General features: G+C 66.2%; 22 protein-coding genes (2 of these 22 cut by a window edge). 10 read left to right on the forward strand and 12 right to left on the reverse strand.

Going from position 1 to position 57,671, the window contains the following annotated elements:
* Nucleotides 1–1,738 carry the 5' portion of a protein-disulfide reductase DsbD gene (dsbD, locus tag ACL9RJ_RS20970; protein WP_017125729.1) on the reverse strand. 11 nt of this gene lie to the left of the window's left edge, so 1,738 of the gene's 1,749 nt are visible here — the first part of the coding sequence; it begins with the start codon at nt 1,736–1,738; its stop codon lies off the left edge, out of view.
* Nucleotides 1,739–1,964: 226 nt separating this feature from the next.
* Here dsbD and ACL9RJ_RS20975 point away from each other — a divergent pair, with 226 nt between their 5' ends.
* The 4 genes from ACL9RJ_RS20975 (at nt 1,965) to ACL9RJ_RS20990 (ending at nt 5,879) form a co-directional block, all read left to right on the forward strand.
* Nucleotides 1,965–2,639, forward strand: a complete 675-nt coding sequence (locus tag ACL9RJ_RS20975) for a response regulator (protein ID WP_017125730.1) — start codon at nt 1,965–1,967, stop codon at nt 2,637–2,639.
* A 2-nt stretch (nt 2,640–2,641) separates the two neighbouring features.
* A complete protein-coding gene (locus ACL9RJ_RS20980) occupies nt 2,642–3,967 on the forward strand; it encodes an ATP-binding protein (protein ID WP_177116417.1) in 1,326 nt (441 codons plus the stop codon).
* A 190-nt stretch (nt 3,968–4,157) separates the two neighbouring features.
* The gene (locus ACL9RJ_RS20985) at nt 4,158–5,570 is read left to right on the forward strand and encodes an aspartate aminotransferase family protein (protein ID WP_177129755.1); all 1,413 of its coding nucleotides are present in this window, start codon (nt 4,158–4,160) and stop codon (nt 5,568–5,570) included.
* Nucleotides 5,571–5,654: 84 nt separating this feature from the next.
* On the forward strand, nt 5,655–5,879 hold the full coding sequence (locus ACL9RJ_RS20990; RefSeq protein ID WP_017125732.1) for an MbtH family protein: 225 nt from the start codon (nt 5,655–5,657) through the stop codon (nt 5,877–5,879).
* Nucleotides 5,880–5,921: 42 nt separating this feature from the next.
* Here the strand turns inward: ACL9RJ_RS20990 and ACL9RJ_RS20995 are convergent, their stop codons facing one another.
* The 10 genes from ACL9RJ_RS20995 to ACL9RJ_RS21040 all read right to left on the reverse strand — a co-directional run bounded on the left by ACL9RJ_RS20995 (nt 5,922) and on the right by ACL9RJ_RS21040 (nt 18,634).
* Nucleotides 5,922–8,762 carry a membrane-targeted effector domain-containing toxin gene (locus tag ACL9RJ_RS20995; protein ID WP_422765624.1) on the reverse strand — a complete coding sequence of 947 codons (2,841 nt, stop codon included), beginning with the start codon at nt 8,760–8,762 and terminating at the stop codon, nt 5,922–5,924.
* An 18-nt stretch (nt 8,763–8,780) separates the two neighbouring features.
* A complete protein-coding gene (locus ACL9RJ_RS21000; RefSeq protein WP_422765625.1) occupies nt 8,781–12,257 on the reverse strand; it encodes a calcium-binding protein in 3,477 nt (1,158 codons plus the stop codon).
* A gap of 134 nt (nt 12,258–12,391) precedes the next feature.
* Nucleotides 12,392–13,336 (reverse strand): metal ABC transporter substrate-binding protein, encoded by a 945-nt coding sequence (locus ACL9RJ_RS21005; protein WP_422765626.1) that lies wholly within the window; start codon nt 13,334–13,336, stop codon nt 12,392–12,394.
* The gene (locus tag ACL9RJ_RS21010) at nt 13,337–14,236 is read right to left on the reverse strand and encodes a metal ABC transporter permease (protein ID WP_017125736.1); all 900 of its coding nucleotides are present in this window, start codon (nt 14,234–14,236) and stop codon (nt 13,337–13,339) included.
* Nucleotides 14,233–15,003, reverse strand: coding sequence for a metal ABC transporter ATP-binding protein (locus ACL9RJ_RS21015; protein WP_422765627.1), 771 nt, complete (start codon nt 15,001–15,003; stop codon nt 14,233–14,235). The genes ACL9RJ_RS21010 and ACL9RJ_RS21015 overlap by 4 nt, the downstream gene beginning before the upstream one ends.
* Nucleotides 15,000–15,929 (reverse strand): metal ABC transporter substrate-binding protein, encoded by a 930-nt coding sequence (locus tag ACL9RJ_RS21020; RefSeq protein ID WP_017125738.1) that lies wholly within the window; start codon nt 15,927–15,929, stop codon nt 15,000–15,002. Before ACL9RJ_RS21020 ends, ACL9RJ_RS21015 begins: the two co-directional genes overlap by 4 nt.
* 35 nt (nt 15,930–15,964) lie before the next feature.
* Nucleotides 15,965–16,540 (reverse strand): DUF6162 family protein, encoded by a 576-nt coding sequence (locus ACL9RJ_RS21025; protein WP_212810740.1) that lies wholly within the window; start codon nt 16,538–16,540, stop codon nt 15,965–15,967.
* Nucleotides 16,537–16,893: a hypothetical protein gene (locus tag ACL9RJ_RS21030; RefSeq protein WP_177084927.1), complete on the reverse strand. Its 357-nt coding sequence runs from the start codon at nt 16,891–16,893 to the stop codon at nt 16,537–16,539. The genes ACL9RJ_RS21025 and ACL9RJ_RS21030 overlap by 4 nt, the downstream gene beginning before the upstream one ends.
* Nucleotides 16,890–17,429 (reverse strand): hypothetical protein, encoded by a 540-nt coding sequence (locus ACL9RJ_RS21035; RefSeq protein WP_017125741.1) that lies wholly within the window; start codon nt 17,427–17,429, stop codon nt 16,890–16,892. Before ACL9RJ_RS21035 ends, ACL9RJ_RS21030 begins: the two co-directional genes overlap by 4 nt.
* Nucleotides 17,426–18,634: a PepSY-associated TM helix domain-containing protein gene (locus ACL9RJ_RS21040; protein ID WP_017125742.1), complete on the reverse strand. Its 1,209-nt coding sequence runs from the start codon at nt 18,632–18,634 to the stop codon at nt 17,426–17,428. The genes ACL9RJ_RS21035 and ACL9RJ_RS21040 overlap by 4 nt, the downstream gene beginning before the upstream one ends.
* A gap of 423 nt (nt 18,635–19,057) precedes the next feature.
* Here ACL9RJ_RS21040 and ACL9RJ_RS21045 point away from each other — a divergent pair, with 423 nt between their 5' ends.
* The 6 genes from ACL9RJ_RS21045 (at nt 19,058) to ACL9RJ_RS21070 (ending at nt 56,620) form a co-directional block, all read left to right on the forward strand.
* The gene (locus tag ACL9RJ_RS21045) at nt 19,058–20,038 is read left to right on the forward strand and encodes a TauD/TfdA family dioxygenase (protein WP_177129747.1); all 981 of its coding nucleotides are present in this window, start codon (nt 19,058–19,060) and stop codon (nt 20,036–20,038) included.
* Between the two features lie 79 nt (nt 20,039–20,117).
* Entirely contained in the window at nt 20,118–23,621 is a 3,504-nt protein-coding gene (locus tag ACL9RJ_RS21050; RefSeq protein ID WP_422765628.1) for an amino acid adenylation domain-containing protein, read from the forward strand.
* Entirely contained in the window at nt 23,618–31,465 is a 7,848-nt protein-coding gene (locus tag ACL9RJ_RS21055) for an amino acid adenylation domain-containing protein (protein ID WP_422765629.1), read from the forward strand. Before ACL9RJ_RS21050 ends, ACL9RJ_RS21055 begins: the two co-directional genes overlap by 4 nt.
* Nucleotides 31,466–31,515: 50 nt before the next feature.
* Nucleotides 31,516–38,094 (forward strand): amino acid adenylation domain-containing protein, encoded by a 6,579-nt coding sequence (locus ACL9RJ_RS21060; protein WP_422765630.1) that lies wholly within the window; start codon nt 31,516–31,518, stop codon nt 38,092–38,094.
* A 1-nt stretch (nt 38,095) separates the two neighbouring features.
* Nucleotides 38,096–46,033, forward strand: coding sequence for an amino acid adenylation domain-containing protein (locus ACL9RJ_RS21065; protein WP_422765631.1), 7,938 nt, complete (start codon nt 38,096–38,098; stop codon nt 46,031–46,033).
* 15 nt (nt 46,034–46,048) lie between these two features.
* Nucleotides 46,049–56,620, forward strand: a complete 10,572-nt coding sequence (locus ACL9RJ_RS21070; protein ID WP_422765632.1) for an amino acid adenylation domain-containing protein — start codon at nt 46,049–46,051, stop codon at nt 56,618–56,620.
* 160 nt (nt 56,621–56,780) lie between these two features.
* Here ACL9RJ_RS21070 and ACL9RJ_RS21075 read toward each other — a convergent pair whose 3' ends face one another.
* Nucleotides 56,781–57,671 carry the 3' portion of a TonB-dependent siderophore receptor gene (locus tag ACL9RJ_RS21075; RefSeq protein WP_017125747.1) on the reverse strand. The gene runs 1,569 nt beyond the window's last position, so 891 of the gene's 2,460 nt are visible here — the last part of the coding sequence; its start codon lies off the right edge, out of view; the stop codon is at nt 56,781–56,783.

Raw genomic sequence — 57,671 nt, forward strand, 5'->3', positions numbered from 1 at the left:
CCCGTGTGCTGTTCCAGTTTTGCAGGAATCCGGTGGCATCGACTTCACCGGTGATGCGGCCGGCCCGGTGCTCGACGCCATCGGGGGTTATCCACAGCAGGGTCGGTGGACCGGGCACTTCGAAGCGGCCGAGCAGTTCGCGGCTGGCGGCATTGTCGTCGGTCACGTCCAGGCGCACCAGTCGTACATCGCGCAGGGCGCTCATCACCTCGGCCTTGCCGAACACCGTTTTCTCCATGATCTTGCACGACACGCACCAGTCCGCGTAGTAGTCCACCAGTGTCCACTGGCCCTGGGACCTGGCGCTGTCCAGCTCGCGTTGCAGGGCCGCCGGGTCCTTGACCGTGACGAAGGCTGCATGGCTCGCCGCGTTGCCGGCACCCGCCGCGGAGCCGGTGTACACCTGCAACGGGCGCCACGGATCGCTGCCGCCGCCGGCGGCACCGATCACCAGCAGGCCGCCCCAGAGGCCCAGCAGCAGGCCCAGGCAACTGGCCGGCAGCGCCCAGCGCCCGGGTTCGCGGGACAGCCGCCAGGCACAGCAGGCGACGATCAGGGCCAGGGCGCCCCACAGGCCGAGCCACAGCGACTCGTTGACCACCGGGCGAATCATCAGGATCGCGGTGCCGAGGAACAGGAAGCCGAATATCGCCTTGACCCGGTCCATCCAGGCCCCCGGCTTGGGCAGGAAGCGATTGCCCACGGTCACCAGCAGCAACAGTGGCAGGCCCATGCCGATGCCGAGGCTGAACAGGACCAGCCCGCCGAGCAGGACGTTGCCGCTCTGGGCGATATACAGCAGGGCACCGGCCAGCGGCGCGGTCATGCACGGCCCGACCATCAGCCCGGACAGCGCGCCGATGATCCCGGCACCCACCAGGCTGCCGCCGCGCCGGCCCTGGCCGGCACGTTCCAGGCGGTCGCGCAGGGCGCCGGGCAGTTGCAGTTCGAAGACACCGAACATCGGCAGGGCCAGCACCACGAACAACGCGGCGAAACTGCCCAGCAGCCAGGGCTGTTGCAGGAAGGCCTGCAGGTTGCCGCCCAGCAGGGCCGCGACCACGCCCAGCGCGGCATAGACCAGCGCCATGCTGATCACATAGCTGCCCGCCAGGGCGAAGCCGCGCCGTGGGCTGGCACCGCTGCCGACCACCAGGCCGGCGAGGATCGGCAGCATCGGCAGGGTGCAAGGGGTAAAGGCCAGCAGCAGGCCCAGGCCGAAGAACGCCAGCAGGCTCCAGCCCAGCGCATGCTGGCTCAGGCCGCTGGCCAGGGATTGGTCCTGTGCCAGCCCCTGCGCCTGTCCGGCCGCCACCTGGGTGGTTTTTCCGCCCAGGTCGACCACCATGCTCTGCGGTGGATAACACAGCCCGGCATCTGCGCAGCCTTGCCAGCCAACCGTGACCTGGCCGCTGGCGCCGGCCGGCACCAGCAGTTCGAGTTCGCCACGATAGACCGGCTGCTCGCCGAAGAACTCGTCGCTGTGGGACTGCGCCTCAGGCAGGGCAGGCCGCTGGGCCGGATCGAGGCCGTCGAATTTCAGGCGTTTCTGATACAGGTAATAACCGTCAGCGATCTGCCAGTACAGCCGGGTCTGGCCGGAGTCGAGCTTCTCGGAGCTGAAGATGAAGACCTTGCCGGCAGGGGGGAAATCCGGCTTCTTGACCGCGAACGGGTCATTGCCGGCCTGGGCCAGCCCGGCGAGCAGCAGAAAAACCAGGGTGAATAACCAACGCATGAAAAAACCTTAATGCAGGAACCTGTCAGGCAAGACTGCTGGGCAGCGATTAACCGATCATTAACCCATGCCCCGTCGAGTGCCTGCCTGCTGACGCGCTTCCTGGGCAACGTAGGGGCGCGCCGCTCGCCACTGGACCTGCGGTTACCTATCCTTGTTCCGTTGGCGGCATAATCGCGGCTTAATCCATCTGTGTCCCAATGGACACATTTGCACAGGTATTCCCATGCACGTACTGGTTTGCGAAGACGACGAGTTGATTGCCAGCGGCATCGTTGCCGGCCTGACCGCCCAGGGCATGACCGTGGAGCACGTGGCCACGGCATCCGCCGCGCGGGCCATGCTGCGCGCGGCGGAGTTCGACGTGATGGTCCTCGATCTCGGCCTGCCCGACGAAGACGGCCTGAAACTACTCACCCAGTTGCGCAGCAAGGGCCTGGAACTGCCGGTACTGATCCTTACCGCCCGCGACTCGGTGACCGACCGGGTCGACGGCCTGCAGGCCGGTGCCGACGACTACCTGCTCAAGCCGTTCGACCTGCGCGAACTCTTCGCCCGCCTGCAGACGCTGCTGCGCCGGGTGGCCGGACGCAGTGTCAACCTGATCGAGCACGGCCCGTTGAGCTACGACCCGAGCAGCCGCGTCACCACCCTCAACGGTCAGTCGGTGGACCTCTCGCGGCGCGAGCAGGCGCTGTTGCAGGCCCTGCTGCACAACCGTGGCCGGGTGCTTTCCAGCGAGCAGCTGAAAGACAGCGTCTATGGCTTCAGCGACGAGCTGGAAAGCAACGCCCTGAACGTGCATATCCACCATTTGCGCCGCAAGCTGGGCAACGGCATTGTCGAGACCGTCCGCGGCCTGGGTTACCGCCTGGGCCCGGCGGGTGACGGAGAGCTGTAAGCATGATGAGCCTGCGCCTGCGCCTGAGCCTGACCATCGGTTCGGCCTTCATCCTGATCTGGGCCCTGGCCGCGACCTGGATGCTCAGCGACCTGCGCCATCAGATGATGTTCTCCCTCGACCAGCGCCTGGTGGCGTCGGCGCGCATGGTGGCCGGGCTGCTGGAGCAGTTGCCGCCGATGTCGGGCCAGGACGGGAGCACGCATTTCAGCTCCGAACAGTTGAATATCAGCGGCGGCATGGCCTGCCAGGTCAGTTCCCTGCGCGGGGAAGTGCTGGCGCGCAGTCACAACAACCCCGAACAGGACCTGGAAGCGCAGAACGTCGGTTTCCATGACCAGATGATCGACGGCGCGCCCTGGCGCACCTTCACCCTGGTCCGCGGCGATATCCATATCACCACCGCCGATCGCCAGGTCGAGCGCGAGGCCTTGAACCTGTCGGTCCTGCTGGCCGCCTCGGTGCCGGTCGGCGTCGCCTTGCTCGGCTGCCTGTGCCTGCTCTGGCTGGGACTCGGCCAGGGCCTGACACCGCTCAACCGGATGCGCGACGCGCTGATGCGGCGCAGCCCTGATTCCCTCGAACCCTTGCAGGTGCAGCCGCTGCCCCGCGAGTTGCAGCCGTTGCTCGATACCCAGAACCAGTTGCTCCAGCGCATCGGCAAGACCATCGAGCGCGAGCGGCGGCTGACCGGCGACGCGGCCCATGAGTTGCGCAGCCCGCTGACCGCGATCAAGACCCACCTGCAGGTGGCGCGCATGACCGAAGGCGCCGCCCGCGATCAGTCCCTGGCCCATGCCGAGGCCGGCGCCGACCGCCTGCACCGGACCCTGGAGCAGTTGCTGTTGCTGGCGCGGGTCGAAGGCAGCCTGTCGTTCGACGATGGCGTGCAGTGCACTGCCGAACAGGTGGCGCGCCTGGCGATCCAGGATTCGGCCACTGGCGACCGCCGGCGGATCGAGCTGCATCTGCCGGAGCATTGCTCGGCCGCGCCGCTGGAAATGCCCTCGACCCTGTCCATCGCCGCCTTGCGCAACCTGCTGGACAACGCCTTGCGCCATACGCCGGGGGATGCACCGGTGGAGCTGAACGTGGAAACCATCGGCAACCGCGTGCGTTTCCAGGTCCGCGACCATGGTCCGGGGATCGCCGAGGATGATCTGCAGCACCTGACGCAACGCTTCTGGCGCAACGGCAAGAGTACCGGCTGTGGCCTGGGGCTGGCGATTGTCCAGGCGATCGTCCAGCGCTGCGGTTGCGTCCTGCATTTCGACAGCCGGCCGGATGGCCTGCGGGTCGAGCTGACCATGCCCTTGCAGGCGGTGTGACGGGCAACTCCCGAAAAATCCCGCTGGCCGGCCCAGGCTGGCGAACCCGATGGAAAAACTTCTCATCCAACTGCCCGACGGGTCTAAATCCCCGACACGCTGGTGCGTTTCCTGAACACGAAGTCTGCACGCGTGCGCGTGCGGCAACAGGGTTTTGGTCAATATCATCAGAGTATTGAGGGATCGAGAGATGTCAGTCGCTACCAGCCTTATCGAAAAGCCGCCGGTCCGCCCCAGCCAGTCAGCGGTTGAAACGCTCTATGAGTTCGAGGAGTCGCCGCTTCTGGCCCGGCAGAGTCGCCAGGAGTCCAACGCTCGCAGTTACCCCCGGCGTATCCCGCTGGCACTGAAGCGGGCCAAGGGGCTGTATGTCGAAGACGTCGAGGGACGACGCTTCATCGACTGCCTGGCCGGCGCCGGCACCCTGGCGCTGGGGCACAACCACCCGGTGGTGATCGAGGCGATCCAGCAGGTGCTGGCCGACGAACTGCCCCTGCACACCCTCGACCTGACCACGCCGGTCAAGGACCAGTTCGTCCAGGACCTGTTCGGCCTGTTGCCCGAGGCCCTGGCCCAGGAAGCGAAGATCCAGTTCTGCGGCCCGACCGGCACCGATGCGGTGGAAGCGGCCCTCAAGCTGGTGCGTACCGCCACCGGCCGCAGTACCGTCCTGTCGTTCCAGGGCGCCTATCACGGCATGAGCCAGGGCGCGTTGAGCCTGATGGGCAGCCTGGGGCCGAAAAAACCGCTGGGTGCCCTGTTGGGCAATGGCGTGCAGTTCCTGCCTTATCCCTACGATTACCGCTGCCCGTTCGGTCTCGGCGGCGCGCAGGGGGTGAAGGTCAACCTGCACTACCTGGAAAACCTGCTGAACGATCCCGAAGGCGGCGTGCAACTGCCGGCGGCGATCATCGTCGAGGCGGTGCAGGGCGAGGGCGGCATGATCCCGGCGGATCTGGACTGGCTGCGCGGCCTGCGCCGGATCACCGAAAAGGCCGGCGTGGCGCTGATCGTCGACGAGATCCAGAGCGGTTTCGGGCGTACCGGCAAGATGTTCGCCTTTGAACACGCCGGCATCATCCCGGACGTGGTGGTGATGTCCAAGGCCATTGGTGGCAGCCTGCCGCTGGCGGTCATGGTCTATCGCGACTGGCTCGACACCTGGGCCCCGGGCGCTCATGCCGGGACCTTCCGTGGCAATCAGATGGCCATGGCGGCCGGTTCCGCGGTGATGCGTTATCTCAAGGAGCACGATCTGCCGGCCCACGCGGCGGCCATGGGCGAGCGCCTCGGCGAGCACCTGCGCCTGTTGCAGCGCGACTTCCCGCAACTGGGGGATATTCGCGGGCGTGGCCTGATGATGGGCGTCGAACTGGTCGACCCGAGCGGCACCCTGGATGCCCAGGGGCATCCGCCGGCCTTTCCACGTCTTGCTCCGCTGATCCAGCGCGAATGCCTCAAGCGCGGGCTGATCCTCGAACTGGGCGGGCGTCACGGCGGCGTGGTGCGGTTCCTGCCGCCGCTGGTGATCACCGCGGCCCAGGTCGACGAAGTGGCGCGGATTTTTGGCAACGCCCTGGCGGCGGCGGTCGCCGCGGTCTAATTTTCCGGCGGCTCCGCACGTTTTCATCTACACGGGGGCTGCGCGATGGGCGCAGCCTCACCCCCACTCTCACGGAGAACAGCAATGACTTCAGTATTTGACCGCGACGACATCCTCTTTCAGGTAGTGGTCAACCACGAGGAGCAATATTCCATCTGGCCGGACTACAAGGCCATCCCCAACGGCTGGCGCACCGTGGGCAAGAGCGGCTTCAAGAAAGAGTGCCTGGAATACATCGAGGAGGTCTGGACCGACATGCGTCCACTGAGCCTGCGCCAGAAGATGGACGCCCAGGCCCTGGCTGGCTGAGCGATGGCCCCCGTTGCAGACGGCTGAACGGGGGCCGGGTCCTCAACGCTCGGCGGGGGCGATATAGCGCGTCATGCCATTATCCCGGATCAAATGACGGCCAATTTCGTCCAGGCTGTCAAACAGGTTGGTTTCGTCGTAACCCCAGCGTGCGTGGCTGATGTACAGCTTGCCGGCCGGGTTGCGTTTGACGGGCGTCACGCTCAATGCACGATTCCTTGAGCGATGGACGAGCACGGTGCCGTTCGCGGTTTCGTCGAAGAGGAACATGCCTGGCCGATGGAGCTGCGGATGGGTGTCGAGCCTCGGCACCGCGGGAATGACGCCAGGGATTTCGGCGACCTGGACATAGTTCTCGCTCTTGAGTCCCCAGACCAGGTCCGCGAGGCTGTCGTAGGGCAGGCTCTGGAGCCGGATGGCGCCTGGTGGCATCAGGTATTTGCCATCCTTTACTTCGATGACCTTCTCGAAATAGGCATCCCCACCGATCTGATAACTTTTCTGCACCAGGATGAAATTGGCGCCCTGTTTTTCAATCAGGAAGTCTCGTCCATTCCCTTCTCGCCAACCCAGACAACTGCGGGGGTTCTGCACGGCCCGTGCCGGGGGGGCGGCATCACTGGCGAGTTCCAGCACCAGGTCCGAACGCAGGTAGACGTGGCGATCATGCACACTCACTATCTCGCCGTGATCGGCTTTTACCTGCGCGGTGGCCCCTGGTCCCATGGCGACAATCCGCAGGCCCGGTGCGCCTTGCAGTTGCGCCAGGCCCGGTACTCCCCTGACGTTGCTGGCATAGAGATTCAGCACCAGGGCCAGCCATTTGTGATCACCCTGCTGCTGTTGATCGTCGTCGATAATCTTGTGGGCAATGTAGTTGAAGCTGGGCGCGTCGTATGGCGCCAGTCTTTTCCTGTAGCTGGTCGCCGTGTCGAGCGCCTGGACCTTGATACCGTGCTCACGGGCACTGATCAGCAGGCGCCGCAGTGTGTAGCCGTTGTCGCCAGGCGCCCAGAGCGGGTCCTCGGACAAAAGGGCATTTTCCAGCTCCCGGGGCAGGGTGCCCGTTGTATGAAAGCTGTCGATAAAAGGCTGATCGAGGTCCGTCAGCAGACTCTGCACGTAGAGTTTTTCCACCTGCAGTGCCGCCAGGGTTTGCATGTTGTCGATCAGGAACTTCCTCGCGGTGGTCGCCCCCCGTTCAGCGCCCAGTACCAGCCCGGTGTTGTTTTCATAGAGCCTTTCCAGGATCCGCGACGACGGGCTGTCAGCCGGTAGCTGGGGAATCTCCGGTCGGCCGTGGCGATTGCCGCTGTACCACTGGAAAAAATCGGCGCTGGCCTCTTCCAGGTGTTGCGCGCGGCGCAGAAAGTCACTGATGCCTTCCTCGTTTCCAGCCCGTTCGCCGATCCGGACGTGGGTTCTGCGCACGATTTCTTCCGGGTTGCGAATCCGCTCCCGCAGTGCTTTGCGGTAGGCCGGGGGTATTTCAAGCGCCTCTCGCCAGGGCAGTTTCACGGACAGCCTCAGGTCAGGCATGACGAGGCGCATCGGATCGTCCGCCTTGAGCCGCGGAACAGGAACCGCCTCTATCGCGGGGCCTTTCACGGTGTCGTTGACCTCCACTGCCGTCACCCCTTGCAGACGGGCCAGTCCCGGCGTGCCTTGAGGGGAATAACCCTTGGCGTGATGAATGTCCACCAGGGCCAGCCATTTGCCCTGGCGGCCACCGACCCGATCCGCCTGGATGACCTGGCAGGCATGGTAGTTCAGGGCGGTGGCCCGGTTGAGCATTTCAGGCTCGAGTACACGCAGGGAGTCGCTCGCGGCACAATCCAGTGCCTGGACCCGGATACCGTGGGCGCGTGCGGTGCTGATCAGGTTGTGGTAGCTGCAGGTGCCCGAGGGCGCATTGCCGTAGTCGCCATCGAGGGTTCGCAGGTGATCGTCCAGGGCATTGCTCAGGGTGCCGGATTTGTGGAAGGTATCCAGGTGCACCTGCTCGACATCGGTTCTCAGACGTTCCAGGTAGAGCGTGCGCACGCCCTGTTCAGCCAACGTCGCCATGTGGGTGACCAGGAACAGCTTGCTGCCCGCATCGGTAAGGTTTTCGCCGAGGACCACCCCTTCGCTGTTTCGGTAGAGTGTCTCGATCAGCGCTCGCGGGTCCACAGCGGCGCCCGGTGTGGACAACGGCGGGCGCTCGGGCACCGGGTGACTCCTGAAGAAACGTCCGGCATCGGCCAGCAGCAGTGCCCGGCAATGTCGCAGCGCCTGGTCGTTGGCGCCGGCCTCGGGACGTCCGCCCGCCGTCGCGGGGCTTGTGCCGGGCAGCGTCGCTGCCAGGTGTCTCACGGACAGCTGATACTGGCGCAACAGGCTGGCCGCGCTGTTTTCCTTCCAGATAGCGCTGCCCTCGACCCGGTACAGGGCCGGGCCCGAGGGCCGGTGTTCTTCCCGGGTCTGGGCGCAGTAGGAGCGGACGTTGTCATCGTAGCGGACCATGACGACCCGGCCATCTTCGAGATTGACGAACTGGCGCTGCTGGACCACGCGAAAGCCATCGCTGTCGGGGGGCGGCAGGCCCCTGGGCGCGGGCCTCGAGTAAGCACTCAAGGGGCGCCCCCGCGCCGGAAGACTGGCAACGGCAGCGCTGATGCTGCTGATGACCACCGGGGCCGCGCCGGGCGACTGCGCGGCGGCAGTCGCCGCCGGTGTGGCGGCGGGCAACTGGCCGGGGGGGCCGGACAGTACCGGGCTGCCGCTGCCGCTGCCGGGGAGGCGCGGGCGTGTCGCGGGACTGATCTCGGGATGCCTGATTGCTGGCGTATCGACCTGGCCGGTAACGGGTACGCCAGGACGAATCGGTGTTTTGGGAGACATGCTGGAATCCTTTCGTGGTCAGCGGGGGGTATGGATAAACAGGTCGGCGGGGTCGACGAGGGTCGACTCGTCGTTGTCCGTGCGCCACTGCTGCGTCAGAGTGTCGTAGACCAGCGCCCCGAAGGCCGCCTGGAGCCGGGCACTGGAAGCCGACGGGGTGACCACCCTCAGTCCCCTGACCCTGACGCGGTGGCTGGCCAGTTCGTTGTCCGCCTGATGCTGTTCGATGCAGCGCTTGATGGCGTCGATATCGGCATGGGCGCGGGCATCCAGCTCATGCAGCAGGAGCTGATCGAAAATCCGGTCGACCTCATAGCGCTCGCCGGACTTCAGGACGATGTAGATCAGGTCCAGGGGTTGCGTGGGATCGTCGTCGGCCGGCAGCAGCAGACGGATATTGCCGATCCACAGCTGCTGGGGGGCGATCTTGATATCGCCGCGGGTCACGATCTGCGTGCTGGCCCGGGTATGGATGTACCAGGTCGAGGCATTGGCGGTTTTTGCCAGGGCAGCCGGCGTCGACAGGCGGATGGTCGCGGCGGCGCACGGGTAGAGTTCATAGGTTGAACTCATGCCCTCCAGGTGATAGATCGTCGAGTCGCTGCCGGCCTTGAAGTCGACGCGCTGGGCGTGGTCTTTCAGCTGCGCGCTGCGGTTTTCCGGCGAGCGGAACAGGTAGTTGCCGGCACGCCGCTGCAATGACCCGCGGCCATCGAGGGTCCTGAGGCCCGGGTGGCGATAGTCGTCGCTGTAGCTGGCGGTCGGCGCGCCGACCTGGTACGAACTGCCGTCGCGCAGTACCAGGACAATCCCGTGCTGCTGTTCGAACCCCGCGCTGTGCAGGGAGGCGCCGACATCCGTCGGTTTGCCCGCGCCCGGGACCAGCCAGTCCTTGAGCGTCAGTTGCGTCTGGTCATGGAAGCGCAGGATCAGGCGGGCATCGCTGTAGTCCAGGTAGTTGAAGGCGCCGATGCGCCTGGCCGCCACCCGGTAGGCCGCTCTGACCTGCTCGATCTCCTCGCTGGCGTAGTCCAGGTACAGCGTGGTGGACGGCCGCGTGGCATCCGCGCCGACCTGGAAAGTGGTGTCGAGCGTCTGCCTGGCGAGGAAGTAGCCGCTCGTCGATGTCCCCGGCAGCGGGTAGTCGCCGCCATTGACGGGCTGGGGCGCCGGCGGCAGTTGTCCGAGGCTCAGTACGGTGATCCGCACATCGTGGTCGGCGGTGCCCGGCAGCGTCGCCGGCAGATCGGGTTTGAGCGTGAAGCCTTCGCGGGTGACAAACAGCAGCAGGTCGTTTTGCAGTTGTCGTTCGTCGTCGTTGCGGTAGACCCCGCTGATCGTCAATTGCTGGTCGGGCGGTTGGCCATTGTCGTCGGGCAACGAAGTGACGACCAGCGCGGTACCAACGATGCGCCAGCTCTGGATCCGCTCCATGGGCCAGTCCAGGACGACGGTGCTGGGCTCGCGCCCGTCCTCGTCGAGCGTCACGGTCCGGGTTGTCGCGGCGATCCGGTAGTGGTCGTTGCCGGCGCCTCCGGCGACCCTGCTGGCAGTGCCCTTGAGGGTGAAGCGGTCGTCGCCGTCGCCACCGCTCGCCTGGTCATCCAGGCCCAGCAGGGTAATGTGATTGGCCCGGGCGTTGCCGGTCACGCGACTGCTGCCGCCGGCCAGGGTCTCGACATGTTCGATGGCGGCCAGCGAGGCGTAGGCGAGGGGGGCGGCATCCGTGGAGTGGCGCCGCAAACCCAGCTTGCCGCTGTCCAGGTCGACCTCGTGGCCGACGAAGGCGAGGTGATGGCGGGGCGGCACCTGCCCTTGCAGCGACAGCGTATCCTGGCCGTCGCCACCGTGCAGCGCACCGAGGGCGGGTACGCTGGCTGAGCCGAGGGTCTCCTGGGCCTGGAACAGGAAGGCGTCATCGTGGTTGCCGCCGGTCAGGGTCTTCTGGCCGGTGGAAAAGGCGAAATAGTTGGGTTGGTCGCGCACACCGGTGACCCGGTCGTTGCCGCCGCCCAACTGCCAGAGCACGGCTTTCTTTTCTCCGGGCGTGCCGCTGAACGCGCCTGGCACCTGCTCCAGGCCCGAGGTGGCATCGATGTTATCGTCGCCCTCGCGGACCACCGGTGTGTTGACGGTGGCATGGGATTGTTCCTCGCCCTCCCAGCGGTGTGCCCAGTGCCTGACGGGTTCCAGCTCGACCTGAAAGCTGCCGTTGACCACCCCCGCGAGGGTTTCCTTCATTTCCACATCGAGCAACGCCCGGGCGCGGGTTTCCAGGGCTTTGTCATGCTCGACCCGGGTGCGCTCGACCAGGTAGCGATCCATCACCGAGCGGTCCAGTTCCTGGCCGGTAAAGGCGAACCAGCCCGAGCGCCAACGCTCTGCGACGGTCAGTTCGATGTAGTCGTCGATATCGTCGACCTGGCGCACGGCGCCATAGATCTTCGCGCCGACGATCAGCACCGCGCAGGCCACCAGGCCGATCGGGCCGGCGGCGCTGAAACCCGCCGCGGCGGCCGCGCCGAGTGCGAGGGACAAGGTGGCGCTGGCAATGCTGAACCCGGCCGTGACGTAATGGTCCATGGCCTCCTTGCCGCTGGTCCGGGCGGCATTCTTGAACGCGGTGACCGCACTGTGGATATCGAACGGCAGGGTCAGCACATTGCCCAGCAGGCCGGCACTGCGGCTGATCATCAGGCCGGCGGAGGTGGCGCGAAAGCCCTGGAAGATCCGGCCGCCCTGGCCGAGTAGGGCCTCCCCGGTTTTCCTCAGGCCGCGTTCGAGCAGCACGGAGGTCAATTCGGTGGCAATGCTGCCGCCGTTCACCGCGGCCTCCGTGACGTCGCCGCTTTTCAACGCTTCGCGGATGCCCACCAGGCCGCTGTAGATCCCGTAGGCCTGCATGCCCGCCCCCGAGGTGAGCATGCTGCGGCTCTTGGCGGCGTCGATCCAGCCCGGCAGGCTGAAGGTGACATATTTGTGCGCGAGGATTTGCATGTTCTGCAGGCGCACCAGCAACTGGTTGAGGTGCTTCATCAGGTTGTCGGCCAGCGGTGGGGTGTTTGTCCCGAGCAGGGGCGGGGCCTGCAACGAGCGTCGCGAGGCGATTTCAAAGAGTACGTCGACCGGGCGCTGGTCGACCGCGTCTCCCGTCTCCAGATGCCGTTGCAATTCGGCCGGTTCGAATTGCACGTCATCGACCAGGGACCGGCCACTGTCCTGGAGTTGCCGGTCGCTGCCGTCGAGGTGGCGCCCGCTCAGTCTGGCGCCCATGTCGTAGAGTTCCACGCGACTGATGACGAAGGTATCGAGGGTGATCGGTCCCAGGCGGGCGTCCAGTTCGGCGAGACCGGCCCTTCCTCTGGCGGTCGGCGGCGACAGGGTGCCGGGCTTGGCGGGAATCCCCTGTATGACAGGGTCGGCAAGCCTGTCCGAGATGACAATGCCGTCGATGGGCCCGGCGGCCCATTCATGCCGGCTGCGTGTGTTTGCCATGGATAAGTCCTTTTATCGTGAGCTTTGAATAAACGCACGAAGGAGTATCGCCGGCGGTGTCCTTGTCGATGAGGTACTTGTTTATCGCGGCAGGGGGCGACGCTTGTGTCATTCGGCGGGCGATGCCCGCCCCGTTATGGCGCCAGTGTCGCCAGCACCTGGTTGATCGAGTCCTGCAGCCCGGTCAGCGGGTCGCTGCCCTCGGTATCGAGCACCAGCAGCGTGCTGCCGGCCTGGCTGATTGTCGACTTCACCGCCTCCGGCGGCTGGCGGTGATCCAGTACCACCTTCACCTCGGCGTCCTTGAGGGTTTCACCCAGTTTGGCCAGGGCCTCGGGCGTCCATTGCTCGTCACTGCGGGCATCGACCTCGATCAGGTCCAGGTTGAGCCCGCCCACCAGGTAGTTGAAGCGTTCGGAGAGGCTGACCACACTGAGGTTGTCGGCCTTCGCCAGCCGCGTTTCGCTGTCGGCGCTGAGCTTGAGCAGGCGCTGCTTGAGTGTCGCCAGGTTGCTCTCGATCTTTGGTTTGGCCTCGGGGGCCAGGCGTACCAGGTCGGCGGCGATCACGTCGGCCATGCGTCCCAGGTTGTTGCTCGACAGCCAGGGTTGGCTGTTCAGGCCATCCACGCCCTGGCCCGGCTGCACCGCGATGCCTGGCAGGCTACCGTCCACCGGGCGCGCGGCATCGACTTCGACGATGCGCACATTGCTGCGACGGGCCATGGGGTAGAGCGGGTCGTCGGGCCACAACGAGCGCAGGCCGATCACCGCATCGGCGTTGCTCGCCAGCTTTTGCAGGGCCGCGGCGCCACGTCCGCTGAAGTAGGCGCTCTGGCGGCTGCCCGGCAGATTGGCGTCGGCGGCGCGTTGCAGCACCACGCCAGTGTCCTTGAGCAGGATCTCGCCCAGGCCATGGGTGACCGGCAGGCTAGCGAGGATGCGCACCGGCCGGGCGGAAGTGCCGGCCTGCTGGTCCTGTTGGGGGGCGGCGGGCAGCGGTGCCGGGTTGGCACACAGCGTGCTGCTGAACAGGCCGCTCAGCACGAGGGCGAGTGTCAGGGGGCGTAGATTCGGCATTTATCCAATATTCCCTTTGAGGCTGGGCACGGTGCCACGGGCGATCGCGGCCAGGGCGAAGGCGATACCGGCCACCAGGATGATCGCCGCGCCGGACGGCACGGGCAGGTCGAACAGGATCGGCAGGAGGATGCCGCACAGGGTGCTGACGGTGGCGATCGCCACGGAAATCCAGAAGAACCCCTTGAGCGACTGGCTGAGCAGGCGCGCGGCCGCCGCCGGGATCACCAGCAGGGCGCCCACCAGGATCGCGCCGATGACCTTGACCGCGGCCACGGTGATCAGCGTCACCAGCACCACGAACAGGTAGTCGAGGGTCTTTACCGCGACCCCGCGCACCGCCGCCAGTTGCGGGTTGAAGCTGGCGAGCATGATGCGGTTGTACAGCGGCAGGCTCAGGCCCATCACCAGCGAACCGACGATCAGCAGGACCAGCAGGTCGTTGCCGTTGACCGTCAGTACCGAGCCGAACAGTACGTTTTCGAGGATATGCACGTTGATCTTGCCGGCCAGCACCAGCAGCAGGCTGGCGCCGAGGGCCAGGGACACCGAGAGGAACACCCCGATCAGCGTGTCGGGGGCCAGTCCGGTGCGGTTGCGCAGGTAGTTGAGCAGCACGCCGAACAGCAGGCAGTAGCCGAACAGGCTGCCATAGGGGCCGGTGTAGGGTTCGCCGAGCAGGATGCCGATGGCTACGCCGGTCAGGGCCGCGTGGCCCACCGCTTCGGAGAAGAAGGCGAAGCGCTTGACCACCACCAGGGTGCCGAGACCGCCCAGTACCGGGCCGATCAGCAGGCCGGCAATCAGCGCGTTGACCACGAAGCCGTAGGCCAGTGCCGCCGGCAGGAAACCGGACGTGGCCCAGCCCTGGATCATCAGGCGAAAAGCTTCATAGGTCATGGCTGGATGCTCTGCGGGGTAGGTGTGTCGACACTGCGCGGATGGGTGGAGAACAGCGTCAGCAGGCGGTCCGGCGTCAGCGCCTCGGCCGGCGAGGCATCGAACAGCACCCGGCGATTGAGGCCGGTGACGCGATCGGCCAGGCGCTTGACCGCTTCCAGGTCGTGCTCGATCCACAACACGGTGATGCCGGCGCGACGCCAGTCGCCGAGCAGACGCTCGAAGACCTGGATACCGGCCTCGTCCAGCGCCGACATCGGTTCGTCGAGCACCAGCAACTGTGGCGCCGGGATCAGCCCCTGGGCCAGCAGCACCCGTTGCCGTTCGCCGCCGGACAGCGCGCCCATGCGGCGCTTGCGCTTGTCCTGCATGCCGACCCGCTCCAGCGCCGTACCGATGGCCCCGGCGAAATGCCGCGACAGGCCGAGAAACGCCGGGCGCCGCTGGCACATGGCGGCCATGAAGTCGTCGACGGTCATCGGCAGGCCGCGATCGAACTCCAGGGCCTGCGGGACGTAGCCGATGGTACCGGGCGTGCCCGGCCATTCCAGGCTCAGGCGGCCCTGGTGCGGCATCTGCCCGAGCAGGGTCTTGATCAGCGAACTCTTGCCGCCGCCGTTGGGCCCGACCAGCGCATGCACATGGCCGGGGCGGACCTGGAAGGTGACATTGTCGAGAATGGTGGTGCGACCCAGGGTCAGGTTGACCGCGTTGAAATCGAGGGTCGGTCCGATGGCCTCGCGGGCGATGCTTTCGGCGGCCGTCATGCACCGGCCTCCTGGATCGCCCGGACCACGGTATCGAGGTTGCTGGTCATTTCCTTCTCGTACTTGTCGGCGGTGTAGTCGCCATAGGAAATATGCGACAGCGGGTAGAGCTTGACCCCGGATTCACGCTGGATGGTCTCGACATAGGTGGACGGGAAATCCAGCTCGGAGAAGATCACCTTCACGTCCAGCTCGCGCAGTTGGTCGATGGTCTTCTTCAGTTGGCTCGGGCTCGGCTCGATGCCATGGGCCGGCTCGACCACGGCGGTGACTTCCAGGCCGAACTCGCGCAGCAGGTAGTCATAGGCGGCATGCACCGTGGCGACCCGCAGGTCGGCGTTGGGGGCCTGGGTCAGCTTGGCCAGGGCGTCGGCGCGCAGTTGCCGCAGGCGCTTGCCGTAGGCCCGCGCGTTGGCGGTGTAGGTCTTGGCGTTGTCCGGGTCGAGCTTGCCCAGCTCCCGGGCGATATTGTTGACCTGGGCGATGGAGGCGCTGATGGAGAGGAAGGTGTGCGGGTTGACCACCTTGCCGGCACCCCGGGCGGCGGTTCCGGTGGCGGCCAGCAGCGGCACGTTTTCATTGGCCTCGATCACCGCGATCCGCGGCTTTTCGCTGGCCTCGATCATGCGGTCGGCGAAGTCATCGTGGCCGATGCCGTTGAGCACGATCACGTCCAGGGTGCCGATGCGCTTGATGTCCTCGGCCCGGGGTTCGTAGGCATGGGGGTTGAAGCCGGCAGGGATCAGCGGCACGACATCGGCCTTGTCGCCGACGATATTGGCGACGTAGCTGTAGTAAGGGTGCAGGGTGATGCCGATGCGCAGGCGCTTGGCCGGATCGGCCTGGACCTGGAAGGTCAGCAACAGGGGCGAAAGCAGCAGCGCCAGGAGCAGGCGACGGCGGCCGAACAGAGCTGAAATGGACATGAGGGGACACGTTTCCCTGGTGTGAGTCGAAAGGTTCAGTGCCGATGCTGGCGGGTTACGCCGGCATCGAATTGCGCGACCACCTGCTGCCAGCCGCCGGCGATCAGGGCGTTGTCGCTCAGGTCGGTCGGGGCCGCCAGGGCGCTGCCGCGATTCAGCCAGATGTCCGGCGCGGCATGGCTGTCGCCGCCGACCCGCATCAGGAACGAACCGGCGGTGGCCGTGGCCCGGCTCAGGCCGAAGTAGGCCTGGCCCAGCAACTGCCAGGCGTGGTCGCCGCGACTGACCGAACTGGCGTCCTGGGCAAAGGGCGCGAAGCCTTCCTCGCCGAGCTGTCCGGGGGAGGGCAGGCCCTGCTGGTCCTGCTGCAGCAGGTGGATTTCATCGAGGGTGACCCGCAGGTCGGCGTAGATCCCCTGTTCGCCGGGACTGAGGTCCCTGCGCGCATCCAGTTGATGGGCAGCGACCTGGCTGGCCTGCGGTTTATCGCCATGCAACGCCACCACGGAACCGGCGACCAGCAGCACGACCAGGCAGAACAGCAGGACATAGAGGGTTTCGTGGCCGGCGCCGGCGGGGCGCACGACATGGGTGGTCGATAAGTTGCTCATGGTGCCTCGATATCCGCTTTGTCGACTTCCACGACGTGACCGGGACCGGCGTCGAACAGGACATAGAAATCGCTGCCCGGTTTCTTGAAGGTGAGCGTCGAGTCCGCCCCCAGCTTGCCGGGCAGCAGGACGGTCTCGTCGTAGCCGATCACGTCCAGGGTCACTCCCGGCGCGCCGCTGCCGTCGGAAAAGCCCCCTTTGCACTGGATCTGCTCGGCGTCGATCTGTTTGCATTCGCACATCGGGTTATGGGCCTGGGCGGTCAGGCTCAGGCCGCTGGCCGCCAGCAGCGCGGCGCCGGCCAGCAGGCGTCGGGTGATTGGCGAAGGGAAGGGACGATGCAATGGGCTCATGGGCGGTTACCTTGTTTTTTCAGCCAGGCGATCGTCAGCGGCGAGGCCTGGATCAGGGGAATGGAGGCCTGGTGCACCGAGCCATCCCAGCCTTCCAGGGTGACCCAGAGCTCGGCATCGTCCCTGGTGTTGTCCGGGATCGGCACCACGGCGCCCATGCGATAGGGCGTGCCGAAGAAGATCACGCCGGCGGCGCGCAGGCTGCGCGGTTTGCCGACGCGCAGGTAAGTGGCCTTGACCTGGTCGATACAGTCGGCGCAGAGACTGGCGTTGAAGCTTTTGAAGTAGCCGGCGGGACCGTCACGACGCGGTGCTTCGTCCCACAGTTCGGCCAGTTGCAGGCTCCAGGGACCGACCTGCAGTTCGTTCACATGCTGGCCCAGGCCGGTGTCGCCACGGAACAGCGCCGCATCGGAAAAATACCGGGGCATGAAGCCCAGCGGGATCAGTACCAGCAGGATGTTCAGGTGAAAGCGCCACTTGTGCCAGAGGCGGCCCAGGGTCGAGGTGGCGGGTGCCACGGCAGTCTTGCTCACGGGTTGACCTCCGAAGTCTCGGCGCCCAGGACGGCGCGGGGCCTGGCAGTACCGGGGCGTTCGGCCTTGGCACTGCGCTTGAGGGCGTTGACCGTGGCCAGGGCGGTGCGCTTGCTCCAGATCAACAGGCCGCTGAGGACCATCATGCTCAGCAGCAGGCCGAAGAAGAACCAGATCAGCTTGATCCACAGGCCACCGAAGTCGCCGGTATGCAGCGGCCGCATCGACTCGGTGACGAACTCCAGACCCGTGCGGTCGGAAAGCAGGCGCGACTGCTCGATCTTGCCGGTGTAGGGGTTGAGCTCCAGGGTCTGGTACATCAACGGGTACCAGCTGCGGCCGCCGACTTCGAACGGGCTGTAGGCGTTGCTCGGCAGGCTGATGAAGCTGGCATCGAGTCCGGGTACCTGTTCCCTGGCAATGCGCAGGGCCTCGTCGGCGGCCAGCATCGGCGCCGGCCGGCCGTCAGGCATCAGCGGCGCACTGTCGTGGGAGATGATGGCCGGGATCGGTCGGGTGGCGATGCTGATCTGGTTGTCGGCGAGGATGGCCTGGATCAGGAACCAGGTGCCGGTGATGGAAATCACCGCGATGAACCAGATCGACCAGATGCCGCTCAAGCGGTGGAAATCGCCCCAGAAGATCCGTGCACCATGGCGAAAACGCAGGGTCGGCTTGAAAAAACCTTTCCAGAAGCGCTTGTACACCACCAGGCCGGTCACCAGCGAGGCGAGCATCGGTATGCCCAGCAGCGACACCAGGTACCAGCCCCAGCTATAGCCGTCGGTGAACGGCACCAGCCACCAGCCGTGCAGGGCGCGGGTGAAGTTCTTGAAGTTGAATTGCGGGCTGATGCCCTGGATGACGCCGGTGTACGGGTTGACGTAGACCGTCACCGAGCGCCCGTCCGGATAGCTGATATCGGCCAGCAGGGCGAAATGGCTTTCGTCCGGGCGCTGGATCAATTGCACGATCAGATCGGGCTCGTTTTTCTTGATGGCCGCCAGCACCTGGTCATAGCTCAGCAGCGGGGCGTCATCCGAAGGCTTGCTGGCGCGGATTTCCGGATTGGCCAGCCAGACGATTTCCTGGCTGACCACCGCCAGCGTGCCGGTGACACAGACGATCAGGACAAAAAACCAGATGGGCAGGGCCAGCCAGCTATGGACCAGGAACCAGAGTTTCGAGCGGGACTTCTTGGACATGGAAAGCGGGTTCTCGATTTCGGGGGACGGAGCGAGGCTTGAGAAAGAGCCTCGTTCCCGGAAAAAGCCGGCCGTGGCTTTTGCCTACGCGGACGACTGCATCTAGATGAGACGAATGAGCAGGGGAAAAACGTATAGGGAAATGAAAGTAAATATTTCTGCGCCCACAAGTCCCGGTCTTGCTCGGTCCCCGGTAGGAGCCGGCTTGCCGGCGATGAGGCCCAGGCTGATCGGACGCCATCGCCGGCAAGCCGGGCTCCCACAAGGTGTGTGCTGTTTTCGAAATCGTTCGGGCATCCGACCGGCGTTGCCCGCTCTGCCTAATTTCCCTGTCCGGCTATCCGTTAACCGAAGCACAGCCAGGTGCACGGCGCATTCGCGCGCCCAGCCCTTGCGATCCGAGATCAAGGGAGAAGAGTCGTCATGAACAACGCATTGAGTTTGGCTATCCGGCCGCTGCTGACCGGTTCGGGCACCTTGCCCATGCTGATCCAGGCGCCTGAGCCGGGGCTCGACCTGAGGGAAGCGTTCGGCGAATGCAAGCCGCTGATCGACGCGCACCTGTATCGTGCCGGCGGCGTTCTGCTGCGCGGTTTCGACGTGGGTGGCGCCGAAGCCTTCCGTGAGTTCGCGGCGGGCTTCGGCCATCCGTTGCTCAATTACGAGTTCGGCTCGACGCCGCGCAGCAACGTGACCAAGGGGGTGTACACCTCGACCGAATACCCGGCGCACCAGAGCATTCCGTTGCACAACGAGCAGGCCTATACCCTCGAATGGCCGATGAAGATCTGGTTCTACAGCATGATCGCGGCACAGACCGGCGGCGAAACGCCGATCTGCGACAGTCGGGAAGTCTATCGCCGGGTGCCGGCATCTATCCGCGAGCGGTTCATCAGCAAGGGCCTGATGTACGTGCGCAACTACGGCAACGGCCTGGACGTGGACTGGAGCCAGGTGTTCAACACCGATGACGAGGCGGTGGTCGAAGCCTACTGCCGGGCCCACGCCATCGAGTGCGAATGGAAGGACGACGGCGAATTGCGCACCCGCCAGCGCTGCCAGACGGTGGCCCGCCACCCGGTGACCCAGGAGATGGTCTGGTTCAACCAGGCGCACCTGTTCCATGTGTCCAACCTGCAGCCGGAAGTGCGCGAGACCCTGCTCGATGTGGTGGATGAGGAAGACCTGCCGCGCAATGTCTACTACGGCGACGGCTCGGCCATCGAGGTCGATCTGCTCGACGAAGTCCGGGGTGTGCTCGATGACTGCACCATCAGCTTTCCCTGGCAGGAAAACGATGTGCTGATGCTCGACAACATGCTGGCGGCCCATTCCCGCTCGCCATTCACCGGCAAGCGCAAGGTCGTGGTGGCGATGGCCGAAGGTTACTCGCTTCCACGCTAAATCCCCAGCCGGGCGGTTCGTTCTTGTTGATACGGCCGGGCCCCCCGGCCGTGCCGCCGATCAGCAAGGACCCTCTCACATGAAGCCCCAAGACGCACAGAAACTCGCCCGTCGTTTCATCGAGCTGCCCCAGGAAAAACGCCGTATCTTCCTGGCAGCCATGGACAGGGAGGGTGTCGACTTCTCGTTGCTGCCCATCGCCTCCTGCGACGGGGTTTCGGAACGTGACGGTCTGTCCTACGCGCAGCAGCGCATGTGGTTTCTCTGGCAGCTCGATCCGCACAGCGCGGCCTACAACCTGCCCATGGCCGTTCGTCTGGAGGGTTCGCTCGACCTGTCGGCGCTGGAGCAGGCCTTCAGCGCCCTGGTGGCCCGTCACGAATGCCTGCGCACCACCTTCGGCCAGGACGGCGAGCGGGCGTTCCAGCGCGTCGCGCAGCCGAGCGCGGTGAATATCGTCGTCAGCGACCTGTCGGGCGTGGCCGAGGACCAGCGTTGGCCCCGCGCGCGCCAGATCATGGCAGGGGAAGCGGCGCAGGCGTTCGACCTGCAGCAGGGACCTTTGCTCAGTATCCGCCTGCTGCGCCTGGCCGAGCAGGAGCACGTGTTGCTGCTGACCCTGCACCACATCATTGCCGATGGCTGGTCGATGAACATCCTCATCGACGAATTCACCCGTTGTTACGATGCCTGCGTCGCCCATGCGCCGGTTTCGTTGAGTCCGCTGGCCGTGCACTATCGCGACTATGCGCTGTGGCAGCGCAGCTGGCTCGAGGCGGGTGAGCAGGAGCGACAACTGGCCTACTGGCGCGGCCACCTGGGGGAAGAGCACCCGGTGCTCGAACTGCCCACCGACCGTCCCCATCCGGCCCAGGCCAGCCATCGGGGCGCGCGCCTGGAAGTGCTGGTCGATGGCGATCTGCGCCAGGCGCTCAAGGCCCTGGCCCAGCGCCAGGGCGTGTCGCTCTTCGTGGTCCTGCTGGCATCGTTCAAGAGCCTGCTGCACCGCTACAGCGGACAGACCGATATCCGCGTCGGCGGACTGATCGCCAACCGTACCCGCAGCGAGACCGAGGGCTTGATCGGTTTCTTCGTCAACACCCAGGTGCTGCGCAGCGAAGTGCAGGCCCGGACCCGTTTCACCGATCTGCTGCAGAGCCTGCGCCAGGCTTCCTCGGGAGCACAGGCGCACCAGGAACTGCCGTTCGATGCGCTGATCGAGGCCCTGCAACCGGCTCGCAGCCAGAGCCACAACCCGTTGTTCCAGGTGATGTTCAACCATCAGCCGCTGGTCACCGACGTGCAGGGCAAGCAGTTGGCGTGCGGGCTGCGGGTGGCGCATCTGAGCGAGGAGCAGGCGGCCGGGGAAGCGCGGCAGCATGCCGCGACCAGCGACCTCATGCTGGAAACCCGCGAGGAGGGCGAGCAGCTGTTCGCGGCCTTCACCTACGCCACCGATATTTTCGATGCCACGACCATTGCGCGCCTGGCCGCGCACTGGCGCAACCTGTTGCGCGCGGTCTGTCTTGACCCGCAACAGCCGATCGGTCATTTGCCGATGCTCGCGGCGGACGAAACCGCCCGCTTGCTGGACAGCGGCAGTGGCCTGCCGACGCCGGCGGACACGGCATTACTGATGCCACAGTTGTTCGAGGCCCAGGCCCGACGTACCCCCGAGGCCATCGCCGTGATCCTCGCCGGACCCGACCCCGTGGGAGGCGGCTTGCCGGCGATGGCGTCCGAAGGGGCGATGCAGGATTCAAGGGCCCCTTCGCCGGCAAGCCGGCTCCCACATAATAACCGCCAGAGCCTGAGCTACGCCGAGCTGAACCGTCGTGCCAACCGCCTGGCGCACCTGCTGCGCGGCCGTGGCGTCGGGCCGGAGGTGCTGGTGGGACTGGCGCTCGGCCGCTCCCTGGACATGGCCGTGGCGATTCTCGCGGTGCTCAAGGCCGGCGGTGCCTATGTCCCGCTGGACCCGCAGACCCCGGCCGAACGCCTGGCCCATGTGCTGCAGGACAGTGGCCTGCAGCTGTTGCTGACCCAGGACCGGTGGCTGGAGAGTCTGCCTTCGCTGGAGGGGATCGAAACCCTGTGCCTGGACCGGATCAACGATTCGACCTATTGCGAAAGCGACCCGCAGGCGCAACCGGCGGCGGCCTCGCTGGCCTATGTGATCTATACCTCGGGCTCCACCGGCCGTCCGAAAGGTGTCGCGATCAGCCACCATGCCCTGGCCGAGTTCGTCGCCCGGGCCACGCAGTACAGTGAGCTGGTGGAAACGGACCGGGTCCTGCAGTTCGCCACCAGCAGCTTCGATGGTTTCGTCGAGCAGTTCTTCCCGCCGCTGTGCCTCGGTGCCTGCGTGGTGCTGCGCGACGAGCGGCTGTGGGACAGCGCCACGCTGCACGAGGCGATCCTGCGCCACGGCATTACCCTGGCCGATTTGCCGGCCGCCTACTGGCACTTGCTGGTGCAGGACTGGGCGGCCCGGTCACCGGCCGGCTACGGCGCGCTGCGGCAGATCCATATCGGCGGCGAGGCCATGGCAGTCGACGGCCTGCGCCTGTGGCGGCAGGCGGGGTTGGCGGCGGTACGCCTGATCAACACCTACGGCCCGACGGAAGCGACGGTGGTCTCGACCACCTACGATTGCAGCGAGCTGTTGCCTGAAGCCGTGTCCTGGCGCGGCGTGCCCATCGGTTTCGGCCTGTCGGCCCGGCGCCTGCGGGTGCTCGACGCCGACCTCAACCTGCTGCCCCAGGGGGCCGTGGGTGAGCTGTACATCGGCGGCCCGGGCCTGGCCCGCGGTTATCAGGGACAACCGGCCCTGAGCGCCCTGCGCTTTATCGCCGACCCCTTCAGCCCCGGCGAGCGCCTCTACCGTACCGGTGACCGCGCCCGCCTGCGCGAAGACGGCGCGGTGGAGTACATCGGCCGCGTCGACCACCAGGTCAAGATCCGCGGCTTCCGCCTCGAGCTGGGGGAAGTCGAGGCGCGCCTGCTGCAATGCCCCGGTGTGCGCGAGGCTGCCGTGCTGGCCCTGCCGCTGGCCGGCGGTACGCAACTGGTCGGCTACGTGGTCGCCGAGCAACCTCTGGAGCCGGCGCAGCAGAGTGTCTGGCGCCTGCAGATCAAGGCATTCCTGCAAGGCCGGTTGCCGGACTACATGGTCCCCTCGCACCTGCTGGTGCTGCCGGGCCTGCCCCTGACGCCCAGCGGCAAGCTGGACCGCAAGGCCTTGCCGATTCCCGATCCGAGCCAACTGCAAGCCAGCTACCGCGAACCGCAGACCGATACCGAACGTTGCCTGGCGGGCATCTGGGAAGAGGTCCTGCAGGTGCCGCGGGTCGGCCTCGATGACCATTTCTTCGAGTTGGGCGGGCATTCCTTGCTCGCCGCCCAGGTGATCGCCCGGATCAAGGGGCGCCTGGAAGTCAGCCTGCCGTTGCGCAGCCTGTTTGAAAAGCCCCTGTTGAGCGACCTGGCCGCCGAGCTGGAGACGCTGGTGCGGGGCAGTGGGGATAACGACTGGGCCGATATGGAGCAGTTCATGAGTTCGTTGGAGGAGTTTGGAGCATGAATGCCAATGCCGCGGTACGTATCGCCAGAAGGTTCATCAGCCTGCCCCTGGAGCAGCGCCGGCAGTTCCTGGCGAAGCTGAGCCAGGAAGGCAAGGACTTCAGCCTGCTGCCGATGCCGGTCAGCCGGCATGACGTGACGGCGATCCCGCTGTCCTATGCCCAGCAGCGCCTGCTGTTCCTCTGGCAGCTCGACCCGGCCAGCGCCGCCTACAACATGGCCGCCGGCCTGCGTCTGCAGGGGCACCTCGACGAGCCGGCGCTACTGCGTGCCTTCGAGCATGTCGTCGAGCGCCATGAAGTCCTGCGGACCTTGTTCCAGGTCGACGGCGAGCAGCCGCGGCAGGTGATCCTCGCGACCCAGGCCGTACCGCTGGAGCGCATCGACCTGACCGATTGCGCCGCCGGGCAGTGTGAGGCCGAACTGGCCGCGCGGGTCCGGACCTTCACCGCGCAGCCGTTCGACCTGCTCAAGGGGCCGCTGCTGCGCGCCAGCCTGATCCGCCTCGCCGCGGACGAGTGGGTATTGGTGGTGAGCATGCACCATATCGTCTCCGACGGCTGGTCGATGGACGTGATGGTCAAGGAATTCGTCCAGGCCTATCAGGCCTTCAGCCTGGGGCGCGCACCCGGCTTGCCGGAACTGCCGTTGCAATACGCCGACTATGCGATCTGGCAACGCAGCTGGCTGGAAGCCGGCGAGGGCGAGCGACAACTGGATTACTGGCGCCAGCAACTGGCGGCATCGGGCGAGGCGCAACCCCTGCTGGATATCGCCGCCGACTTTGCCCGTCCGCCGGTGCAGAGCTTCGAAGGCCGGACCCTGCGGTTCGATTTCGGCGCCGAACGTTCCCGGCAACTGCAGGCCTTTGCCCGCAGCCAGGGGGTGAGCCTGTTCATGCTGGTGCTGGGCGGCTATTCGCTGTTTCTCTCGCGTCATGCCGGGCAGCGCGATATCCGCGTCGGCGTGCCGAATGCCAACCGCGGTCGTTCGGAGGTCGAGGGCCTGATCGGGTTTTTCGTCAATACCCAGGTCCTGCGCTGTGAGGTCGACGAACGCCAGAGTTTCCTCGACCTGCTGGGACGCCTGCGCGAAAGCAGTTTTGGCGCCCAGGCCCACCAGGAGTTGCCTTTCGAACAACTGGTGGACGCCCTGGCTCCGGAGCGCAACCTGGATCACAACCCGCTGTTCCAGGCCAAGTTCAACCAGAACGTCGGCATGCAGAAACAGCGTTCGATGCAGTTGCCGGGCCTGAGCGTGGCCGAATACCCGTTGCACAAGGACGGTACTCACTTCGACCTGGCCCTGGATATCACCGATGACGGCACGCTGATCCACGGTGAGATGACCTACGCCAGCGACTTGTATCGGCATTCGACCGTCGAGGGGTTTATCCCGCGGCTGCTCGAGTTGTTCGATGCGGTCCTGCAAGCCCCGCAGGCGCCGTTGTTCAGCCTGCATGGCTGCCCGTCGCCGGCGCTTGCCGAAGTACGCGAACCGGCGCTGCCGGTGCTGCAACAGTGGCAGGCCCAGGTCCTGCGCCAGCCTCGGGCAGTGGCCGCGCGCTGCCTCGAACAGACCCTGAGCTTTATCGAGCTGGACCAGGCCGCCAATCGCCTGGCCCATCATTTGCGTAACGCGGGCGTGGGCCGTGGCGAACCGGTGGCGGTGCTGATGGAGCGCTCGCTGGACTGGTTGACCTGCGTCCTGGGGATTCTCAAGGCCGGCGCGGTGTATATGCCGCTGGATACCAAGGCGCCCGACACCCGCCTGCGGCAACTGCTGGAGCGTGCCCGGGCACGGCTGCTGCTGTGTGCCGAGGGCGACCCGCGGGCCGTGAACCTTGCCGTGCCGGGATGCGCCGGCCAGGCGTTTGTGCCTTCGCTGTGGCTCGACCAGCCGGACAGCGCGCCGCTGCTGGCGCTGTCGAGCGAGTCTCCGGCCTATGTGATTCACACCTCCGGTTCCACCGGTCAGCCCAAGGGCGTCCTGGTCAGCCATGGAGCGCTGGCCAGTTATGTCGATGGCCTGTCGAGCCGCCTGGCGCTGGCAGCGGATGCCAGTATGGCGCTGGTCTCGACCATTGCCGCCGACCTCGGGCATACCATGCTGTTCGGCGCCCTGTGTTCCGGGCGCACCCTGCATGTGCTGCCCGAAGCCCTCGGGTTCGACCCGGACGGTTTTGCCGACTACATGACCACGCACCGCGTCGGCGTCCTGAAGATCGTCCCCGGGCATCTGTCGGCGCTGTTGCAGGCGGCCCGCCCGGCGGATGTATTGCCTGCCCACGCCTTGATTGTCGGCGGCGAAGCCTGTGCGCCGGCGTTGGTGCGGCAGGTGCGCGAGCTCAAGCCGGGCTGCCGCTTCATCAACCACTATGGTCCCAGCGAAACCACCGTGGGCGTACTGAGCCACGAAGTGCTGGCGGGCGACACGCTGGAGCGAGGGATTGCGGTTGGCCGGCCGTTGCCGGGCGCCCGGGCCTATGTGCTGGATGACGTGCTCAATATCGTCGCCGAACAGGTGCCGGGCGAGTTGTACATCGGTGGCGAGAGTGTCGCCCTGGGGTATCTCGGGCAACCGGGACTCACGGCCGAGCGTTTCCTGCCGGATCCCCATGGTGTGCCGGGCTCCCGCTGCTACCGCAGCGGCGACCGGGTCCGTGGCAACCGCCAGGGACTGCTGGAATTCATCGGGCGCAACGACGACCAGGTGAAAATCCGTGGTTATCGCGTCGAGCCGGCGGAAGTCGCGCGGGTGTTGCAGGGTTTCCAGTCGGTAGCCCAGGCGGCGGTGCTGGCCCTGCCAATGGACGACGATGCCGGTCGGCTGCAACTGGTGGCCTATTGCGTGCCGGTGGTGGGCACGGTGTTGCAGGTCGAGGTGCTGCGTCGACAGTTGCAGGCGTTGCTCAGCGACTATATGGTCCCGGCGCAGATCCTGCTGCTGGAGCAATTGCCGCTGACCGCCAACGGCAAACTCGACAAGCGTGCCCTGCCCAGGCCGGGCGCGGTCAAGCAGCAGTACACCGCGCCGGTAGGCGAGATCGAGGAGAAACTGGCGGCGGTCTGGGCCGATGTGCTCAAGCTGGAGCGGGTTGGCACCACCGACAACTTCTTCGAACTGGGCGGCGACTCGATCCTCAGCCTGCAGATCATCGCCCGGGCCAAGCGCCAGGGGATCAAGCTGAGTCCCAAGCAGTTGTTCGAGAAACAGACCATCGGCCAACTGGCGGCGGTGGCCAGGCTGATCGAGAAAAAAGCGCCGGCCGAAGCGCCGTTGCAGATCAGCGGCGAGCAACCGTTGCTGCCGATCCAGGCGCGATTCTTCGAGAGCGATATCCCTCGGCGGCACCACTGGAACCAGTCGCTGATGCTCAAGCCCCAGGTCCGCCTGGATGCCGTGCACCTGCAGTCGGTATTGGCCAGCCTGCTGGCGCATCACGACGGCCTGCGCCTGCATTTCGCAGAGCATGACGGTCAATGGCGGGCCTCTTACAGCTCGGCCCCGGCGGCCGAGCTGCTGTGGTTGCGCGAGCTGGACGACGCCACGCAACTCACCGCCCTGGCCGACGAGGCCCAGCGCAGCCTGGATCTCGAGAAGGGGCCGTTGCTGCGGGCGCTGCTGGTCGATCTGCCGGGCGGCGAACAACGCCTGCTGCTGGTGATCCATCACCTGGTGGTGGATGGCGTGTCCTGGCGGGTGCTGCTCGAAGACCTGCAAGTCGCCTATGCGGCCATCGCCGCCGGGAAGCCCCCGGAACTGGCGGCCAAGAGCAGTTCGCTCAAGGCCTGGGGCGAACGCCTGCAGACTTATGCACAGGGTGAGGCGCTGGCGGCGGAACAGGATTACTGGCTGGGCAACCTGGCGCAGGATCTTGAGGAACTGCCCCGGGACCGTCTCGACAATGACGCCCATGGCGTCGGTCATGCCACCTCGCGCCTGGACAAGACGCTGACCCGGCAACTATTGAGCGTCGCGCCAGCGGCCTATCGCACCCAGATCAATGACCTGTTGCTCGGCGCCCTGGCCAGGGTGCTGTGTGACTGGAGCCGACAGCCATCGGCGCTGATCCAGCTGGAGGGTCACGGACGCGAAGACCTGTTCGATGACCTCGACCTGAGCCGTACGGTGGGCTGGTTCAGCAGCCTGTTCCCGGTGCGGCTCACCCCGCAGGCGGACCTGGGGGCCTCCATCCGGGCGATCAAGGAGCAACTGCGGGCGGTGCCGAACAAGGGCGTCGGCTACGGCATCCTGCGTTACCTGGGGGACAGGGATTTCGCCCGGCGCCTGCAGGCCTTGCCCGAGGCCCGCGTGACCTTCAACTACCTGGGCCAGTTCGACGGCAGCTTCGCTCAGGCCGACGGCGCGTTGTTTGTCCCGAGTGGCGACAGCAGCGGTCTCAATCAGCCCGAAGATACGCCGCCGGCCAACTGGCTGAGCCTCAACGGCCAGGTGTTCGACGGTGAACTGGAACTGGACTGGAGCTTCGACCAGGCGCTGTACCTGCCGTCGACCATCGAAACCCTGGCCCGGGCCTACGAGCGGGAACTGACGCGGATCGTCGAGCATTGCAGCCAGGGCGGACAACTGGGCGTGACGCCGTCCGACTTCCCGCTGGTGGCGCTCAAGCCGCAGCAACTGGAACGCCTGTCGGTGCCGATGAGTGACATCGAGGACATCTATCCGCTGTCGCCGATGCAACAGGGCATTCTCTTCCATGCCCTCGACGAGCCGGATGGCGCGGCCTACACCAACCAGCTGCGGGTCGATGTGCGCCAGCTGGACGCCGAGCGTTTCCGCGCCGCCTGGCAACAGAGCCTCGACGCCCACGAAGTGCTGCGTTCGGTGTTTGTCTGGCCCCAGGACCTGGCCGCGCCGTTGCAGATCGTCCTGCGCGGCGTGCGGATGCCGCTGGTGGTGCACGACTGGCGCGAGCGCGGCGACCTTGAGTCGGCACTCGAGACGCTGGCCCGGGAAGACCTGGCGACCGGCTTCGAGCTGGACCGCGCGCCCCTGCTGCGGGTGACCCTGGTCCGCACCTCGGCCAGCGACTATCACCTGATCTACACCAGCCATCACATCCTGATGGACGGCTGGAGTACTTCGCAGTTGTTCGGTGAAGTGCTGCAGCGTTATGCCGGGGCCGATATGGCCCGTGGGGCAGGGCGTTATCGCGACTACATCGAGTGGCTCGGCCAGCGCGATGCGCAGGCCAGCCAGACGTTCTGGACCGAGGCCCTGGCCGGTTTGCAGGAGCCGACGCGCCTGGCGAGTGCGCTGGGCAGCCGGCAGGCCCTGGCAAGCGGTCATGCCGACCATGAGCACGTCTTCGGCGAAGCTCTGACGGCGGATCTGAATCGCTTCGCCCGGGAGCAGAAAGTCACCCTCAACACCCTGTTGCAGGCGGCCTGGCTGGTGCTGTTGCAGCGTTATACCGGGCAGGCCGGCGTCGCCTTCGGCGCCACGGTGGCCGGGCGTCCGATGGAGCTGGCCGGGGTCGAGCAACAGATCGGCCTGTTCATCAACACCTTGCCGGTGGTGGCCGCGCCCGAGGCGCAGATCCCCGTCGCCGCCTGGCTGCAACAGGTGCAGGATCTCAACCTGGCGCTGCGTGAACACGAACACACCCCGCTCTATGACATCCAGCGCTGGGCCGGCCTCGGCGCGGGCGGGCTGTTCGACAGCCTGCTGGTGTTCGAGAACTACCCGATGGCCGAGGCGCTCGGCCAGGCCTCGGGCAGTGGCCTGGAGTTCGCCGCGATCAGCCGCCAGGAACAGACCAACTACCCGCTGACGCTGGTGGCGGTCACCGGTCGTGAACTGACCCTGGGCCTGAGTTATGACCGCGGTTGCTTCGACGCGGCGACCGTGGCGCGCCTGGGTCGCGAACTCGAACGCCTGATGAGCCGCTTCATGGCTGACCCGGAGCAGCCGCTGGGCGCCCTGGAACTGCTCGAAGGCGAGTCGCGCCAGGCCGCGCTGGCGTGGGGCAGGGGCACCGTCAGCGCGCTCGATCCGCGCAATGTCCTCGAGCGCATCGACGCCCAGGTGGCCCGCCAGCCCCATGCGGCGGCGATCCTGTTCGAGGAGCGGCAAGTCGACTACACCAGCCTGGATCGCCGGGCCAACCGCCTGGCCCACAAGCTGCGCGAGCTGGGCGTCGGGCCGGAAGTCCGCGTCGGCGTCTGCCTGCGGCGCACCCCGGACATGATTGTCAGCCTGTTGGCGATCTTCAAGGCCGGCGGTGCCTATGTCCCCCTCGATCCCGAGTACCCGCAGGAACGTCTGCTGCACATGCTCGAGGACAGCCGCTCGGCGGTCCTGCTGAGCGAGTCGCGCCTGCTCGGATTCCTGCCCCGGGAACTGCCGTCGCAGGTGCTGCTGGTGGAGGAACGGGAAGACTGGCTGGCGGACTGTCCGGACAGCGCGCCGTTGTCGCTGATCGACGGGCAGAACCTGGCCTATGTCATCTACACCTCGGGTTCCACCGGCAAGCCCAAGGGCGTGGCGATCACCCATGCCAACCTGGCGGCGCTGATCCAGTGGTCCCTGGGGGTCTATGGCAGCGACCAGTTGCGGGGCGTGCTGGCCTCGACCTCGATCTGTTTCGACCTGTCGGTCTGGGAGATCTTCGTGACCCTGGCCGGAGGCGGCTACCTGGTGCTGGCGGACAACGCCCTGGCCCTGGCGGACCTGCCGGCGCGCCATCGGGTCAAACTGATCAACACCGTGCCGTCGGCGATTGCCGCCTTGCAGCGCGCCGGACAGATCCCGCCATCGGTCACCACCATCAACCTGGCCGGTGAACCGCTCAAGCAGGCGCTGGTGGACACGCTCTACGCCAGTACCCCGGTGCAACGGGTCTACGACCTGTACGGACCATCGGAAGACACCACTTATTCGACCTTCACCCTGCGCACGGCGATGGGTTCGGCGAATATCGGCCGACCGCTGGACAATACCGACGCGTACCTGCTCGACGGCCAGTTGCACGTATCCCCCGAAGGCGTCGCCGGCGAGCTGTACCTGGCCGGTGCCGGGGTCTCCCGGGGCTACCTGCTGCGGGCCGGGCTGACCGCCGAACGCTATGTGCCGAACCCGTTCTGCGACAACGGCGAGCGCCTGTACCGTACCGGCGACCTGGTGCGCCAGGGCGACGCGGGACGCATCGAATACATCGGCCGGGCCGACCATCAGGTGAAGATCCGCGGGTTCCGCATCGAACTCAGCGAAGTCGAGGCGCGACTGCTGGAGCAACCGGCGGTGCGTGAAGCCGTGGTCCTGGCCCAGGACGGCGCGGCGGGCAAGCACCTGCACGCCTATGTGGTGGCGCAGGCGCTGCCCGGCGATACGCGAGGTTTTGCCGACAGTCTGCGCGCGACTCTGGCGAGCCGCCTGCCGGCCCACATGGTGCCGGGTCATGTGCACCTGATCGACGCATTGCCGTTGACCCCCAACGGCAAGCTCGACCGCAAGGCCCTGATCGCCCTGGGCGGCAATCCGCACTCGCAGCACTACGAAGCGCCGCGCACGGCATTGCAGCAAGAGGTCGCGAGCCTCTGGCAGGAAGTGCTGGAGGTCGAGCGTGTCGGCCTCAACGACAACTTCTTCCAGCTCGGCGGCCACTCGCTGCTGGCGACCCTGGTGGTGACCCGGATCGCCGAGCGCCTGGGCGACAAGATCGCCCTCAAGGAGTTGTTCAAGGCCGACACGCTGTTGGCGTTCTGCGAGCGGATCGAGGCCCTGCGCGGTGGTTTGTCACCGGCTCAGGATGAATTGGCTAAATCACTGGAGGCCCTCAAACGTCTATCCCTCGATGATCTGGAAAAACTGGTCTCCTGACCGGTTTCCCGGCTGATTTTTCCGAATGGCTTTTTGAGAGGGTGCAACGCGTGCAGGAGTTAATCGAGTCGGTAGGGCAGCTCTCGGCGATGCAGCGAAAAGGCCTGGCCACTCTGCTCAAGCAGAAGGGCATCAACCTGTTCGAAATCGCGCCGGTGTTCAAGCGCGCTGCGGAAGAACCGCTGCGCCTGTCCTACGCTCAACAACGCCAGTGGTTCCTCTGGCAATGGGCACCGCAAAGCGCGGCCTACAACATCGCCGTGGCGTTGCGCTTGCAGGGCGAGCTCGATGTGACGGCGTTGCAGGGCAGTCTGCAGGCCCTGGTGGCGCGTCACGAGACCCTGCGCACGGTGTTTACCCAGGTGGAGCAGCAGCCCTTGCAGGTGGTGCTGCCCGCCGGGCCGTTCAGCCTGGCGGTCGAGGCGCTGTCGCCGGGGGATCGCGACACGCAGATCCAGGCCTTTGTCCAGAACCACAGCCAGGCGCCCTTCGACCTGCGCAGCGGCCCCCTGATGCGTGCGGCCCTGTTGCAGGTGGCCGCCGAGGAACAGGTGCTGGTGCTGACGCTGCACCATATCGTTGCCGATGGCTGGTCGCTGCAGGTGATGATCGAAGAGCTGATGCAGTTGTACCTTGGCCTCAGCCAGGGGCGCGCGGTGGACCTGCCGGCGTTGCCGATCCAGTATGCCGACTATGCGCTGTGGCAGCGCCACTGGATGGAGGCCGGCGAGCAGGAGCGCCAGCTGGCCTATTGGCAACAGCAGCTGGGCGGTGAGCAACCGGTGCTGGAGTTGCCCACGGATCATCCGCGCCCGGTGTCCCGGAGCTTTGCCGGGGCGAGCTGCAACCTGACCCTCGAACGCGACGTGAGCGAAGGGCTCAAGGCCCTGGCCCGCCGCGAGAGCGTCACCTTGTTCGCCCTGCTGCTGGCGTCGTTCCAGGCCTTGCTGCATCGCTACAGCGGCCAGTCCGATATCCGTGTCGGTGTACCGGTGGCCAACCGCGAGCGCCCCGAAGTCGAACGCCTGATCGGCTTTTTCGTCAACACCCAGGTGCTCAAGGCCGAGGTCGACGGCCAGCAGCGCTTCGTCGATCTGCTGCAACAGGTCTGGCAGACCGCGCAGCAGGCCCAGGCCCACCAGGACCTGCCGTTCGAGCAACTGGTCGAGGCGTTGGAGCCGGGCCGCAACCTGAGCCACAGCCCGCTGTTCCAGGTGATGTTCAACCACCAGGCCGAAAGCCGCCTGAATCTCGCCACGGGGGTGGCCGGCCTGCACCTCGAGCCGCTGCAATGGCAGAGCCAGACCGCCCAGTTCGACCTGGTGCTCAACACCAGCGAACAGGCCCACGGTATCGAAGCCGTGTTGAAGTACGCCACCGACCTGTTCGATGCCGCCACCGTCGAGCGCCTGGCGCAGCACTGGGCGAGCCTGCTGCGGGCGATTGTCCAGGACCCGTGCCAGCGGATCGCCGAGTTGCCGTTGCTGGATGCGACCGAGCAGCAACAGGTCCTCGCCCGGTGGAACCCGGCGCCGCTGGAACACCCGGTCAGCCGTTGCCTGCACCAACTGATCGAGGAACGGGCCGCGCAGCAGCCGGACGCCATCGCCGTGAGCTGTGCCGGCCGGCAGTTGACCTATGGTGAACTCAATGCCCGGGCCAACCAGTGGGCGCACCAGCTGATTGCCCGGGGCGTGGGGGCCGATGTGCTGGTGGGCGTGGCGGCGGAACGTTCGCTGGAGATGATCGTTGCCCTGGTCGCGGTGCTCAAGGCCGGCGGCGCCTATGTGCCGCTGGATCCCGCCTACCCCGACGAGCGCCTGCGCTACATGATCGGCGACAGCGGCCTGAAGCTGCTGCTGGCCCAGGGGCATCTGCTGGCGCAACTGCCGGTCCCCGCCGGCGTCGAATGCCTGGACCTGAACCGCCCGCCCGAAGACGAGCGGGCGAGCAACCCCGAGTGTGCGGTCGGTGTCGATAACCTGGCCTACGTGATCTACACCTCGGGCTCCACCGGCAACCCCAAGGGCGCGTTGCTGCCCCATCGCAACGTGCTGCGCCTGTTCAGCGCCACCGATCACTGGTTCGACTTCGGCAGCGCCGATACCTGGACGCTGTTCCACTCCTATGCCTTCGATTTTTCCGTCTGGGAAATCTTCGGTGCATTGCTCCATGGTGGCAGGCTGGTGGTGGTGCCCCACGATGTCAGCCGTTCGCCGCAGGCGTTCCATGCCCTGTTGTGCGATGAGCGGGTGACTGTGCTCAACCAGACACCTTCGGCCTTCAAGTCGCTGATGGCGGTGGCGATCGAGTCGCCGCGCGAGCTGGCCTTGCGTCATGTCGTGTTTGGGGGCGAAGCCCTGGAAGTGCAGGGCCTGCGTCCGTGGTTCGAGCGCTTCGGCGACCGTTCGCCGACCCTGATCAACATGTACGGTATTACCGAGACCACGGTCCATGTGACCTATCGGCCGTTGTCCCTGGCCGACCTGGAGCAGGCGGCGGGCAGCCCCATCGGCGAGCCGATCGTCGATCTGTCCTGGTATCTGCTGGACGATGCCCTGAACCTGACCCCGCCGGGTTGCATCGGCGAACTGTATGTCGCCGGCGCCGGCCTGGCGCGCGGCTACCTGAACCAGCCGGGCCTGACGGCCGGCCGGTTCGTGGCCGATCCCTTCGACCCCGCGGGTGGCCGACGACTCTACCGCACCGGCGATCTGGCGCGGATGCGTGCCGATGGTGTGATCGACTACATCGGGCGGCGCGATCATCAGGTCAAGGTCCGCGGTTTCCGCATCGAACTGGGGGAAATCGAATCCCGCCTGCAAGGCCACGGACAGGTGCGCGAGGCCGCGGTCCTGGCCGTGGACGGGGCGACCGGCACACAACTGGTGGCCTACCTGGTGCCGGCCCGGGCGACGCTCATGCACGACGCCGGGCAGCAGGCGGCGTTGCGCGCCGAACTGCGGGATTATCTCAAGCTGCACCTGGCCGACTACATGGTGCCGGCGCACCTGATGCTCCTGGAAGCCCTGCCCCTGACGGCCAACGGCAAGCTCGACCGCAAGGCCCTGCCGGCTGCCGATACGGCGTTGTTGCAACAAGCCTATGTCGCGCCGCGCAGCCCCCTCGAACAGCAACTGGCGGCCATCTGGGGAGAGGTGCTAAAGGTCGGGCAGGTGGGCTTGAGCGACAACTTTTTCGAACTGGGTGGACATTCGCTGCTGGCGACCCAGGTGATTTCCCGGGCGCGCCAGGTACTGGGTATCGAGCTGACGCTGCGCAGCCTGTTCGAGACCCGCGATCTCGCCGGTTTCGCCGAAAGTGCCGGGCAGGCCGGCTCCGACCGGGCACCGGCTTTCACCGCGGCGGATCGCACCGGGCCGCTGCGCCTGTCCTATGCCCAGCAACGGCAATGGTTCCTCTGGCAACTGGAGCCGGATAACACGGCCTACCACATCCCGGCCGCCCTGAGCCTGAACGGTCGCCTTGACCGGCAGGCGCTGCGGCGTAGCTTCGAAGCGCTGATCGCCCGTCACGAAACCCTGCGCACCACCTTCCGCCAGCAGGACGGCCAGGCTGTGCAGATCGTGCACCCGGCACCGGCTTTCGAGCTGGCGGTCGAGACGCTGGACAGCGCCGAGGCCGACGCGCAGTCGATCATGGCGCGCATCAGCCGCGAAGTCCTGACCCCGTTCGACCTGCAACAGGGGCCGCTGCTGCGGGCCCGGCTGCTGGTCGTGGGCGAAGAGCGACATGTGCTGGTGGTGACCTTGCACCATATCGTCTCCGATGGCTGGTCGATGCCGATCATGGTCGACGAACTGATCGAAGGCTATGTCGCCTGCAGCCAGGGCCAGGCGTCGCGGCTCAAGGCCCTGCCGTTCCAGTACGTCGACTATGCGCACTGGCAGCGCGACTGGATGGAGGCCGGCGAGCAGGCCAGGCAACTGGCGTACTGGACCGCGCAGTTGGGCAGCGAACAGCCGGTGCTGGAACTGCCGACCGACCGGCCGCGGCCATCGCTGCAAAGTCATGCCGGGGCGCGGGCAAACATCGAGCTGGACAGCGGGCTGGTGCGGCAACTCAAGGGGGTTGCCCGGCAGCAGGGCGTGACCCTGTTCATGTTGTTGCTGGCATCGTTCCAGACCTTGCTGCACCGCCACTCGGGACAGGGCGACATCCGCGTCGGCGTCCCCGTGGCGAACCGTGGGCGGGTGGAAACCGAAGGGCTGATTGGCTTCTTCGTCAACACCCAGGTGCTCAAGGCCGAGTTCGATGTACGGACCACCTTCGGCCAGCTGTTGCAACAGGTCAGGCAGGCGGTGCTGGGGGCACAGGCCCATCAGGACCTGCCGTTCGAGCATCTGGTGCAGGCCCTGCAGCCGGAACGCAGCCTGAGCCACAGCCCGCTGTTCCAGGTGATGTACAACCACCAGACCGAACTCAAGGGGGCGGTGCGTCCGTTGCCGGGGTTGCAGGTCGAGGCGATCGATACCGGCAGCCCTACCGCCCAGTTCGACCTGACGCTGGATACCTTCGAGGGTGAGGACGGCCTGCGGGCGGCATTGACCTACGCCACCGCGCTGTTCGAAGCGCGGACCATCGAGCGCCTGGCCGGTCACTGGCGCAACCTGCTGCGGGCGATTGCCAGCCAGGGCGTGGACCAGCCCGTTGCCGACCTGCCGTTGCTGGGCGACGAGGAACAACGACTGATCCTCGGCCGCTGGAGTCGTACCGAGGGGGTCTATCCGGGCGAACACTGCGTGCATGTCCTGATCGAGGCCCAGGCACGGCGCACACCGGAGGCCATCGCCCTGGTCTTCGGCGACCAGACGTTGACGTACCGCGAGCTGGATGGCCAGGCCAATCGCCTGGCCCGCCAGTTGCGGGCGATGGGTGTCGGTCCGGAAGTGCCGGTGGGCATCGCGGTGGACCGCGGGCTGGAGATGGTGGTCGGGCTGCTGGCGATCCTCAAGGCCGGTGGTGCCTACGTGCCGCTGGACCCGGAGTTCCCCGAAGATCGCCTGGCCTACATGATGCAGGACAGCGGCATCCGCCTGCTGTTGACCCACAGCCGCTTGCTGGCGCACCTGCCGCTGACGGCGGCGCTGCCGGTCCTGTGCCTGGATCGGGCCGGCGCCGAACTGCAGGCGTTCAGCGAAGCCGCGCTGCCGAACCTCGCGCTACGCGACAACCTGGCCTATGTGATCTACACCTCGGGTTCCACCGGCAAACCCAAGGGCGTGGCTATCGACCATGGGGCCCTGAGTGCCCATTGCCAGGTGGCCATCGAATACTTCCGCCTGGAGCCCCGCGATCGCGTCCTGCTGTTCTCCACCCTGAACTTCGACGGTTTCGTCGAGCAACTGTTCCCGGCGCTGTGCCACGGCGCGGGGGTGGTGATACGGGGCAACGAGGTCTGGGACAGCACCACCTTCCATCGTGAGGTGTTGCGTTCGGGCATCACCGTGGCCGACCTGAGTACCGCCTACTGGTACCTGCTGGTCCAGGATTTCAACCGCCTGGGCATCCGCGACTTCGGTCCGCTGCGCCAGGTCAGCGCCACGGGCGAGGCCATGCCGGCCGAAGGCATCGCGTTCTGGAAACAGGCGGGACTGGAACACATCCGCCTGCTCAACACCTATGGCCCGACCGAAACCACCATCACCGCCAGCTACCTGGAGTGTGCGCCCTATGTGCGCGGCGACCTCGCCAGGCCGGTGCTGATGCCCATCGGCCGACCGCTGGGCGGGCGGCGCATGTACATCCTCGACGGCGCCTTCAATCCGGCGGTCCAGGGCGGCAGTGGCGAGTTGCTGATCGGCGGCGCGCTGCTGGCGCGGGGTTACCACCACCGTCCGGCGCTGACCGCCGAGCGTTTTATCCCCGACCCGTTCGACGAGCAGGGCGGCGGCCGGCTGTACCGCACCGGCGACGTCACCCGTTACCGCGACGAAGGCCTGATCGAGTACGTGGGACGGATCGACCACCAGGTGAAGATCCGTGGTTTCCGTATCGAGCTGGGCGAGATCGAGGCGCGCCTGCAGGAACACAACCAGGTCCGCGAGGCCCTGGTCATCGATATCGACGGCCCGTCGGGCAAGCAACTGGCGGCCTACCTGGTGCCGAACGACCCGGCGCTGGCCGAGGCCGATGCCGCCACCCGACAGCACCTGAGCGGGCAACTGCGCGACTACCTCAGGGCCAGCCTGCCGGACTACATGGTCCCGGCGCATCTGCTGGTCCTGGCGCGGATGCCCATGACCCCCAACGGCAAGCTCGACCGCAAGGCCCTGCCCAAGCCCGACCCGAGCCTCTGGCAGCAGGACTATGTGGCTCCACGCAGCGAGCTGGAACAGCAACTGGCGGCGATCTGGGCCGAGGTGCTGCAGGTCGAGCGGGTCGGCCTGCACGACAACTTCTTCGAGCTGGGCGGCCATTCGTTGCTGGCGGCCCAGGCGATTTCCAGGATTCATTCGGGCCTCGGTATCGACATACCGCTGCGGCTCATTTTCGAGAAACCCCAATTGAACGAATTTTCCCAGGCCTTTGCAGACACCGGCCTGTCCCTGACCGATGACGGGCTGTCCGACATTGAAAGAATGATGAACGAAATGGCGGAGGCTTGAGATGGACAAGACTACAGCACAACGGATTGCCCAGCGCTTCGTCGGCCTGCCGCTGGAACAGCGGCGCCAGATCCTGCAGAAAATGAGCGAGAGCGGGCAGAGCTTCAAGCTGCTGCCGATTGCCGTGACCCGCCACGATGTCACACGGATTCCGCTGTCCTACGCCCAGCAGCAGATGCTGATCCTCTGGCAACTGGACCCGGACAACAGCGCCTATAACGTGCCGATGGCGGTGCGCCTTGCGGGTGCCCTGGATGAGGCGGCAATGGGCCGCGCCCTCGGCTTGCTGGTCCAGCGCCACGAGGCCTTGCGTACGCGCTTCGTCTCGGTGGAGGGCGAGTTTCATCAGGAGATCCTGCCACGGTCGCCGGTCGTCCTGGAGCGGATCGACGTCGCGGCCCAGCCCGCCGAAACCCTTGAGGCGCGGCTCCAGGCCCTGGTCGGGGCCGAACTGGCGGCACCGTTCGACCTGCTGGAAGGTCCCTTGCTGCGGGTCAGGCTCTGGCGCCTGAGTGAGTCCGAGCACGTCCTGACCCTGTGCATGCACCACAGTGTGTCGGACGGGTGGTCGGGCGAACTGCTGGTCCGGGAGTTCGTCGGGTTCTACCTCGCCGAGGTGGCCGGGACCGGTGCAAACCCGCCGCCCCTGCCGATCCAGTATGCCGATTATGCGATCTGGCAACGTGCCTGGCTGGAAGCCGGGGAGGGCGAGCGGCAGTTGGCCTACTGGAAGCAGCAACTGGGCGAGGAGCAGCCGGTGCTGGAGTTGCCCCTGGACCACGAGCGTCCGGCCACGGCCAGTCATCGCGGTGCCATTGTCCACGCCCATCTGCCCGCGCCGTTGGCGGCGCAGCTCAAGAGCCTGGCCCGGCAGAACGGCCAGACCGTCTTCATGCTGGCCCTGGCGGCTCTGGCCGTGGTGCTGGCGCGCTACAGCGGCCAGGCCGATATCCGTATCGGTGCGCCGAACGCCGGGCGTAACCGCGAGGAGCTGGAGGGGTTGATCGGTTTCTTCATCAACACCCAGGTCCTGCGGATCCAGGTGGACGAGCGCGACAGCCTGGAGCAGTTGCTGGAACAGGTGAAGCAGGTGGTGACCGGCGCGCAATCCCATCAGGAACTGCCCTTCGAGCAGCTGGTGGACGCCCTGGCGCCGGAGCGCAACCTGAGCCACAACCCGTTGTTCCAGGTCAAGATCAACCAGAACGTCCTCGCTTCGCGCAGCAACGCTGCGCCGGTGCACACGGCCCTGAGCGTCGAGGCGTTCCCGATCGGCGTGGCCGATGCGCGCTTCGACCTGGCCCTCGACTTCACCGATACGCCGGAGGGAATCGAGGCTGAATTCACCTACGCCACGGACCTGTTCGAGGTCGCGACCATCGAGCGCCTGGCGGCGGCCTGGCATCAGGTACTGGGGTGGATGGCGGGTGGCGCTGCCGGCCGCCTGCTGGAACATCCGCTATCGGCTGCCGTCGCGCCGCCAGCGGCGGTCGCCGGTTTTGCCCATGCCGATTTCCTTGCACTGTGGGCCCGGGGACTGCAGGCTGGCCGCGGCAAACCGGCGCTGCGCTGCGCTGCGCAGTTGATCGACTACGACCAGCTTGAGCACCGTTCCAACCAGCTCGCACGTTATCTGCAGGCCGAGGGCATCGTTGCCGGCGACGTGGTCGCCCTGTGCCAGGAGCGTTCCATCGAGTGGGTGGTGGGGTTGCTCGCCGTGCTCAAGGCCGGGGCGGTGTACCTGCCATTGGACACCCAGCAACCGGCCGAACGCCTGCAGCAATTGTTGAAGGACAGCGGCGCGGTCCTGCTGATCCATGCGCCGGACGATGACAAGTGCGCCGGCCTGGGGATCTGCCCGGTGCTGGCCCATGCTCCGGAACAGTGGGCCGATCACGGCGTCGACGCGCTGGCGACCCGGGTCGATCCCGAACAACCGGCCTATATCATCTACACCTCCGGTTCGACCGGGCAACCCAAGGGCGTGCTGATCACTCATCGTGCCCTGGCCAACTATGTACAAGCGGTGTTGCAACGCCTGCAACTGACTTCCGAGGCGAGCATGGCGCTGGTCTCGACCATTGCCGCCGACCTGGGTCACACCCAACTGTTCGGTGCCCTGGCGGGCGGGCGGTTGCTGCACCTGATGGCCCATGAGCATGCATTCGACCCGGACAGCTTCGCGGGCTACATGGCCGAGCACCGGGTCGATGTGCTGAAAATCGTCCCGAGCCATCTGCAGGGCCTGTTGCAGGCGGCACGCCCGGCGGACGTGCTGCCACGGCAGTTGCTGATTCTCGGTGGCGAGGCCAGCAGTTGGGCGCTGATCGAACAGGTGCGCAAGCTGGCGCCGGACTGCCGGATCATCAACCACTACGGGCCGACGGAAACCACCGTGGGCATCCTCACCCACGAGGTGCAACAGCGCCTGGACGGTTGCCGCACGGTGCCGGTCGGCCAACCCCTGGACAATGACCAGGCGCGGGTGCTGGATGCCTACCTGAACCCGGTGGCCGAACGTGTTAGCGGTGAGTTGTACCTGGGCGGCGCGGGCCTGGCCCAGGGATACCTGGGACGGGCGGCCATGACCGCCGAGCGCTTTGTCCCGGACCCGGCCGCGGTGCATGGCGAGCGCCTGTACCGGGCCGGCGACCGGGCGCGCTGGGTCGGGGGGTGCCTGGAGTACCTGGGCCGGGCCGACGATCAGGTGAAGATCCGTGGCTATCGGGTCGAACCCGGTGAGGTCGCCCAGTGGTTGCTGGCCCTGGACGGCGTGGCAGAGGCGGTGGTCCTGGCCCTGCCCCTGGAGAGCGATGCGACGCGCCTGCAACTGGTGGCCTACTGTGTGGCGGCGACGGGTGTCGCGTTGCAGGTCGAAGCCCTGCGTCAGCAATTGCAGGCCGGCTTGCCGGAGTACCTGGTGCCGGCGCAGATTCTCTTGCTGGAGCGCCTGCCGCTGACCGCCAACGGCAAGCTCGACAAGCGTGCCTTGCCCAGGCCGGGCGCGGTCAAGCAGCAGTACACCGCGCCGGTGGGCGAGATCGAGGAGAAACTGGCGGCGGTCTGGGCCGATGTGCTTAAGCTGGAGCGGGTTGGCACCACCGACAACTTCTTCGAACTGGGCGGCGATTCGATCCTCAGCCTGCAGATCATCGCCCGGGCCAAGCGCCAGGGGATCAAGCTGAGTCCCAAGCAGTTGTTCGAGAAACAGACCATCGGCCAACTGGCGGCGGTGGCCAGGCTGATCGAGAAAAAAGCGCCGGCCGAAGCGCCGTCGCAGATCAGCGGCGAGCAACCGTTGCTGCCGATCCAGGCGCGATTCTTCGAGAGCGACATCCCCCAGCGGCATCACTGGAACCAGTCGGTGATGCTCAAGGCCCGCGATCCGCTGGACGCCGGCGCCGTCGAAGTGGCGTTGTCGGCGCTGGTGGAGCACCACGACGGCCTGCGCCTGAGCTTCGCGCAGCACGACGGTGAGTGGCGAGCGCGCTATTCGACGGCCCGCAGCGCCGAGCTGCTGTGGTTGCGCGAACTGGATGACGCCACGCAACTCACCGCCCTGGCCGACGAGGCCCAGCGCAGCCTGGATCTCGAGAAGGGTCCGTTACTGCGCGCGGTCCTGATCAACCTGGCCGAGGGCGGGCAACGCCTGCTGCTGGTGATCCATCACCTGGTGGTGGATGCCGTGTCCTGGCGGGTACTGCTCGAAGACCTGCAAGGCGCCTACCAGGCCGTCGCCCAGGGCAAGGCCCCGGCGCTGGCGGCCAAGAGCACATCGTTCAAGGCCTGGGCCGAACACCTGCACCGTTATGCCGCCAGCCCGGAGCTGGCGCGGGAACTGGGCTACTGGCAGGCGCAGTTGCAGGGTGTCAGTGACACCCTGCCTTGTGATCGTCCTGACGGTGGCCAGCAACAACGTCACGCGGCCTCGGTCCGTACGCACCTGGATGCCGGCCTGACCCGGCGCCTGCTCCAGGAGGCGCCGGCGGCCTACCGGACCCAGATCAACGACCTGCTGCTGACCGCCCTGGCGCGGGTGATCGGCCGCTGGACGCGGCAAGCGGATGTGCTGATCCGCCTCGAAGGCCACGGTCGCGAAGACCTGTTCGACGACCTCGACCTGAGCCGCACCAGCGGCTGGTTCAGCACGCTCTATCCGGTGAAACTCAGCCCCGCGGATTCGCTGGGTGGTTCGATCATGACCATCAAGGAGCAATTGCGCGCGGTGCCGAACAAGGGCATCGGTTATGGCGTCCTGCGTTACCTCGGTTCGTCGGCGGCCCGCCAGGCCTTGCAGGCCCTGGCCGAGGGCAGCATCGTGTTCAACTACCTGGGCCAGGTCGACCAGGGTGTCGAGGCCGCGGACGGCCTGTTCCTCCTGTCCGGGGAGAGCAGCGGCCAGGGCCAGGACGACGAGGCGCCACTGGGCAGCCTGATCAGCATCAACGGTCAGGTCCAGGGTGGTGAACTGCAACTGCACTGGGGCTTCAGCCGCGAGGTCTTCGACACCCCGACCCTGCAGCGACTGGCCGATGACTACCGTCGCGAGCTCGAGGCGCTGATCGCCCATTGCACCGCCGAGGGTGTCGCCGGCGTGACCCCTTCGGACTTCCCGCTGACCCGCCTGACCCAGGAACAACTGGGGCGCCTGCCGGTGGCCGTGCAGGACATCGCCGATATCTATCCGCTGTCGCCGATGCAGGAAGGCTTGCTGTTGCATACCCTGCGCGAGCCGGGCTCGGGTATCTACCTGATGCAGTATTGCTACCTGATCGACCACGCCATCGACCGGGACGCCTTTACCCGCGCCTGGCAGACCGTGGTCGAGCGCCATGAGGTATTGCGCACCTCGTTCTGCTGGGACGTCAGCGATGCCATCGTGCAGATCGTCCATCGCAGTGCGACGCCGGATATCCGTTTCATGGACTGGCAAGGCGTGGATGCCGCCGACTACGAAGCACGTCTGAGCGCCGAGCTGGGTGCCGAGTTGCAGCAGGGCTTCGACCTGGCCGGCGAAGTGCCGTTCCGTTTGCGCCTGATCCAGCTCGGGCCGCAGCGCTACGGCTTTGTCCTGAGCAATCACCATATCCTGCTCGATGCCTGGTGCCGGATGGGCATCGTCGCGGAATTCTTCGAACTCTACGGCGCCCTGGTCGACGGGCGCATCAGCCAACTGCCGTTGCCGTCGCGTTACCGCGATTTCATTGCCTGGTTGCAGGATCGCGACGAACAGGCCTCGCGGGCGTTCTGGCAGCGCGAACTGGCCGGCTTCGAACAGCCGACCGCGTTGCCGTTCGACCGGGTGATCAGCCGTGATGCCGGGACTTCGTCCACCGGCGACTGCCTGAGCCGCCTGAGCCTGGACGACACGCGCAAGCTTTCCCAGGTCGCCCAGTCCAGCCAGTTGACCCTCAACACCCTGGTGCAGGCGGCCTGGGCGGTGGTCCTGCATCGCTACAGCGGCCAGCGCGACGTGTTGTTCGGCGTCACGGTGGCCGGTCGGCCGGTGGAGTTTCCCGAAATGCAGGCGACGGTGGGGCTGTTCATCAACAGTATTCCACTGCGGGTCCGTATCCCCGGCGCCGAGGGCGCGCAGACGGTCAAGGGCTGGCTGCAAGGGCTGCAGCAACACAACCTGGAACTGCGCGAACATGAACACCTGCACCTGGTGACCATCCAGGGCAGCAGCGAGGTCGGCAAGGGCCAGGCGCTGTTCGACAGCCTGTTCGTGTTCGAGAACGCGCCGATCGAAGATAGCATCGGCGAACAGGCCGACAGCATGAAGATCGAGTCCGGTTCGTCGCGGACCCATACCAACTACCCGATCACTGTGGTGATCTACCCGGGCGCGAGCCTGGGCCTGCACCTGTCCTACGACGAGCGGGTGTTCGAAGTGGCGACGGTCGAGCAGTTGCTGATGGACCTGCGCGAGGTGCTGTTGACGTTTGCCGCCGGGGTCGAGATGGACTTCCAGCAACTGGCCGCCGTGCCACAGCCGCGGCCGGTCGTGCCGGCGAGTGCCGGGGCGGCGGTCAGCGACGACCTGCACCAGGGCTATGCGCGGTTGTTCCAGCGCACCGCGCGGCGGCTGCCGGAGCAGGTGGCCGCCACCTGCATGGGGCAGAGCTGGCGTTATCGCGAACTGGATGAACACAGCGGGCGCCTGGCGCAATCGCTGCAGGCCGAAGGTGTGCAGGCCGACGACCTGGTGGCGGTCCTCGGCGAGCGCGGCTTGCCGTTGCTGGGCACGGTGGTCGCGGCGTTCAAGGCCGGTGCCGGCTATCTGGGACTGGACCCGGCGCTGCCGGCCCAGCGCCTGGCGGATATCCTCACCCTCAGCGGCAGTGGCGTGCTGGTCTGCACCGCCGCCTGCCAGGCCCTGGCCGTTCAGTTGCTGGAGCGCATCGCAGTCGATGCCCGTCCGCGGCTGCTGGTCTGGGAGCAGGTGCTGGAGCAGGCCCAGTCGCTCACGCCGCTGGCCGCGTTACCTGCGAATGCGGCGCAGCACCTGGCCTATGTGATCTTCACCTCGGGGTCCACCGGCATGCCGAAAGGGGTGATGGTGGAGCAGGCGGGGATGCTCAACAACCAGTTGAGCAAGTTGCCCTACCTGGGCCTGACCGAGGCCGATGTGATCGCCCAGACCGCGTCCCAGAGCTTCGATATTTCCGTCTGGCAGTTGCTGACGGCCGGCCTGTGCGGGGCCCGGGTCGAGATCGTCCCGGCGGCTATTGTCCAGGATCCGGCGGCGTTGCTGCGGCATGTGGAAGAGACCGGTATCACCGTGCTCGAAGTGGTGCCGGCGCTGATCCAGGGATTGCTCGACCGGCCGCCGGCCAGCTTGGCGAGCCTGCGCTACCTGTTGACCACCGGTGAGGCCATGGCCCCGGCCCTGGCCGAGCGCTGGCTACGCCAGTATCCGGATATCCCGCTGATCAACGCCTACGGTCCGGCCGAGTGTTCGGACGATGTGGCGCTGCACCGGGTGCAGTTGCAGGACCGCGAGCGGGCCTACCTGCCGATCGGCCTGGAGACCGACCACAACCGCCTGAGCGTGCTCAATGACCTGCTCGAACCGATGCCGGAGCGTGCCACCGGCGAGTTGCATATCGCCGGCATGGGCGTCGGTCGTGGTTATCTCGGTGATCCGAAACGCACGGCCCTGAGCTTCGTCCCCAACCCGTTCGGCACGACGCCGGGCGAGCGTCTTTACCGCAGCGGCGACCTGGCGCGACGCCGGGCCGCCGATGGTGTCCTGGAATACGTCGGCCGTACCGATTACCAGGTGAAGATTCGCGGGTTCCGCATCGAGCTGGGCGAGATCGAAGTCCGCCTGCAACAGCATGAGGCGGTGCGCGAGGCGGTGGTGGTCGATATCGACGGTCCCGGTGGCCGGCAGCTGGCAGCCTACCTGGTGCCCAGGGATGCGGCCTGGCTGGGTGAGGATTCGGGCGTATTGCGCAATGACCTCAAGGATCACCTGCGTGAACACCTGCCGGACTACATGGTACCCGCGCATCTGGTCCTGCTCGAACGGATGCCCCTGACCGCCAACGGCAAGCTGGACCGCAAGGCCCTGCCCAAGCCGGACGCGAGCCTGTTGCAGCACCGCTATGTGGCGCCGCAGACCGAACAGGAGCAGCAACTGGCGGCGATCTGGGCCGATGTGCTGAAAGTCGAACGGGTCGGCCTGGACGACAACTTCTTCGAACTGGGCGGGCATTCCTTGCTGGTGATGCAGGTGATGGTGCGGATCCGTGACCAGCTGCACATCGAGGTATCGCTCAATGAGCTGTTCGAACTGCCGGTCCTGGCTGACTTCAGTCGCGCGGTGCAGCAGAAAAACGGCCAAAGTGACCATGCACAGGACGAACTGGCTAAATCGCTGGCCGCCCTCAAACGTCTTACTGCGGAGGAAATCGATAATTTGATCGCTTAGCGGGAGAACACCAAAGTGCAAGAGCTGCTCGACTCCGTAAAATCTCTGTCCGTCCGGGAACGCAAGGCACTCTCGGCGTTGCTCAAGCGACAGGGTGTGAACCTGTACGGGGTGACCCCGATTTTCAGGCGGGAGTCCGAGGCGTCGTCGGTGCTGTCCTATGCCCAGCAGCGCCAATGGATTCTCTGGCAATTGGAGCCGGGCAGCGCCGCCTACAACATTCCGACGGCGCTGCGCCTGAAGGGTGGCCTGGATATCGAGGCCTTGCGGCGTAGTTTCGAGACGCTGATCCGGCGTCACGAAACCTTGCGTACCACCTTGCGCCAGGAAGGCGGGCAGGTGGTGCAGGTGGTGCATCCGCCCGAGGCGTTCACGCTGGCGGTGGAGGGGCTGGCGGTCGCGGAGCGTGACGACCTGGAGGAGCAGATCCGGCGTTGCGTGGAGGCGGAAGTACAACGCCCCTTCGACCTGGAGAACGGACCGTTGCTGCGTGTCCGCCTGGTAGCGGTCGGCCGTGACGATCATGTCCTGGTACTGACTCTGCACCACATCGTTTCCGATGGCTGGTCGATGCCGATCATGGTCGACGAGCTGGTCCGCCTGTACGACGGTTATCGCCAGGGCCGCGAGGCAGAACTCGCGGCCTTGCCGATCCAGTATGCCGACTATGCACAGTGGCAGCGCGACTGGATGGAAGCGGGCGAGCAGGAGCGGCAACTGGGCTACTGGAAAAGCCAGCTGGGCGGCGAGCAGCCGGTGCTGGAACTGCCCACCGATCGGCCGCGCCCGAGTCATCAGAGCCTGGCGGGGCAAAGCCTTGCCATCGACCTGGCGCCGGAACTGGCCCGCTCCCTGAAGGCCGTTGCCCGGCAGCAGGGCGTGACGCTGTTCATGCTGCTGCTGGCGTCGTTCCAGACGCTGTTGCATCGTTACTCCGGACAGACCGATATTCGCGTCGGGGTGGCCATTGCCAACCGCAGCCGGGTGGAAACCGAAGGCTTGATCGGCTTCTTCGTCAATACCCAGGTACTCAAGGCCGAGATCGACGCGCAAGCGCCCTTTGCCCAATTGCTGCAACAGGTGAAGAAAACCGCGCTGGAGGCCCAGGCCCATCAGGACCTGCCGTTCGAGCAACTGGTCGAGGCCCTGCAGCCGGAGCGCAGCCTGAGCCGCACGCCGCTGTTCCAGGTGATGTACAACCACCAGACCCAGGTCCGCGGTGAAGCCCGCGAGCTGGCCGGGCTGCGGGTCGAGGGGCTGGCCTGGGAGAAACGCACCGCACAGTTCGACCTGACCCTGGACACCTTCGAAAGCGACGATGCCCTGGGGGCCGCGCTGACCTATGCCAGCGACCTGTTCGACCACGCCAGCGTCGAGCGTCTGGCCGGGCATTGGCGTTGCCTGTTGCAGGCCATCGGCACGGATGCCGGGCAGAAGATTGCCGCCTTGCCGATGCTGGGCGACACGGAGCACGAGCAGACCCTCAAGGCCTGGAACCCGGCGACGACGAGCTACGCCAGCGACCGTTGCGTGCATGAGTTGATCGAGGCGCAGGCGTTGAAAACGCCGGATGCCCTCGCCGTGACCTGTGACGGGCAGAGCCTGAGCTACCATGAATTGAATGGTCGCGCCAACCAGCTGGCGCACAAGTTGCGCGAGTCGGGGGTGGGGCCGGACGTGCTGGTCGGCCTGGCGGTGGACCGCGGCCTGGAGATGATGGTCGGCCTGCTGGCGATCCTCAAGGCCGGTGGTGCCTATGTCCCGCTGGACCCGGACTATCCCGAGGACCGCCTGGCGTACATGATCGAGGACAGCCGGATCCGCCTGTTGCTGACGCAGACCCGCTTTGTCGGACAGTTGCCGGTACCGGCCACGGTCAACAGCCTGTGCCTGGACCAGGAGGGCGACTGGCTGGAAGGCTATCCGCAAGAGCAACTGCCGACCCTGGCCGGGCCCGATAACCTGGCCTATGTGATCTACACCTCGGGTTCCACCGGCAAGCCCAAGGGCACGCTGCTGCCGCACCGCAATATCCTGCGGTTGTTCGAGGCCACCGGGGCGCAGTTCGGGTTCGACGCGGGCGATGTCTGGACGATGTTCCACTCCTATGCCTTCGACTTCTCGGTCTGGGAGATCTTCGGTGCGCTGTTGTACGGCGGCCGGCTGGTCATCGTGCCGCGTGAAACCAGCCGTTCGCCGCAGGATTTCTATCCATTGCTGGTCAGCGAAGGGGTCACGGTCCTGAACCAGACGCCCTCCGCCTTCAAGCAACTGATGCGGGTGGCCTGCGAGGCGCCGCCGACACCTGCCCTGGCGCTGCGCTACGTGGTGTTCGGCGGTGAGGCGCTGGATGTCGGCAGCCTGCAACCCTGGTTCGAGCGTTTCGGCGACCGCTCGCCGCAACTGATCAACATGTACGGCATCACCGAAACCACGGTGCATGTCACCTATCGGCCGATCACTCGCGACGACCTGTCGCAGGCCACCGTCAGCCCGATCGGCGAGGTGATCCATGACTTGTCGTGGTATGTCCTGGATGCCGATTTCAATCCCGTGGCCCGGGGCTGCACCGGCGAACTGCATATCGGCCGTGCCGGCCTGGCGCGCGGCTATCACCGGCGTGCGGCGTTGACCGCCGAACGCTTCGTCCCCGATCCGTTCGATAAAGAGGGCGGCGGCCGCCTGTACCGTGCCGGCGACCTGGCCCGCTATCGCGCCGAAGGCGTCATCGAGTACGCCGGGCGGCTCGACCACCAGGTGAAGATTCGCGGTTTCCGCATCGAACTGGGCGAGATCGAAGCGCGCTTGCAAGAGCATGCCGATGTCCGCGAAGTCATTGTCATTGCCATCGACGGGCCGGGAGGCAAGCAACTGGCGGCCTACCTGGTGCCGACCGATCCGGCGCTGGCCGGGGCCGACGGCGACACCCAGGGCCAATGGCGTCGCGAGCTGAAGGCGTACCTCAAGTCCGTGGTTCCGGACTATATGGTTCCGGCGCACCTGATCGTGCTGGCAGGCATGCCGCTGACGGCCAACGGCAAGCTGGACCGCCGGGCGCTGCCGGCACCGGATGTCAGCCAGTTGCAGCAGACCCATGTGGCACCCGGCACCGAGCTGGAACAGCAACTGGCGGATATCTGGGCCCAGGTGCTGAAAGTCGAACGGGTCGGCCTGAGCGACAACTTCTTCGAACTGGGAGGCCATTCGTTGCTGGCGACCCAGGTGATTTCCCGGGTTCGCCAGACCCTGTCGCTGGACGTGTCGCTGCGTGATCTCTTCGAGTCCCAGGACCTGGCGGCATTCGTGCGCAGTGCGTTGCAGGAGCCGCCGGCCACTGCGGCCACACCGACTTTCGCCCTGGCGGATCGCAGCCAGCCGCTGGCGCTGTCCTATGCCCAGCAACGCCAGTGGATCCTCTGGCAGCTGGAGCCGGACAGCGCCGCCTATAACATCCCGGCGGCCCTGCGCCTCAACGGCAGCCTGGACAGCCAGGCGTTGCGGCGCAGCTTCGAGACCCTGATCGCCCGGCACGAAACCCTGCGCACCACCTTCCGCGAGGAGGGCGAGCAGGCCGTGCAAGTCATCCATCCGGCCACGGCATTTGCCTTGGCCGTGGAGCGACTGCCGGATGAGCTGGCGAGCGAACGGGAGGTCGCCATCCGTGAGTATGTGGAAGCCGAGGTCGGACGTCCGTTCGACCTGGTCCGCGGCCCGTTGCTGCGGGTCCGGCTGCTGCAACTGGGGGAGACCGAGCACGTGCTGGTGCTGACGCTCCACCATATCGTCGCCGATGGCTGGTCGATGCCGATCATGGTCGATGAACTGGTGCAACTGTACGCCGGCTACAGCCAGGGTCATGAGGTCGACCTGCAAGCCTTGCCGGTGCAGTACGCCGACTATGCCCAGTGGCAGCGCCAGTGGATGGCGGCAGGTGAGCAGGAGCGCCAGCTGGCCTACTGGACCCGGCAACTCGGTGGTGAACAACCGGTGCTGGAGCTGCCCACCGACCGGCCACGCCCGACGATCCAGAGCCATGTCGGCGAGCGCCTGGCCATCGAGCTGGCGCCCTCGCTGGCCGATTCGCTCAAGGCCGTCGCGCGCCAGCAGGGCGTGACGCTGTTCGTGTTGCTGCTGGCCTCGTTCCAGACCTTGCTGCACCGTTATTCCGGGCAGGCCGATATCCGCGTCGGCGTACCGATCTCCAACCGCACCCGGGTCGAGACCGAACGGCTTATAGGTTTCTTCGTCAACACCCAGGTGGTCCGTGCCGGATTCACGCAGGGCATGACGTTCAGCGAGTTGCTGCAGCAGGCGCGGCAGGCGGCGCTGGAGGCCCAGGCCCATCAGGACCTGCCGTTCGAGCAACTGGTGGAAGCCCTGCAACCGGAGCGCAGCCTGAGCCTCAGCCCGTTGTTCCAGGTGATGTACAACCACCAGAGCGAGGCGCCGGGTGAAGCCCGGCAATTGCCGGGACTGACGGTGGAAGGCTTGTCCTGGGACAGCCATGTCGCCCAGTTCGACCTGACCCTGGATACCCATGAACACGCCGACGGCCTGGGCGCCGCGCTGACCTGGTCGAGCGCGCTGTTCGACGCCTCGACCATCGAGCGCATGGCCGGTCACTGGCGCAACCTGTTGCTGGCCATCGCCGGCGGCGCCCACCAGCGGGTGGCCGAGCTGTCGATGCTCGCCGACGAGGAACGGCAGCGCATCGTGGGCGAGTGGAACCGCAGCGAAGCCTCGTATCCGATGACGCAATGTGTGCACGAACTGATCGTCGCACAGAGCTTGGAGACGCCGCAGGGCGTGGCCCTGCTGTTCGGCGATGGGCAGATGGACTACCAGCAGCTGGATCGCCAGTCCAATCGCCTGGCGCGCAGGCTGCGCGAGCTGGGCGTCGGCCCCGATGTGCTGGTCGGGGTCGCGCTGGAGCGTGGCCCGGACATGGTGGTCGGCCTGCTGGCGATCCTCAAGGCCGGGGGCGCCTATGTGCCGCTGGACCCGGATTTCCCGGCGGACCGCCTGGCCTACATGATGGAAGACAGCGGCCTGGCCCTGCTCTTGACGCACAGCCGCCTGGTGCCCGGCCTGGCGATTCCCGAGCAGGTGCGCAGCCTCTGCCTGGACACCTCGACGGACGAGTGGGCGGGCCTCGGCGATGCGCCGCTGGTCAATCTGGCCCAGCCGCAGAACCTGGCCTATGTGATCTATACCTCCGGTTCCACCGGCAAGCCCAAGGGGGTTGCCGTGTCCCATGGCGCCCTGGTCAATTTCCTCTTCAGCATGGCCGAGCAGCCGGGGATCGAACCGTCGGACCGGGTGCTGGCGCTGACCTCGCTGTCGTTCGATATCGCCGGGCTGGAGCTGTACCTGACGCTGATGCGCGGAGCCGCACTGGTTCTCTTGCGCCAGCAGGAGAACAAGGACCCGCAGGCGTTGCTGGCAGTCATCGAGCAACGGGCGGTCAATGTGATCCAGGCCACGCCGTCGACCTGGCGCATGCTGCTCGACAGCGCGCCGCCACGGGCTTTCGCCGGCTGCAGGATTCTCTGCGGTGGCGAGGCCCTGGGCGCCGAGCTGGCGCAGCGCCTGATCGAGCAGGCCGGGCATGTCTGGAACGTCTATGGTCCGACCGAGACCACCATCTGGTCGGCGCGACACTACCTGACCGCCAGCGACGATATCTGGCTGGGCCGGCCGATCGCCAACACCCGCCTGCATATCCTCAGCGACGATTTCGACGTGCTGCCGCCGGGTGCCCGGGGTGAATTGCTGATTGGCGGGCAGGGCCTGGCTCGTGGTTATCATCAGCGTCCGGGCCTGACGGCCGAGCGCTTCATTCCCGATCCGTTCGACCCGCAAGGCGGCGGTCGGCTGTACCGTACCGGTGACTTGACCCGCTATCGCGCCGAGGGGGTGATCGAGTACGCCGGGCGCCTGGATCACCAGGTGAAGATCCGCGGTTTCCGCATCGAGCTGGGCGAGATCGAGGCACGCCTGCAAGAGCACTGCGGTGTGCGTGAAGCGCTGGTCGTCGATATCGACGGCGCGGCGGGCAAGCAGCTGGCCGCGTACCTGGTGGCCGAGGATGCGACGCTGGTCCAGGGGGATGCGGCACGGCAGGAGCAGTTCCGGCGCGAGCTGAAGGACGTCCTGAAAGCCGCTCTGCCGGACTACATGGTGCCGGCTCACCTGGTGCTGCTGGAGCGCCTGCCGCTGACCCCCAATGGCAAGCTCGATCGCAAGGCCCTGCCGGCGCCACAGGCCAGCCTGTCACAAGCGGAGCACGTTGCGCCGCGGACAGCGCTGGAGCAGCAACTGGCGACGATCTGGGCGGATGTACTGAAGGTCGAGCGGGTCGGCCTGGAGGACAATTTCTTCGACCTGGGCGGGCATTCGCTGCTGGCGACCCAGGTGATTTCCCGGGTTCGCCAGGGCCTGCAGGTCGAACTGTCCCTGCGCAGCCTGTTCGAGACCGGCAACCTCGCCGAGTTCGCCGAACTGGCGGGGCAGGGCACGGCCAGCCAGGCCCCGGCTTTTGTCCGGGTGAATCGCGAGCAGCCGCTGGGGTTGTCCTATGCCCAGCAGCGCCAATGGTTTCTCTGGCAGCTGGAGCCTGAGAGCGCCGCCTACAATATCCCGGCGGCCCTGCGTCTCGACGGTGTCCTGGAGGTCGAGGCCTTGCGTCGCAGCTTCGAGGCGCTGGTCACGCGCCATGAAACCCTGCGCACGACGTTCTGCCAGGACGGTGGGCAGGCCCGCCAGATCATCCGGCCGCCGGCGCCTTTCGTGCTCGATGTCGATCAGCCGGACCGGGTGCTCTCGGAGGCGGACATCGCCGCGTACATCGACGAGGAAATCCGCCGGCCGTTCGACCTGGAGCAAGGACCGCTGTTGCGGGTCCGGCTGCTGCGCCTGGGGGCGCAAGCCCATGTGCTGGTGGTGACCCTGCACCATATCGTGGCCGACGGCTGGTCGATGCCGGTCATGGTCGACGAGCTGGTGCAGTTGTATGAAGGCTACAGCCAGGGCCGCGAGGTCGAATTGCCGGCACTGCCGATCCAGTACGCCGACTACGCCGTCTGGCAGCGCCAGTGGATGGCGGCCGGGGAGCAGCGTCGCCAGCTCGATTACTGGCAGGCCCGATTGGGCGGTGAGCAACCGGTGCTGGAGCTGCCCTTCGACCGGCCGCGTCCCACGCACCAGAGTTATGCCGGGGAGCGGCTGGCGGTCGAACTCGATGCCGGGTTGACCCAGGCGCTCAAGGCCACGGCCCGCGAGCAGGGCGTGACCCTGTTCATGTTGCTGCTGGCGTCGTTCCAGACCCTGTTGCAGCGCTATTCCGGGCAAGCCGATATCCGTGTCGGCGTGCCGATCGCCAACCGTGCCCGGGTCGAGACCGAGCGGCTTATAGGTTTCTTCGTCAATACCCAGGTGCTCAAGGCCGATTTTTCGCCCGAGCTGAGCTTCCGTGAATTGCTGCAACAGGTGAAAAAGACCGCCCTGCAGGCCCAGGGGCATCAGGACCTGCCGTTCGAACAGTTGGTGGAAGCCCTGCAACCGGAACGCAGCCTGAGCCACAGCCCGCTGTTCCAGGTGATGTACAACCACCAGACCCAGGTGCGTGGTCCGGGCCGTCAGCTGCCGGGCCTGCAGGTCCAGGGCCTGGCGTCGGACAGCCACACGGCGCAGTTCGACCTGACCCTGGACACCAGCGAGGGCGATGACGGCCTCGGTGCCACGCTGACCTATGCCAGCGCCTTGTTCGAGCGCAGCACTATCGAGCGCATGGCGCGTCACTGGCGCACGTTGCTGGAGGCGATCACGGTCAATGTCGACCGGCGTGTTGCTGACATGCCGTTGCTGGCCGACGCCGAACGGCAGCAGATCGAGCAGGAGTGGAACCGCACCGGCAGCGACGCGCCCGTGCAGCAGTGCATCCACGAACTGATTGCCCGGCAGGCTCGGGCGACGCCCCAGGCGACCGCGCTGCTCTGGGGGGAAACCGAACTGGACTACCGGCAGTTGGACCTGCGCTCCAACCAGCTGGCCCGACGCCTGAGTGAAGAGGGGGTCGGCCCCGATGTCCTGGTGGGGATCGCGGTGGAGCGTGGGCCGGACATGCTGATCGGCCTGCTGGCGATCCTCAAGGCTGGCGGTGCCTATGTGCCGCTGGACCCGGATTTCCCCGAGGATCGCCTGGCCTACATGATGGAGGACAGCGGGCTGGCGCTGCTGCTGACGCAGAGTCAGCTGGTGTCGCGCCTGCCGATTCCGGCGCGGATCCGCAGCCTGTGCCTGGACCTGTCCGCGCAATGGCTGGAGGGGGTCAGCGACGCCCCGCTGGTCAATCTCGCGCAGCCGGAAAACCTGGCGTACGTGATCTACACCTCCGGTTCCACCGGCAAGCCCAAGGGGGTCGCCGTGCGGCATGAAGGCTTGAGCAATTTCCTCTTCAGCATGGCCGTGCAACCCGGTGTCGAGGCTGGCGACCGGGTGCTGGCGCTGACCTCGCTGTCGTTCGATATCGCCGGGCTGGAACTGTACCTGCCATTGATGCGCGGGGCGGCGGTGGTGCTGTTGCACACCGATGAGAACAAGGACCCGCAAGCCTTGCTGGCGGTGATCGAACAACAGGCGGTCAGTGTCATCCAGGCCACGCCGTCGACCTGGCGCATGTTGCTCGACAGTGCGCCGGCGCGAGCGTTTGCCGGACGCAAGGTGCTCTGCGGCGGCGAGGCGTTGAGTGGCGAACTGGCACAGCGCCTGATCGCCCAGGCCGGGCATGTGTGGAACGTCTATGGCCCGACCGAGACCACCATCTGGTCGGCCTGCCATTACCTGACATCCAGCGACGATGTCTGGCTGGGTCGCCCCATCGCCAATACCACGCTGCATATCCTCGGCGAGGATTTCGATACCTTGCCGTTGGGCGCGCGGGGTGAGCTGCTGATCGGGGGCCAGGGCCTGGCCCGTGGTTATCATCAGCGTCCGGCGCTGACCGCCGAACGCTTCGTTCCCGATCCCTTCAGCGAACAGGGCGGGGCACGCCTGTATCGCACCGGCGACCTGACGCGCTATCGCGCCGGGGGCGTGATCGAGTACGTCAGCCGTCTCGACCACCAGGTGAAGATTCGCGGCCTGCGCATCGAACTGGGCGAAATCGAAGCACGCCTGCAAGAACACGCAGCGGTGCGGGCAGCCAGTGTCATCGATATCGAGGGGCCGGCGGGCAAGCAACTGGCGGCCTATGTGGTATTGGCCGAAGCGGGGGCCGGGCTGTCCCTGGACGTCCTGCGCGGCGAACTCAAGGCTCACCTGAAGGCCGGATTGCCTGACTATATGGTGCCGGCGCACCTGGTGGTGCTGGAGCGGATGCCGCTGACGCCGAACGGCAAGCTCGACCGCAAGGCGCTGCCGACACCGGTCGCCACGGCTTCCGGGCAAACCCATGTGGCCCCGCGTACCGAGCTGGAACAGCGCCTGGCAGCCATCTGGGCCGAGTTGCTGAAGGTCGAGAGCGTCGGCTTGAACGACAACTTCTTCGAGCTGGGCGGACACTCGCTGCTGGTGATTTCGCTGGTCGGCCGGCTGCGGGAAACCTTCGATGTGACCCTCAAGCTGCATGACTTCCTGTTGATGGAAACCCTGGCCGACCTGGCGGACTTCATGCGCGAAGGCGAGGCGAAAGTGAAGACGCCGGTGATCGCCATGAACGCCTGCCGTACGGAGGCCGCGCCGTTGTTCTGCCTGCCGCCGGGTGGTGGTGGTACTTACTCCTACTACCCGTTGGCGGGGCAACTGAAGGACAGCCGGCGCGTCTATGGCCTGGTCAATAAAAGCTACGTGGTGCCTGGCTGGTTCGATCGCACCTGGGAGGAAATGGTCGCTTACTACGTCCAGCAGATCAGGCATACCCAACCCGAAGGGCCTTACAACCTGCTGGGTTGGTCCCTGGGCGGTGCCCTGGCGCTTGAAGTGGCCCATGTGCTGGAGAGTGCTGGTGAGCGGGTGGACTTCCTCGGCCTGGTGGACACCAGCCTGCCTGCGGCGCTGGAGGTCTTTGCCCCCGAGCAGGAGCCGGTGGCGGATGCCGCGCAGGAGGAACAGAGCCTGTTCGCCAATCTGGTCGGCAGCCTCGTGGCGTTTGTCCCCGGGGTCGAGGAGCAGACCATCGTCGGGCTGATCGAACAGGCCAGGGCGCAGTCGAGCGATGAGCAGGCAATTGCCGACTGGGTCATCGATCAGGTGGCGCTGGCCGGTGGTGTCAGTGCCGAGGGCTTGCGTGAGGTCTACCGCGATATCGCGGTGCAGGACGAAATCGAGACCGGCTACCGCCTGCTGCGCACCAACGCGCTCCTGAGCGAGGCCTTTACGCTCAAGCCGTTGCGGGTCAAGCCGGACTGCTGGTGGGCGGGGGCGAGCAAGACCGCCGGGGAAATCAGCGCGGCGCAGGCGGTGCTGGTGGAGCAGTGCTCAGCCGACGGGCTGGCGGCTTCAACGGTGCTGGAGGAGAACCATGACAGCATCATTCTCTCCCAGGGGTTGTTGACGGCAGTGCTGGAACGCTTGAAAACGCGCAACTGACGGAGGCGGAATGAAAAAAGCCAGGGAGTATTCCCTGGCTTTTTTTTGCGCGGTGTTCAGGGGGGGGCGGCAACAGGCATAAAAAAACCAAGGGTCGCCCCTTGGTTGGGTACTGCGTTCAAGCTGTGCGGCGCCCCCGTGGCAGAGGCGCCGCCTTCAGTCAGAAGTCGCCACGCAGGGTGACCATGAAGTTGCGCGGTTCGCCGTAGTAGCTGCCGCGACGCAACTCGCCGGTGGCTTCGTAGTACTTCTTGTCGAAGACGTTCTTCAGGTCGAACGACAGTTTCCAGTGATCGTCCAGCTTGTAGGCCGTGCGGGCATCCCAGATTGCACGGCCAGGGTTGGCGACGGTCTGGCCTTGGTACTGCGACGAGTAGCCGCTCTGGGTCGAAACACCACCGCCGACGCTCAGGCGATTCAGGTCGCCTTGCAGGTTGTACATGGTGGAAACGCGCAGCATATGTTTCGGGGTTTCCGCGTCGATGGATTTGCCGTCGTCGCCACGGGTGATGTTGTAGGTGTAACCGGCCGCCATCTGCCAGCCGGTGGCGATCTCGCCGCTCGCTTCGAGTTCTACACCCTTGCTGGTGCTGGGTGGACCGTTCTCGTAGCACGAACCGTCGGCGTTGAACTGTGGGCAACTGACGTTCTCTACTGCACGGTACAGGTCTTTTTGCTTGATATAAAAGACCGCTGCCGACAGATTCAGGCGCCCGTCGTACAGTGCACCCTTGATACCTGTTTCATAGTTGGAACCGGTGGTCGGGTCCAAGCCTTTGCCAGACTCGTCGCGGTAGTTGCTTTGTGGACGGAAGATATCCGCATAACTGGCATACCACGACCATTGCTCGTTCAGGTCGTAGATAAGTCCGGCGAACGGCGTGAATTTCTTGTCTTCGCGGTAGTTGTTGGTAGTGACTGACGTTGGGGTGGCAGTGTAGTCATCCCGAGTATTGTCGTTCTTGTACCAGCTCAGACGGCCGCCGAGTACCAGGCTCAGGGGTTCGGCCAGACGCAGGCGCAGAGTGCTGTAGAGGCCATATTGGCGCTG

Origin of the sequence: Pseudomonas sp. Mn2068 (assembly GCF_049319725.1) — a bacterium.
In the GTDB taxonomy this organism is placed as follows: Bacteria; Pseudomonadota; Gammaproteobacteria; order Pseudomonadales; family Pseudomonadaceae; genus Aquipseudomonas; species Aquipseudomonas gingeri.

Bases quoted from the DNA above. Each gene is read 5' to 3' on its own strand.
- ACL9RJ_RS20975 (WP_017125730.1), top strand. From the start codon at position 1,965: ATGCACGTACTGGTTTGCGAAGACGACGAGTTGATTGCCAGCGGCATC.
- ACL9RJ_RS20980 (WP_177116417.1), top strand. From the start codon at position 2,642: ATGATGAGCCTGCGCCTGCGCCTGAGCCTGACCATCGGTTCGGCCTTC.
- ACL9RJ_RS20985 (WP_177129755.1), top strand. From the start codon at position 4,158: ATGTCAGTCGCTACCAGCCTTATCGAAAAGCCGCCGGTCCGCCCCAGC.
- ACL9RJ_RS20990 (WP_017125732.1), top strand. From the start codon at position 5,655: ATGACTTCAGTATTTGACCGCGACGACATCCTCTTTCAGGTAGTGGTC.
- ACL9RJ_RS20995 (WP_422765624.1), bottom strand. From the start codon at position 8,762: ATGTCTCCCAAAACACCGATTCGTCCTGGCGTACCCGTTACCGGCCAG.
- ACL9RJ_RS21000 (WP_422765625.1), bottom strand. From the start codon at position 12,257: ATGGCAAACACACGCAGCCGGCATGAATGGGCCGCCGGGCCCATCGAC.
- ACL9RJ_RS21005 (WP_422765626.1), bottom strand. From the start codon at position 13,336: ATGCCGAATCTACGCCCCCTGACACTCGCCCTCGTGCTGAGCGGCCTG.
- ACL9RJ_RS21010 (WP_017125736.1), bottom strand. From the start codon at position 14,236: ATGACCTATGAAGCTTTTCGCCTGATGATCCAGGGCTGGGCCACGTCC.
- ACL9RJ_RS21015 (WP_422765627.1), bottom strand. From the start codon at position 15,003: ATGACGGCCGCCGAAAGCATCGCCCGCGAGGCCATCGGACCGACCCTC.
- ACL9RJ_RS21020 (WP_017125738.1), bottom strand. From the start codon at position 15,929: ATGTCCATTTCAGCTCTGTTCGGCCGCCGTCGCCTGCTCCTGGCGCTG.
- ACL9RJ_RS21025 (WP_212810740.1), bottom strand. From the start codon at position 16,540: ATGAGCAACTTATCGACCACCCATGTCGTGCGCCCCGCCGGCGCCGGC.
- ACL9RJ_RS21030 (WP_177084927.1), bottom strand. From the start codon at position 16,893: ATGAGCCCATTGCATCGTCCCTTCCCTTCGCCAATCACCCGACGCCTG.
- ACL9RJ_RS21040 (WP_017125742.1), bottom strand. From the start codon at position 18,634: ATGTCCAAGAAGTCCCGCTCGAAACTCTGGTTCCTGGTCCATAGCTGG.
- ACL9RJ_RS21045 (WP_177129747.1), top strand. From the start codon at position 19,058: ATGAACAACGCATTGAGTTTGGCTATCCGGCCGCTGCTGACCGGTTCG.
- ACL9RJ_RS21050 (WP_422765628.1), top strand. From the start codon at position 20,118: ATGAAGCCCCAAGACGCACAGAAACTCGCCCGTCGTTTCATCGAGCTG.
- ACL9RJ_RS21055 (WP_422765629.1), top strand. From the start codon at position 23,618: ATGAATGCCAATGCCGCGGTACGTATCGCCAGAAGGTTCATCAGCCTG.
- ACL9RJ_RS21065 (WP_422765631.1), top strand. From the start codon at position 38,096: ATGGACAAGACTACAGCACAACGGATTGCCCAGCGCTTCGTCGGCCTG.